Origin of the sequence: Rhizobium sp. BK661 (assembly GCF_024808825.1) — a bacterium.
Lineage (GTDB): Bacteria > Pseudomonadota > Alphaproteobacteria > Rhizobiales > Rhizobiaceae > Rhizobium.
In genome coordinates, this window is sequence record NZ_JANTYT010000004.1 from 113,553 (window position 1) to 171,223 (window position 57,671).

Consider the following 57,671-nt stretch of genomic DNA (forward strand, 5'->3'; position numbering starts at 1 on the left):
TTCAGAGTGGTCAGTCGAGCGGTCGCGAACCAACGGCAATGACGGGCCGTCGTGTACCGGCGCCGTTTCCCTATGGTTTATCAAGAGGAGGAGAAGCATGAAAAAATTGATCGTCACGCTCGCGCTCTCGGCGCTGGTGTCAAGTGCAGCCTACGCGGCGGATCTCGGTGGTAAGCTGGTTAAGGTCGGCTCGGACACAACCTCGCCGCCGATGGAAAGTGTCGATCCCACCAGCGGCCAGATCGTCGGCTTCGACGTCGACGTGGTCAATGCCGTTTGCGCCAAGATAAATTGCCAGGCCGAGTTCGTGACAACTGGCTGGGACGGCATCTTCGCCGCCCTCGACCAGAGCAGCTTCGATCTCGTCGCGTCCGGCGTCTCCATCACCGATGAACGCAAGAAGGCAATGGATTTCTCCGACCCATATATCGTCAACAGTCAGGCGGTACTGATGCGCGTCGCCGACCAGGGCACCTCGCTCGACGATTTTAAGGCACACGGCCGAAAGCTTTCAGCGCAGGCCAATACCACTGACGCGCAGGTGGCCGAAAAGGTAGTCGGCAGAGAGAATGTGGTCGCTTACGACAGCTTCAGCGCGGCGATCATTGCGCTGAAGAACAAAGATGTCGACGGCGTCGTCATTAATGGTGCCAATGCCGGCGCTTACGAGCGCGAGTTCGCCGGTGAGCTAGTCGTTGCGATCAAGGATCTGGAATCCGATCCGCTCGGACTTGTCTTCCGCAAGGGCGATGAGAACGTCGCCGTCTTCAACGAGGGCCTGAAGGCGATCAGGGACGATGGCACGCTCGATAAGCTAGTCGCAAAGTACTGGGGCCTGAAGTAGGCCGCGGCGCCTAAGCCCGTTTGCCACTTTCCGGAGCGCGCTGTGTTTGGCGCTCCGGCTCGACCGAACCCTTGAAATGCCCCGGAGGAATGGATGTCGTTCCTGAGAAGCGTGCGTCCGAGCAATCTGATCATCCTGACCGCGCTGCCCTTTATCGTTTACCTGTTTGCTTCCTCAAGCGCTTATCAACGCTCGTTGAAGGCGATCCTCGGTGTCGAAAACGGCTCGTCGGCCTTCGTGCCCGGCTTCCTGCTGATGCTTCTGGCCTTCGCAACCGGCTTCGCAGTGCCAACAGTCGCGAGCGCCAAGGGCCGAAAGAAGCAATGGCCGATGATGGCGGCCGCAGTGAACGTTCTGGCGGCGCTTGCCATGATCTGGACCGCACTCGTTCATCCCTTTGTTGCCTCAGTGCTTGCCAATGGGGTAGATCCGTTCAAGTCGGAGTTGATTGTCAAGGGCGTTACCCCGCGACAACTCACCGAAACAGCCGAAATGATGCTGCGGGGCGTCGAGAGTTGGCTGTTTCCGGCCTATCTGCTCCTTAGCCTTGTCGGCATTGTTATGTTTTTTGCCGCTCGGCCGGCTGTCGGCGAAGAGCCGGGGCCGTTGCGTCGAGTCGGTGGCTGGGTCCTTGGCATCGCCAATGGGGCGGGGCTGGTTTTTATCCTGTTCTTTGCCCACATCGCGTTCGCTTCGGGTGTTGCGACCACAGTGCGCGCGGCTATTGCCGCCTATCTGCTGGCGGCGTTGCTCGGTCTTGCTTGGGTCGGATTGCTCCAGTTGCGCGCCAGTACCCGCACGACGAGTTATTTCGCTGGCGCAACCGTACTTCTCGTGCTCGTCGCCGCTTGGTTTCTCCTGCAGCCCAGGGATGCCTATGTGCTGGCCGGAACCTTGGACGGAAAGATAGGCATCGTTACGAACACGCCGGCAAGCCTCGTAAGCGCCGTGCGCTTCGGTCAATATGAAGGCGGGCCGGAGACGGAAACGCCGGTGCGCACTTTCGTCGGGCCAAAAGAGGCTCTGGCTTCGATCGCCAAGAATGAAGGCGTGAGCGGCGCGTTGTTGCCAGCGACGGCAGCGCCTGCCGAGCTGCCGGTCTTGTGGAAGACTGAAGCGCTCAACGACCGTGACCGCGCGACGGGTATCACCTTCGTTGTCTTTGCGATCATTCTCGGCCTCTTGACCTTCGGCGGCTTCCTGCACCACCGCCATCCGCTGGCCGTCGGTTCTGAACTGGTGGTCGATACAATCCGCGGCATCCCGATGCTTGTGATCGTCCTCTATGTCGGCCTGCCGCTCAGTGGCGCACTTAAGGACGCAACGCAGGGCGTGCTCGATCCACCGAATATCCTGCGCGGCATTGTTGCCATGGCACTTGCCTATTCAGCCTATCTCGCAGAGATCTTCCGCTCCGGCATCAATGCGGTCCCGGTCGGCCAGATAGAGGCGGCCAAGAGCATCGGCCTCAACCGCTGGCAGACGGCACGTCTCGTCATCTTGCCGCAGGCCCTGCGGATCGTTATTCCGCCGCTCGGCAACGAGTTGATCGCCATTCTCAAGGACACCTCACTGCTATCGATCCTGTCGATCCGCGACATTACCCAGAGAATGCGTGAGTTCCAGTCAGCAAGCTTCCTGCCATTCGCGCCCTATAACTCGGCGGCGATCTTTTACATCTTCCTGACGCTGGCCGCAGCGAGTCTCGTCAACATGGTGGAGCGCCGATATGACGTCAAACACCGCTGACAGCGGCCGCACCGTGTTGATCACAGGGGCTGGGCACGGCCTTGGGCAGGCGCTTGCCGTACTCTCACTGCACCCGGGTTGGGTAAGGACCAACATGGGCGGCGAGGGGGCGATGGTGGCTGCGCGGCATAGCGCAAACGACCTCAAGGGGACTATTGACGGCGCGAGCACGGCTGACAGTGGCAGCTTCTGCGCCTATGACGGAAGGCAGGTTGCATGGTGAGGGACAGGATGCACGCAGTTGAACAGGCGATCGGGACCCTTCTGCAGGACACTTACGGCATTGAGGCTGCGCTCGCACCTTTGCCGGGGGAGCATGACCTGAATCTTCGCCTGCGCGCAAGAAACGGCAACGACTACCTCCTCAAATTGCACGCCCCCGGCGACGACGCCGAACTCGAGATGCAGATGGCGGTGCTCGACTATCTTGAAACCAACGCCCCCGAGCTTGCCCTGTCGCGAGCGATACGGACGCGACAGGGGGCGGTAAGCATTCCCGCCGAGATCGACGGACCGAGAACGGCACGGCTGCTTACCTGGCTGCCCGGCACCATCTGGGCGAAATCGACAGTGCGCGGCCGCCACAGTGCCGAAGCGCTTGGCCGATTGCTCGGTCGGCTCGATTGGCATCTACAGGGCTTTACCCACGCTGGCGCGCGCCGGATCTATGGCTGGGATATCGGCCGCGCCGACATGCATCTTGTTCATGTCGCCATGATCGGGGACGCCGACAAGCGGGCCAGCGTACATACCATCCTCAGCCATTTCACCGACAACGTCCTACCACGCCTGCAGGCCTGCCCGCGGCAAGTGATCCACAACGATGCCAACGATTACAACGTGCTGCTGGACGAAGCCGGAAACGTCAGTGGTCTGCTCGATTTCGGCGACATGGTCGAGACCTTTCGTGTCGTCGAGATCGCGGTAGCCGCGGCCTATGCCCTGATCGGCGAGCGTGATGCAGTGGGCACCATCGCGGCGGTGACGGGAGCTTATCACGACGTTAATCCGCTGAGCGAGACCGAGGCGGAGCTGGTCTTTGACCTGGTGCGTACTCGCTATGCCGTCAGCATGTGCATGGCCGCAAAACAGATCCGCGACAATCCCGACAACACTTATCTCCTCGTCAGCCAGGAGGATGTCTGGCGCGAGTTGCAGCGGCTGGAGACTGAGAACCGCTCGATCGCCGTTGCCCGCATCCGGGATGCATGCGGGTTCGCCGCAATCCCCTCCGCTGCCGGGGTGGTGAAGTGGCTGGAGCGCAATGCCCATGATTTTGTTGCCATCGTCCGCCCTTCTGCCGAAAGACCCAACGTCGCGGTCCTGGATTTCTCGGTCGCTGGCGGGAACAGTTGGGCGGGTCTTGCGCCTGACGCCGCCGAAGCGCGCATTGACGCCATTCTGGCTAAGGAGCAAGCCGATTTCGCCATCGGCCTCTATGGCGAGAACCGGGCAATCTATCAAGGCGACGCTTTCGAAACGGGAACCGAGGGAGCGCGCCGGTCGGTGCATCTCGGCATTGATATATTCGTGCCGGCTGGCGAGCCGGTGTACGCGCCCTTTGCCGGAACTGTCGCATTCATCCACGACGACGCCGTCGCATTCGGCTTCGGCCCGACAGTTCTTTTGCAGCATGACACCGACGATGGCACCGTTTTCTGGACACTTTACGGGCACCTGGCACGCGAAGGTGTTGCCAGGCTCTCGGTTGGACAGCCGATTGCCAAGGGCGAAGCCTTCGCCGCGTTCGGCGCAGCATCGGAAAACGGGCAGTGGGCACCGCACCTGCATTTCCAGATCGTCACCGATCATCTCGGCCTCGGCGGTCGAATGCACGGAGTCGGCGTACCCGATCAGTGGCAGGTCTGGCGCGACGTCAGCCCCGATCCCTCCGTCGTCCTCGGCCTTCCCGTTCCAGCCTCGGTCATAGTGGCGCGCGACAAGGATTTTCTGGTTCGCGAGCGTCATCGTCACATCGGTCGCTCACTCAGCATCGCCTACAGTGCGGCGCCTTTGAAGATTGTCGGCGGCGAAGGTGCCTGGCTGATCGAAGAGGACGGCACCCGCTGGCTGGACATGGTCAACAACGTTTGCCACGTTGGCCATTGCCATCCGCGTGTCGTTGCCGCGGCACAGAAGCAGATCGGTCACCTGAACACCAATTCGCGTTACCTCCACGACTCCCTTGTGGAATATGCACGGCGCCTGACGGCGCAGTTTCCCGATCCGCTGAACGTCTGCTTCTTCGTCAATTCCGGCAGTGAGGCCAACGATCTCGCGATCCGCCTGGCGCGGGCCTATACGGGAAATCGCGATATCATCACGATCGACCATGCCTATCACGGTCATCTTTCGAGCCTGATCGACGTCAGTCCCTATAAGTTCGCCGGTCCCGGCGGCGAGGGACAACCGTCGCATGTCCGCGTTGCAGAAATGCCGGATCTCTATCGTGGCCGCGTCCGCTATGGGAATGCCGAAGCCGGCAACAGATACGCGGACAGCGTGAAGGACCAGATCGAAGCGCTGGCAGCCGCGGGGCGTCGCCCGGCGCTGTTCTTCAGCGAAGGCATTCTCGGCACCGGCGGCCAGATTCCGTTGCCTGACAACTACCTCAACCAAGCCTTCGCCTTTGTTCGGGAAGCCGGCGGACTTTGCCTGTCTGACGAGGTGCAGGTCGGCTTTGGCCGCGTCGGCCGCCATATGTGGGCGCATGAGCTCCAGGGAGTGGTGCCCGACATCGTGACGATGGGCAAGCCGATCGGCAACGGCCATCCGATGGCAGCCGTGGTCACGACCGAGGCAATCGCCGCATCCTTCGCCAACGGCATGGAATACTTCAACACGTTCGGCGGCAACCCAGTCTCGGCCGAAATCGGGCTTGCGGTGCTCGACGTGATCCGCGACGAGCGGCTGACCCACCATTGCCGCGTGATCGGCGACCGGCTGATGGACGGCGCGCGTGCGCTGGCCGAGCGCCACGGACTGATCGGCGACGTGCGCGGATCCGGCCTCTTCAACGGGATCGAACTGGTGCGCAGCCGCGAGACGCTGGAACCGGCAGCAGCAGAACTCGACCGCCTGATCGCCGGCATGAAGAGCCGGCACCGCATTCTCCTCAGCAGCGAGGGTCCGCATCATAACGTGCTGAAAATCAAGCCACCGGCTCCCTTCAGCGCCGAAGATTGCGACCGGTTCCTTAATGCGCTCGACGAAGAATTGACCTTGATCGCAAAGGGCGGGTGAGCGGATGCAAAGGGCCACGATCAAGACGATTGCGCAGGAGACCGGGTTGTCGATCGCCACGGTATCGAAGGCGCTCAACAATTCGCCGCAAGTCCGCCCGGAGACGCGCGCCGTTGTCCTCGCGGCAGCCGAACGGGTTGGCTACGAGCTCAACATGCATGGGGTGCAGCTGCGCACGGGCAAGACCTACCAGGTGGCGGCGATCATGTCGGCGCCCGGTCCTCGCCAGAACGAATGGGAAGGCGTCGAATACGCCCAGTTGCTCAGCGGCATTTCCTGGGCTCTGGAAGAGAGCCCTTACCGCGTATCGCTCTACGCCGTGCGCAATTTCGAGGAGAGCTTCGCCACCATCAAGCAGATCGTCACGCTGAAGAAGGCAGACGGCATCATTTTCTCCGGCACGCGCGCGGAAGATCCACGGATACGGCTGATGCAGGAGGCCGATTTCCCCTTCGTCACCTATGGCACGACGATGCACAACGCGCCACACGCCTTTGTGGATGCCGACAACGAGCAGATGATCCGTCTTTGTATGAGCCGTCTCGTTGGGCGCGGTCATCGTCGCATCGCGCTCGTCAATCCGGCGGTGGAACTCACCTATGCGATCACCCGGTTGGACGCCTATCGCTTGGCGCTGGAAACGGCCGGGCTGCCTTTCGATCAGGCGCTTGTCTCCCATGGCCATCTGACGCCCGCCTTCGGCCGCGAGAGCGTCCTTGCCATGTCGAAACTTCCGGATCCGCCGACAGCTTATATCTGCGCCAACGAAGCGGCGGCACTCGGAGCCTTGTCCGGCTTTCATGCCCGGGGCCTCGTGCACGGCCGAGACGCGGTCATCAATGCGACCGACGACCTCAATGTCAGCCAGTACTTCGCGCCGCCGATCACCACATTCTTCCTGCCGATCAGTGAGCCGAGCGCGCTGCTTGGCACCTCCATCCTGCGGTGTATGGAGGGCGAGCCTCCCGAGGCGTTGCAAACACTTTTGATGCCCGACCTGATCGAGCGCTGCGACGATCGACTGCCGTCGGACCGCTGAAGAATTTTCGCTCCAAGTTGATACCCACGACCCAAGACGACAAGGACTGCCGCGTTTATGATTGCCCCGATACCTTTTCAGCCCGACCAGATGCAAAGCGACAGGCTGGAACTCGGCGTCTGCTACTACCCCGAACAATGGCCGCGCGAGAAGTGGCAGGACGATGCGAGCCGCATGAAGGAGCTGGGTCTTTCCTGGGTTCGCGTGGGCGAGTTTGCCTGGGCGCACATGGAACCGCGCCCCGGCGACCTGCGCTGGGAATGGTTGGACGAGGCGATAGATGTGCTTGGCCGGGCAGGGCTGAAAGTCATTCTCGGAACACCGACCGCCGCGCCGCCAAAATGGTTGGTCGACCTATATCCCGACATTCTGCCCGTGGACGCAAAAGGCACGGTGCGCAAGTTTGGTGCGCGCCGTCACTATTGTTTCTCCAGCCGCCGTTATCGCCAGGAGGCGGCCCGCATTGTCGAAGCGATGGCCAAGCGCTACGGCACGCATCCTTTCGTGCAGGCATGGCAGATCGACAACGAGTATGGCGACCACGACACGGTCTACAGCTATTCGAAGGAAGCCGAGCGAGCCTTTCGCCTGTGGCTTGCCGAGCGCTACGGCACCATTGATGCACTCAACGCAGCTTGGGGCACGAATTTCTGGTCGATGCGCTACGGTGCGTTCGAGGAGATCGAACTGCCGAACAATCTGGTTGAAGAGCCGAGCCCGACACATCTAGTCGATTTCATTCGCTTCTCGTCCGACCAGGTGAAAAGCTTCAACAGCATGCAGGCCGATCTGTTGCGCGGCCATGCGCCGGGCCGTCCGGTGACGCACAACTTCATGTCGAACAATTTTGACTTTGACCACTACGAGGTCGGCGCCGACATCGATATCGCCTCGTGGGACGTCTATCCGATGGGCGGACTGCTGAACGGCCGACTGTCTGACGACAACAAGGCGCGTTACTTGCGTACCGGCGATCCCGACCAGACAGCGTTTTATCATGATCTCTACCGGGCCGTCGGGCGCGGGCGCGTCTGGGTGATGGAGCAGCAGCCAGGACCGGTCAACTGGGCCTCTCACAACCAGGCGCCTGCCGATGGCATGGTGCGGCTGTGGACATGGCTTGCCTACGCCCACGGCGCCGACATGGTGTCCTACTTCCGCTGGCGCCAGATCCACTACGCCCAGGAGCAGTTCCATTCAGCCCTGCTGCTGCCGAACGGCGAACCGGACCAAGGGTATCAGGAAGTCGCGGAGGTTATCGCCGAGATCGCCCGTTTGCCCGCTAGCGCGCGCCGGGAAAAGGCCAAAGTTGCGCTGGTGGTCGACTATCCCTCGCGATGGGCGAGCCGCGCCCTGCCGCAAGGCCGCAGCTACGACGCAACCGCCATCGGGCTTGACTGGTATGCCGCGCTGTCGCGCTACGGGATCGATGTCGATATTGTCGGACAGCATTGTGACCTCGACGGCTACGCGGCGGTTTTCGCGCCCGATCTGCTAATCGCCGACGCAGTCTTTGTCGAACGGCTTGCGCAGTGCGGGGCCAAAGCTCTCTTCGGTCCGCGCAGCGGCAGCAAGACACCCAATCTTCAAATTCCGACCAGTTTGCCGCCAGGCCCGTTGAACGCGCTTTTGGATATGCAGGTGGTGCGGGTCGAATCTTTGCCCGAATTTCACATCGAGTCGGTGCTGCATGGCAACGAGACTTATCCCGCCAGCGTTTGGCGCGAAACGATCCGAACAAGCGAACCAGTCCTCGCCAGCTTTTCAGGAGAGTATCGTGCTGGCGCGCCGGCGCTCGTCGGCAATGACAAGGCGCGCTATCTCGCGGTCGTGGCACAAGGCGACCTGCTGATGAAGGTGATCGGCGATACCTTGGACTGGGCGGGAGTTGAGCGGCAGCCCGATCTTGGCGATCTGCGCGTGAGCCGGCGCGGTCCACTTCACTTCGCCTTCAATTTCGGCAAGGTTTCGGCGGAGGTGCCCGCGGCCACCGCGGCCGTTTTCCATGTGGGTGAGCGTATACTGACACCCGTTGGCGTCGCTGTCTGGACGGAATAGGAAAGGCCGGAAGACCGCGTGCTGCTCGAAAAGGGTGGCATTGCTGTACTGCCTTCTCCGAGGCCAGACTTAATTGGACAGCGAGCACGAGGTGGCAAAATTGGTCACCATTGTTCTTGCTCTCCGATGACCTCAAGATGTCCACCTAAGGCGCTTTTCGATCGTCCGGGCGGCGAACGGTTGAGCTGTTGTGCGTACAGCAGAGACCGACGCCAGCGGACGCGGATGGTCTTCACCGCATACCAGGAATTTCGGTTTGATAGAATGTAAGCGCGCCTTAATGTTCATGTGCTAGGACCGACGCTAGAAAAGGACCCTGAGTATGAAATACGCGCAAGTCCGACCGCTTCTGCTGGTCCTCGTTCTTCCTCTCGTCGCTGCGCTGTCGATTTATACCGGGCTCTTCGCGGTTCTTGAGCTTGCTACCGAACGGAGCGACAAGATCGCCGCCGAGCGTCAAACGCATCTCGCCGAGACGCTCATTTCAAAAATGCAGGCGGCAGTAGCCCACGACCAGGAAAGTGCAACTGTCTGGGACGATGCGATCAGAAACGTGCGCGACGATAATGCCGATTGGATGCAGGCGAACCTTGGCAAGTGGATGTTCACCTACTTCCAGCACGACCGCGCTTACGTGATCGCTCCGGATGGCCATGCAGTCCACGTTTTCGCTTCCGACGAGGCGGATTCGGCGAAGGCATACCAACAGGTTCGCGATGTCATAGCGCCACTGGCGGAAAGGCTGCGCGCAAGGCTTGTCGCCGGCGACGACATCGGGCTTTCCGATCAGGTCTTGAGCATTGGGGAAAGCGATCTTTCTGTCGTCAACAACCACCCGGCAATAGTCAGCGTGAAGCCGATTATCTCGGACACCGGCAACATCCAGCAGAATCCTTCGGAGATCTATTTGCATGTCGCCGTCCGCTACCTCGACGGCAGCTTCTTGGCGAGGGTGTCGAGCGAATACCAGTTTGATGACCTTACCTTTGCCTGGGCGAAATCGAGTGAGGAGGATCGATCTTTCGCCGCAACGAGAAGTGCCGATGGGAGAGAGTTCGGATACTTCTCCTGGCGTCCGTTTGCTCCAGGCGAAGCCGTCGCGCAGTCGGTTCGCCCAGCCCTAGGCGCTGTGGGCATATCGGTGTTCGTCGCGCTGGCTGGGATGGGGGCCATGGTTGGTGTGCGAAACCGAAAACTTCGGCAGAGCAGGGCCGCGCTTGAACATCTCGCTCGCCACGACACTCTTACGGGACTGGCGAACCGGGCGTGGTTTGCCGAGCATTTGGCTAGGGTCATCTCCGGATCTGCCACGACACAGTCGAACGCGGTTCTGTTCATGGATCTTGATCGGTTCAAGCAGGTCAACGACACGATGGGGCACCCGGTTGGCGATCGTCTCCTGGTGCTGGTGGCTGACAGGTTACGCGGGATTTTCCCGGGCAGCGTCGTGGGTAGGCTCGGAGGGGATGAATTTACCGCGGTCGTGACCAACGTTACGAGCGACCAGGTTTCGCGGTTGTGTGAGCAAGTCATCGACTCCATGCGGCGTCCATTCGAGATCAATGGAACGCCAATCAGCATCGGTGCGAGCATTGGCGTCGTGATCGGCGTCGGACGTGATGTTGATCCATCCGACCTGACGCGGAAGGCTGACATCGCGCTCTACAATGCAAAGGCTGCGGGCAGAAACCGCTTTGCGATCTTTGGTCCTCATATGGATGACCTCGTGCAAGACCGGCGCGAACTCGAATGCGACTTGCGGCTGGCGGTCCAGAATCGCAGAGATCTCGAGGTGTATTTTCAACCCGTCTACGCTGCCCCGAACGGAGCCTTGTATGGCGCCGAGGCGCTCCTTCGATGGAAGCACCCCGCACGAGGTCTTATAACCCCGGAGGTGTTCATTCCCATCGCCGAAGAATGCGGCGTCATCGCCCAGTTGGGCGATCTTGTTCTGGAGGAGGCCTGCCTGGCAGCGCAGCGGTGGCCGGATCTGGAGATCGCGATCAACGCCTCACCTCTCGAGTTGCGAAACGAGGCGTATGCGCTGAGGGTCATCGCGGCCTTGAACAAGCATAGGATTGATCCCGCGCGGCTGGAGATCGAAATAACCGAGGGCACGCTGCTCGATAGTGCAGGGGAATGCCAGCGCAACATCGCGGCCCTCCGCTCTGTCGGTGTCCGCATTGCGCTGGACGATTTTGGCACGGGCTTTTCCAGCTTCGGTCGCCTGCAATATGTCGCCGTCGACCGTATCAAGATCGACAAGAGCTTCGTGGACGGCTTCGATAGCCAGGAGGCTGACAATCGGGCCATTGTCGAGGCGATGATAAGGCTGGCACGGGCTAAAGGCTTGAAGACAACGGCTGAAGGCGTTGAGACCGAAGAGCAGCGGGCAATCCTGAAAGAACTTGGTTGCGATCACCTGCAAGGATATCTCCTGTCGAAGCCCATGACCAAGGACGCATTCGACCGAATGGTCGGAACGAATGTGATCGACTTGCAGGCGAAGCGTTAGGTTGGCTCGGCCACGAGAATTTTCAGGTCTGAGGTGACGACGCCGCTGCTGGGAGCGGGCGGCCTGATTGCTAGGGGCTGGCAATTGGTTCAGCGACGCCGGCTTCGAGGCGAGACTCGTGTGATCCGATCACCATCCTGTTTCCGCGCCAATCGAAGCTTCCGGCCAACCAGCTCCTGATCCAGATGGCGGGCAACAAGATATCACGCGTCACCATTGCAACGAGCGATATCGGTGAGAGATGCCAATTCTTGCGGGCCGCAAGAAGAAGTTCCGGTATGTAGGCTGCGCACAAAACCGCGACAGTTGTGGTGGAAAGACTGGCACCGACAACGAACGCGGCGCACACGCACAGTGATAGGGGCGGAACCACGCCCAACAGGATCTCCGGGGCGAAGAAATGCGGGAAAGTCACGCGTCTCAGCCGCGCCCAGCGGCATTGTCGCGCCCATATCTCGCGAAAGGTTCTTCTTCCTAACGGCTGCTCGAACGGCCCACCAACCAGATGCACCTTGAGGCCCATTCGGTTCACCAGCTTGGTGGCCGCGGCATCTTCTGCGATCTCAGCCCCAAGTGCCTGGATGCCGCCGTGGGAGTTGAGGGTCTTCTTTCGCCATAGCATGCTCTTGCCTTGCGCGAAGCCAAATCCAAGAGCCTCTCCTGCATATTGCCAACGGGCCTGGTGGGTGTTGAGAAACGCACATTCCACCTCCGCCCAAAACCCTGTGGGGCGGGAGCCAAGTGGCGTCGAGCAGACAAGTCCACTATCGGGCCGCCATGCAGCGATCAGGCGCGCGAGATAGTCGCTGGGCATCAAAACGTTGGAATCGGCAAGCACGACCCATTCGTGCGACGCTGCGTTCCAGCCCTTGACACAATTGTTGAGTTTCGGATTTGCGCTGACGCGATCGTCCCCAACAAGGACCGTTGCCTTTGTCAGCGGCTTCGCCCGGCGAGCCTCTTCAGCCAGGCCAATTACCGGATCGGCCTTGTCGGCAACGCAGAAGATGATTTCGTAGTCGGGCCAATCCAGGCTCAGCGCACTTTCGAGCGTCTCCCGCGAGAACTGTTCCACCCCGCGAAGGGGTATCACGATTGAGACCGGCGGACGGGCGGAAACGCTTGGCGTTTTGTCTTGGCGGGATCGAATCCGCCATCCCGCGATAACAAGGCTGAGGGTATTGGCTGCCAACAGGGCACCGGCGACGGCAATGATATACAGCATCAGTCATTCCAGCGGTGAACAGCGCCGGAATGAAAACGAGTCTCAGCGCCCGGTGAGCTAAGACATCATCGTCACATGACGCGATGATGACATCTGCCTGTTGCTCTGTGAGGAGTTAACAGGAGCATCGGAGCAAGTTGTTAGCGCGTCATGCCAGCGGCTGCCAACGCTGAACTCAGTGCTTTCTCCTCAGGGCCCTTTGAACCTTGACAATCTCGCCCTTCATCAGGATCAGGAAGTGCTTCTTGTCGAGGCGGTTGGCGACGTCGCCGTCTACCGTCATGTAGTCCGTTCTGGGACTGGACATGGTCTCATCCGCTACCCTGATCTGCTCAATCACGATGCAAGGATTTCCAGCGTCACCCGTGCATTTGAACCGCCGCGTCTCCTGGTACTGTGACATCGATCCCCTCCTAAGCTGACGGCAAGCATCATCGCGACCGAAGCCGGGATTTCAAGTTATAAATTAGGTGTTGCTGAATTATACGAAGGGTGAAGGTGTGTCCGGTGGCGCAAGCAAAGCCCGGTGCTGGTTTGGACAGCGCCGGGCCTATGTGACTGCAGTTGAGGGAAACGCAGTCAGTGCAACGACAAAGGGTGCGCTGCCCAGGAAGAACGTTGCTACGGTTCGGATGTTCCGAACCGCAAAGGTATTGTTCAGGCTGCTGCCTCTCGGCGCGCCCACCGCTAGTTTTGGCGTGGTGCCTCGGCGGTGAACACAAACGCCGACATTCGCCCTTCGATCGGCCCCTTGCCGAAGGTTTTCTCAAGCGCTTCCGCTACGCGTGCCACGACATCGACCTTCGGCTGACGTGCTTCGATTTCCATGCGGAGCGGACTGCCCCTGCAGAAGGCGGTGGCTGCATCATGTGCCGAGGATGCATGAGACGTCTTTTCGACCTTTGCGAAGGTCGCCGACTGGAAACCGGCGCGCTCGAGCTCGGATAGGATCGTCTCGGCATCAAAATAGCCATGCGGCGTCCGTCGAAAGAATTCCGGCGGATCGCCCGGAAACACGGCGTCTGTTGCAGCCCTGACGGCGGCTGCGAAATCGTTGCTCTCGACCGTGTCCCACGTGTTGAAGAGAAACGTTCCTTTCGGCTTCAGCACGCGAAGGATTTCGTGATAGGCGCGGTGTTTGTCGGGAAAGAACATGACGCCGAACTGACTGGTGACGGCATCAAAGGTCTGATCGGGGAAGGGCAGGCTCAATGCGTCGGCCTGGCGCCATACGACATGCCCTCCGGAGTGTCGCCGTGCGGCGACATCCAGCATCGCCTGGTTCAAATCGGTGGCGATGATTTCCGCGTGCGGAAGCGCTGACGATATTGCGCGCGTAAGGGCGCCCGACCCAGCGGCGACCTCGAGAACGCGGTGCGGATGAAACGACGCCAGGCGCTGGGCCAGATCGGCCGCGTAAGGGTCGAACAGGATCGGTACCATGTAGCGGTCGTAAGCCGCAGGGATATCGCCTTGAAAACACGCATCATTTATAGCCATGATCGTTGCGCTCCATAGCCACCGCTCTGGGCGCATATTAGAACCTTTCATGGTGTCTTTGAAGGTGTTGCCCAGCGAGTGCTCAGCGAGGGTCTGTCATGCCCAAGGCTTGCAGATCGAGGTCATCCGCCAGATGTCTCGGCAGGCGCGCCAATTGATCTCGGGTACGATTGCGTGTCAGGCGTGAGATCTGACGCGTTCTAAATGCGTAGAAGATGTCGAAGATTGCGTTGAGAGTGCTCATTGCGGCCTCCTTTCATCGGTTTTAGCCGCCATGATCGAAGGGTACTGTCGGGTTGACTTTCAATCAAACAAAATGATATGGAATTCAAATTCAGAAAAATTGAAAGATGTGACGATGAGCATTCCCTTTCGCCGTCCCATTCCTTTGCTTGATAACGACGTCCTGAGGACGTTCGTTGCCATCGCAGAGACCGGCAATTTTTCGACCGCCGCGGAAGCCGTATATCGGACGCCGTCGGCTGTCTCCATGCAGATCAAGAAGCTGGAGGAGCAGCTCGGTGCGACGCTTTTCCTTCGTGATGCGCGTTCGGTCAGCCTGACCCAGCACGGCGAACTGCTACTCTCCTACGCACGCAACATTCTCGCTCTGTCGAACGAGGCGGTTTCGCGCTTCATCATGCCCGAGCTTAGCGGTGTGGTTCGGCTTGGCGCGCCGGAAGATATCGGCGAGCGATTGCTGCCCAGCATTCTGAAAAGCTTCGCCGAAAGCTTCCCGAGCATCATGGTCGATGTCACCATCGACATGAGCATCGGCCTCAAGAAGCGGATGGAGGAGCAGCGCCTCGACCTGGCACTCATTAACTGCGCGACACGCCCCTTGCCGACGGATGGCGAGATCGTGTTTCGGGAGCGGCTGATATGGGCTGGTGCCAAGTGCGGTACGGCGCACCGTCGCGAGCCGCTGCCGATCTCGATCTGGGAGGATGGCTGCATCTGGCGCTCGGAGGCAATATCGCAACTTGAGCGCATGAAGCGCGGCTATCGCGTTGCTTTCCTCAGTGGCCACACCATGGCGCAGCGTGCGGCCGTGGTTTCCGACCTCGCGATCGCGCCGTTGCCGCGCTCCTATGTCACCGACGAGATGACGATCCTCGGCGTGCAGGAAGGGTTGCCCGAACTCGGCTCCTTCGACATCCGGCTGCTTACTGCATCGCAGATGAACGGCCCGATGCGCGCTGTGGCCGAGAGCATCCGCTTTGCCTTTGCCGAAAAAGCCAAGGCTGTTGCTGCTTGACAAGTTTGCGGTGACCTTTTTTCTTCCTCCGGGGTTTAATTCGCGCGGCGGGAGTCGCCCGCGCTCGGACGACTGAGAAAGAAGGATTTCGCAATGACGATAATGGCCAAGATCGGCTCAGCCCTCGCAATTCTGCTCGTACTTTCCTCGTGTGGAAACACGATCCGCGGTATTGGCCGGGATACGGCAAACGCGGTGAACGCGACCCAGGATGCAGGTCGTTCGGTCGGCCGCGCCGCCACCAGGTAACAAGACCTCAGATCGCAGCCGGCGGGTAAGCGTTTTCCAACCCGCCGGAACGCGAAAGCCCAGTCCGGAACGCCATGTAAGCCGGATGCTGGCTTGATTTCGCTGCCTCCATCAGTCGTATCTGCAGGCGGGCAGGCGCTGTCTCGCCAATCCATTTCCCAAGATTTTCGAGTTTCAGCGTGTTCAGAAACGGCGCACTGGCTGCGTTGTTCAGATGGCGGTGAAGGCCATCAATGACGTTTTCGTCCTGCGCCACATTTTCCATCAGCAAGGCAACGTAGGATTTCTCCTGTTCGTCAAGGCTGGCAAGCTTCGAGGCGATCGTGTCGCGGTCGGGAAACGGAGCGGATGTCATCTGTATTTTCCTCGTCTGGGCAAGCGGGCGCGATTCGGGCGACCAAGCGGTCGGTGCTTATAGGAAACCGATGCCTCCGGAGGGAAGACTTTGTCATTGGCCGAGATCGTTGTTCGTCCTAGAGCCCGGCCTTGACCTTTTCTGCGACGTCGGCAGGAACCCACTTGGTCCATAGGGCCGAATAATTCTGAAGGAAGTACTCCGTGGCTTCCTCGTTGCTCTTCTGGTTTTCGTCCTGCCAGGCGAGCACCTCGTTGATCGTCGTATTGTCCCATGAGCGAAGCTTAAGGTAATCCATGGCCGGTCCGGCCCGGTCGGCAAAGGCTTTGGTGACAATCGTATGGGCCCGCGAGACCGGGTAGGAGTTGACCTGCGGCCGAGCGCAACCCGGGATCGAGGTGCATTTGTCCCACTCTGCCTTGTCATGAGCGACGCCGAAGCTCAGGCGTGTCATGTCGTATTTGCCAAGGATGGCGGTGGGGGCCCAGTAGTAGCCAAGCCAGCCGGCCTTTTTCTGGAATGCATTTGCGATGGAATCATCGAGGTCCTGTGGGCTGCTGGCTTCGACAAGTTGAAACCCGTCCCGTTCAGCCCCCAGCGCGCGGAAGAGATTGGATGTCGAAATCTGGCAGCTCCACCCGACAGGACAACTATGGACGGCGCCCTGCGATGCATTGTCGGATGCCGGGAATAGCTCCGGATGCTTGAGTGCGTCCTCGACGCTGCGGATATCCGGGTTCGCATCTGCGATGAATTTCGGTATCCACCAACCTTCGACCGCGCCCTCCGAGAGGATTTCAGCAGCCTGGATCAGCTTGCCTTCCTTGACCGCCATGTCGAGTTCGGAGCGCACCGAATTGATCCAGAATTCGGAAGCGATATCGGGCTCACCCTTTCCGTCCATCGAAAGGAACGTCGGCATCGTGTCACCCGGGACGATCCTGACCGAGCAGCCGTAACCCTTCTCGAGAATAAACTTGTCGAAGTTGGCGGCAATACCCGCCGACGCCCATTTCATTTCAGCGATGGTGACGTTGCCGCATTCAGCAGCCCGCGCCGTCGCGGCGGCTGCACAAACTCCTGCGGCAAGCAGGATTGACGTGCAGAGAAATCTCATCTTGCGTTCCCATTCTTGCTGTCGCGGCTACAACCTAGGCGTTCCGCAGTTTGCGGAGGAGGCTCTTGCTGTTTCTGCAGGCTGTTGCTGTGGCGTTCGTCCTGACGCCTTGCAGGGCAGCCTACGCGTTCGGCTGCGGAAATCAATTGTCTTCTGCGCGTGAAGCAGGGAGTCTAAGCGCCTGATTTGAAATCGGTAATGATAGTTCCGCAGAAGATTGCGGTTGGTATTCGAGATCTCCCCATGGAGCCGCCTGCGACGCCTGGATCATCAAGAAATGTCAGAAAAATACGAAATTCATCTTTGCTTAATCGCTTGCTAACCCTCCGGTAACAATGTGGCGCTATCTGTTGTTGCGTAGCGGGGGACACCGCTGCTTCTCCGGATCAGGTAGAGCGTCCCGGAGAACGTGAGCTTCGCCGTGTATGGGCGAATGTGCCAGCGTATTTCGGCAGGCCGCGCAACTGGAAACGGTTGACGCGGCCTTCGCATTTTCAGGGCTTGCAATTGACCGCAGCAGAGAGGCCATTGTAGTCCGGGTCAAGTTCCCCGGAGTTTCGCGACAATGACCAAGGCTATCATGCTGCAAGGGACCGGCTCCGATGTCGGCAAGACGGTTCTTGTCGCGGGTCTTTGCAGGCTTGCTGCCAACCGTGGCCTTTCAGTTCGTCCGTTCAAGCCGCAGAACATGTCGAACAATGCAGCGGTTGCTGATGACGGCGGAGAGATCGGCCGGGCACAATGGCTGCAGTCGCTCGCTGCGCGGGTGCCGTCTTCGGTGCACATGAACCCCGTGTTGCTCAAGCCGCAATCGGAATACGGCAGCCAGATCATCGTCCAGGGCAAGGTCTGGGGGCAGGCCAAGGGACGGGACTATCAGAAGCTCAAACCGACGCTTCTCGATTACGTGATGCAGAGCTTTTCCGAGGTTTCTACCGGGGCGGATCTGGTGATCGTGGAAGGCGCGGGTTCGCCGGCAGAAATCAACCTCAGGGCGGGCGACATTGCCAATATGGGATTTGCGACCCGTGCCGGCGTGCCGGTGATACTTGTCGGTGACATCGATCGTGGAGGCGTGATCGCTTCGCTGGTCGGCACCCACACGATTTTGCCCGACGAGGACCGGGCAATGATATCCGGCTATATCATCAATAAGTTCCGTGGCGACGTTTCGCTCTTCGATGCCGGCATCGAGGCGGTGCGGCACTTTACGGGATGGTCGTGCTTTGGTGTCGTGCCGTGGCTCAAGGACGCCTCCCGCTTGCCAGCCGAGGATTCGGTTGCGTTGGAGAAGCTGGCGCGCGGCGGCACCGGAGCACTCAAGGTCGCCGTGCCGGTCTTTTCCAGGATCGCAAATTTCGACGACCTCGATCCGCTAAGGGCCGAGCCGGATGTCGAGTTGGTTTTTGTTCGCGCCGGCGAGCGGCTGCCTGCGGACGCCGGCTTGGTGATCTTGCCAGGTTCAAAATCAACGGTATCGGATCTGGCGGATATGCGCGCTCAGGCTTGGGATTCCGATCTTCTGGTCCATGTAAAACGCGGCGGGCGGGTCATGGGCATTTGCGGCGGCTATCAGATGCTCGGACGCAAGGTGCATGATCCCCTCGGCATTGAAGGCTCTACCTTGGAGGTAGAGGGGCTGGGGCTGCTTGACGTCGAGACGGAGATGGCGCCCGAAAAGACAGTCCGCAACAGCGTCGCGACGATGGTGGAAGACGGTTCACCGCTTTCAGGCTACCAGATCCATCTTGGCGTTACGTCCGGCGAAGACTGCGGCCGTCCGTTCGCGATCGTTGACGGAAAGCCGGATGGGGCCGTGTCGGCAGACGGCCGGGTCGCCGGCACCTATCTGCACGGGCTCTTCGCGAGTGACGCCTACCGTTCCCGCTTGCTGCAGAGTTTTGGCCTTGCGGGCGAGAGGACCGATTACCGTGCTGGCGTCGAGAAAGCTCTCGACGACATTGCAGCAGAACTCGAGGCCTGTCTCGACGGGCGTTGGCTCGACGAACTCCTCAGTTAGATCTCGCCGGAGATTTCGCGGCGGCGGCGGTCCAGTTCTTCGCTATAGCGGCGTAGGGTGTAGGCCTCGCTCAGCTGCCCGACGACTTTCCGCTCAATCAGATTATTGACGACCGCCAGCGCTTCGCTTTCGGTCTTGTCAAAGATCGCTGCTGCCTGCTTGGCGTTCATTTGCGGTTGCAGGAAATCGTTCTTGAAGCGGATGAATTCTCCCAGATCCTTGCCGGTCTCGTCGGTGTCGGTCAGGTTTGCGTAGATATCGGGAACGAGCACCAGGCCGCTGTATTTGCCGGTGTCATCAACCAGGACAACGCGCTGCGCCGAACCGATGGGGAAGCGCTCCTTGAACTCGTCGATGGTGAGGGCGGCATTCGCCGTCTTCACGTCGGCGCGCATCAGCCGGTCAACGGTCAGGTTACGGATCCAGCCGACATCGTGCGCGCTCCGGATGCTCTCGCCGCGCAGGTGGAAGCGCCATGTTGCGAAGGAGTAACCGAAGGTGCTGCGCACGACTAGCGAGGAGGTGATCACCGCCGCAAGCACGAGCGCCGTGATCGGAAAGTCGCCGGTAATCTCGAGCGCAAGAAACGTCATCGTCAACGGTCCACCGATGACGGCGACCGCAAGCGAACTCATGCCGACGACCGCGTAGATGACGGGTGTCAGCGTCGCATGAGCGAAATAGGGTGCCGAATAGGCGAAGAGCTTGCCGAGGAGTGCACCCATGAACAGGGACGCGAAGAATAGGCCGCCTCTGAAGCCGGAACCGATCGAGATAGCCGAAGCGAATGCCTTGAGAAGAAGAAGGCCGACAAGCACCGGAATTGCGACATCGCGGCCGAGATTGAGGTGCAGTGCACCGTGACCGGCCGACAGCACCTGCGGCGTAATCAGCGCGAGCAGGCCGACGACGATGCCGCCAAGGGCAGGGCGCAGCGGCGTTGCAATGGAACTCCGGCGAGCCAATTCCTCGATCCAGGCGACGCCCTGCATGATCATGATGCCAACGCCGGCGCAGAATGCACCGAGTAACAGCGCCGGAACGTAGTCTGCAGGCATGACGGTTCCAAAGTCACCGACGTCAATAAGAAAATCGCTGCCGGCCAGCAGGCGTGCAATTTGGGTCGATACCAGTGCGGAAACGACGACCGGCGTCAGCGAGACGATGGTATATGAGCCGATGATCAGCTCAAACGCATAGAAGGCGCCGGTCAGCGGAGCGTTGAAGGCCGCCGCAATCGCACCCGAGGCACCGCATCCGACGAGAACGCGCAGATCCGATCGGCGAAGCTGCAGCTTCAGTCCAAGCTTCGAGGCCAGTCCCGCCGCCAGCTGCGTGTAGCCGGCCTCTAGGCCCACTGAAGCGCCGAAGCCGTTCGAAATGAGGTTCTGGACCGCCACCAGAATACTGTCGGTGAGCGATAGTCGGCCGCCATGCAGCGCGTTAGCCTCGATCGGGTCAACCATCGGCTTCTTGCGCGTTTTGGCAAGCACGAAGAGCATCAGACCCAATAGTATGCCGCCGCAGACAGGCGCCGTCAGCAACAGCAGCTTGTTGTCGATCTGCGAGGAACTCAGCCGCTCGATATCGCTGATTCCGAAGATCAGACTGTGCATTTCGCGGGAAACGAGGCTCATGCCCGTCACCGCAAGTCCGGAGATAACGCCGACGATCGCGCCCGCGATGACCATCCCCAGCTCAGTGCGTCGCAGCAGTGCGCGCATCCGCCCGATGTCGAGAAGGGTATGGAATGGACCGAAACGGCGGATATCGATTCTTAGGAGCATCACGGGAAAACTAGGCGGCAGTGGGCGCGATCAAGTGGAAGGGAGGGAAGGGCAAATCGGTGGCGCGACCCGCTTGCGACGCAATTGCGGCAAAAGACCGGCGATCGCAACAATAATTTGTGACGTAAGTAACTGATAAAAGACGATGAATTTGGTAGAGAAGGTCGTGTTGAGAGCGGGTCCGGCAGTATACCGTGCCGAGGCGCGCATCGGCTTCCGATTGACTTCACCAAGGGCCTTGCCTAACGATGAGTTCACAACGGATGGTTCCGGACCGGTTGAATCGGTGCGGATGAAAAGGGAATGTGAAGCGGTGGACCCAATCCGGGCACCGTCATCATAGCCGACCCCGCGACTGTAGAGCGGTCAGGGTTTTCCGTCCGGCGTTGTTTTCGCGTTGATGACAGCCTGCAATGGTGCAGGCGGGCGGCGCGGAGATGGCGACGGAAAAGTCACTGGCAGTGCATCATGATCAACCGGGGCAGGACGCCTCTTACGTCTACGAATCGTCCGCCTTTTCATGAAATGCAGCCGGGAAGGCGAGGAAAATCCGCTGGCACGATCTGGGGCGACCGGTTTCCGGTCCGCCCCGATCGCGGCCAAGACCCGCGAGCCAGGAGACCTGCCAACCGTGCCGGGCGAGAAGCCCATCCCTGGGCTTATGCCCGCTGCCAGCACGGAGGTTGTCATGGCTGAACAAAAGAGTTTTCGGCTGCGTCCAACAGCCATTCCGCTCCTTTGCGGCAGCGTCCCGCAGATCGGATATCATCTGCCATGAGCCCGATATCCTCCGGTGCGACCTTCGTCCTGGGCGGCGCGCGCTCGGGAAAATCACGTTTTGCCGAACAACTGGTCGCCTCAAGCGAGCTGGAGCGCCATTACGTGGCGACGGGCCGGGCCTGGGACGAGGAAATGCGCGCCCGGATCGACAAGCACAAGGCCGATCGTGGCGAGCTCTGGCACACCCATGAAGAGCCTCTTGATCTAGTCGGCTGCCTGCGAGCGATCGACGGCGAGGGGCGGGCGATCCTCGTCGATTGCCTGACGCTTTGGGTTACCAATCTGATGATGGAGGCGCGCGACATGGAGGCCGAGTTTGCTTCGCTTGCCGCGTATCTGGCGACAGCGCGTGCTCGGCTCGTCATCGTTTCCAACGAGGTCGGTCTCGGTATCGTTCCTGAGAACCGCATGGCGCGGGAGTTCCGCGATCACGCCGGTCGCTTGCATCAAATGATCGCGGCCGAGGCCGCGGATGTGTATTTTATCGCGGCAGGTCTGCCGCTGAAGATGAAGGGTTGAATTCATGAACCAGCAGAAAATTCCGGCGACCGTCATCACCGGCTTCCTCGGCGCCGGCAAGACGACGATGATCCGCAATCTGCTTTCCAACACGAACGGCAAGAAGATCGCGCTTATCATCAACGAGTTCGGCGATCTCGGCGTCGACGGCGACGTGCTGAAGGGCTGCGGCGCGGAGAACTGCACCGAGGATGACATTATCGAGCTGACCAACGGCTGCATCTGCTGCACGGTGGCCGACGACTTCATTCCGACGATGACCAAGCTTCTGGAGCGCGAGCAGCGCCCCGACCACATCGTCATCGAAACTTCCGGCCTGGCGCTGCCGCAGCCGCTCGTTGCCGCCTTCAACTGGCCTGATATCCGCACGCAGGTCACTGTCGATGGCGTGATTACTGTCGTCGACAGCGCCGCCGTTGCCGCCGGCCGCTTTGCCGATGATCACGATGCCGTCGAGGCTCGCCGCGTGGAAGACGAGTCGCTCGACCACGAGAGCCCGATCGAGGAGCTTTTCGAGGACCAGCTGACCTGCGCCGATCTGATCGTGCTCAACAAGACCGATCTTCTCGATGCCGACGGTCTTGGCCGCGTGCGCGATGAGGTCGCGTCGCGCATTGCCCGCAAGCCCGTCATGATCGAGGCGCGCAACGGCGAGGTTCCCGCGAGCGTGCTGCTCGGGCTCGGCGTTGGCACCGAAGGCGATGTGGTCAATCGCAAGTCTCATCATGAGCTCGAGCATGAGGATGGCGTTCCCCACGATCACGATGAGTTCGACAGCTTCGTGGTGGAACTCGGCGCTATTGCCGATCCGGCAGCCTTCGTAGATGCCCTGAAAGGCATCATCGGCGAGCATGACGTGCTGCGGCTCAAGGGATTCGTCGATGTCCCCGGCAAGCCGATGCGTCTGCAGTTGCAGGCAGTCGGCAGCCGTATCGACCACTATTTCGATCGCGCCTGGGCGCCTGGCGAAGCGCGCGGCACCCGTCTTGTTGTCATCGGTCTGCACGAAATGGACGAGGCAGCGGTGCGCAAGGCGATCGAAGCGCTGGCATAAGGCAGTCTAATGCATCTGCTTCTGGCACAGCAGGGAACGATCAGCGACGGCGAGGAGGCGATCGATCTCGGTCAGTCTCCCGGCGACGTCCTGTTCCTGTCAGCCGCCGATACCGAGCTTGCCGCGATCGCCGCCGCTTATGACGAAGCGGCGGCCGGCTTCTCGCTGCGGCTGGCAAGCCTGATGAGCCTCAAGCATCCGATGTCGGTCGATGCCTACATCGAGCGGACGGCCCGGCATGCGAAGCTGATCGTCGTGAGGGCGCTGGGTGGCGCCAGCTACTTTCACTATGCGCTGGAGGCGCTTCATGCCGCGGCGGCGCGATCCGGCGCGCTGATTGCGGTTTTACCGGGAGATTCTAAGCCGGATGCGGGTTTGACGCCGTTTTCGAATGTTCCGCTTGAGGATCTGAATGCGCTTTGGGCCTACCTGATCGAGGGTGGCGACGGCAATTCTCGGGCGTTTCTCGCCTATGCCGGTGCGATGTTGGCAGGAGCGGAGAAACCGGAAGCGGCATCGCCGCTGATGAAGGCCGGCATCTGGTGGCCGGGCAAGGGCGTGCTTGGCGTCGACGACTGGACAGCGGCTTGCGACGAGCGGCTTGGCGCTGCTTGGGAAAGCGGAGCCCCTACTGTAGCTATCAGTTTCTATCGCGCGCTCGTGCAGAGCGGTGAGACACGACCGGTCGAGGCCCTGGTCGACACGCTGCTGGCGGAAGGTATCCGGCCGCTGCCGGTATTCGCCTACAGTCTGAAGGATCCTGTGTCGAAGGGCATTCTGAAGAGCGTGTTTGATGTCATCAAGCCCGAGGTGGTGATCAACACGACTGGTTTCGCCGTGTCGGCGCCGGGCGCGGATCGCGAGCCGACCGTTCTCGAGGCCAACGACGCCGTCGTGCTGCAGGCGATCTTTTCGGCCTCGTCACGTGAGGCCTGGGCCGCGTCTTCGCAGGGGCTTTCGGCGCGCGATCTCGGCATGAACGTCGCGCTGCCCGAGGTGGACGGCCGCGTGCTGTCGCGTGCCGTCTCCTTCAAATCAGCCGCCCGCTACGATGCGAGGGTCGAGGTCAACATCGTCGGCAGCGAGCCCGACCTCGAGCGGATGCGCTATACCGCTCGACTTGCGGCCAATTGGGCGCAGCTGCGCACCACGGCCGCCGGCGAGCGGCGCATCGCGCTTGTCCTTGCGAATTATCCAAACCGTGACGGCAGGCTCGGCAATGGGGTCGGGCTGGACACCCCCGCAGGCACCGTTGAGGTGCTCAAAGCCATGTGCGCAGCCGGCTATTCGGTTGCAGACGTGCCTGACGATGGCGACGCGCTGATCCGGCGTCTCATGGAAGGGCCGACGAACTCCGGCAGCGACGGCAAGCTTATCCGCGAATCGCTTTCCTTGAGTCGTTACAAAGCTTTCTTCGAAAATCTTCCGAAAAAGATTCAGGATGAAATCGGCGCCCGCTGGGGTGCACCGGAGGCCGATCCCTATGTCGTGGATGGCGCCTTTGCGCTGCCGTTCATGCGGCTTGGCCAGGTGCTGGTCGGTATCCAGCCGGCGCGCGGCTACAACATCGATCCGAAGGAAAGCTACCATTCTCCGGATCTCGTCCCACCGCACGGTTATCTCGCCTTCTATGCCTTCCTTCGCCATGAGTTCGGCGCTCACGCCGTCATTCACATGGGCAAGCACGGCAATCTGGAATGGCTGCCCGGCAAGGCTCTGGCGCTGTCAGAGGAATGCTACCCGGAAGCCATCCTCGGCCCCATGCCGCATCTCTATCCCTTCATCGTCAACGATCCCGGCGAGGGAACGCAGGCGAAGCGCCGCGCCGGCGCGGTCATCATCGATCATCTGACGCCGCCGCTAACGCGCGCCGAGAGCTATGGACCGCTGAAGGATCTGGAGGCGCTGGTCGACGAATATTACGAGGCGTCGGGCGGCGATCCGCGCCGCATTCGGCTTCTCAGCAAGCAGATCCTCGAACTAGTGGCGGATATCGGCCTCGATCGCGATGCCGGCATCGACAAGGGAGAGAGCGAGACCGCGGCATTGAAGAAGCTCGATGCCTATCTCTGCGATCTCAAGGAGTTGCAGATCCGCGACGGCCTGCATGTCTTCGGCGTCTCGCCGCAGGGCCGGCTGCTGACGGATTTGACGGTGGCGCTGGCCAGGGTTCCGCGCGGGCTCGGGCAGGGCGGTGACCGCAGCCTTCAGCGTGCGATTGCCGCGGATCTGTGCTTGGAGTTCGACCCGCTCGACTGCGACATGGCCGGAGTTTGGAGCGGGCCACTGCCCGGTATTCTTGCAAGAGTCACGGATGCCACATGGCGGACGAACGGCGACACCGTCGAGCGGATCGAACTGCTTGCGGCACGGCTGGTCGCCGGCGAGTTTGGTTGCCTGGAAAGTTGGGAGGCCACCCGCACGGTTCTCGCGGAGATCGAAACGCGGCTCAAGCCTGCCGTTCTCGCCTGCGGGACGGCTGAGATCGAAGGCCTGCTTCGAGGGCTCGACGGCCGTTTCGTGGCGCCGGGACCATCCGGGGCTCCGACGCGGGGCCGACCGGACGTGCTGCCGACCGGACGAAATTTCTACTCGGTCGACAGCCGGGCCGTGCCGACGCCGGCGGCCTATGAGCTCGGGAAAAAGTCCGCGGAACTGCTGGTCCGCCGTTACGTGCAGGATCACGGCGAATGGCCGGTCTCCTTCGGCCTGACGGCCTGGGGCACCTCGAACATGCGCACTGGCGGCGACGATATCGCCCAGGCGCTCGCCCTGATCGGTGTGAAGCCGGTGTGGGACATGACCTCGCGGCGCGTCACCGGCTATGAAATCATTCCGCCGGCGCTGCTGCGTCGGCCGCGTGTCGATGTGACGCTGCGTATCTCCGGCTTCTTCCGGGACGCCTTTCCAGAACAGATCGCGCTGTTCGATAAGGCAATCCGCGCCGTCGGGGCGCTGGAAGAAGATGCTGCGGACAATCCGATTGCCGAGCGCATGCGCGGTGAAGCAGCCCGACTTGAAGCCGCTGGACTGGATGCAGCGCAGGCTGACCGCCGGGCCGGCTATCGAATTTTCGGCTCGAAGCCAGGCGCTTACGGTGCCGGTCTGCAGGCGCTGATCGACGAAAAGGGATGGGAGCGTCGCGCCGATCTGGCCGAGGCCTACCTTGTCTGGGGAAGCTACGCTTATGGCGCTGGCGAAGAGGGTCGGGCGGAGCGCGGTGTCTTCGAAGAACGGCTGCGCTCGATCCAGGCAGTCGTGCAGAACCAGGACAATCGCGAACACGACCTTCTCGACAGCGACGATTATTACCAGTTCGAGGGCGGGATGGCGGCTGCGGCCGAAACGCTGGCGGGCGATCGGCCATCGATCTATCACAACGACCATTCGAGGCCGGAGAAGCCGGTGATCCGTTCGCTGGAGGAAGAGATCGGTCGCGTCGTGCGTGGCCGCGTCGTCAATCCGAAGTGGATCGATGGCGTCATGCGCCATGGCTACAAGGGTGCCTTCGAGATTGCCGCGACCGTCGATTACCTCTTTGCCTTTGCGGCAACCACGGGCGCCGTTGGCAACCATCACTTCGAAGCCGTGTACCAGGCTTTCGTGGTGGATGCTGAGGTCCGCGATTTCATGATCGAGAAGAATCCCGCCGCCTTCGCCGACATGAAGGAGCGGCTGCTGGAAGCGATCGATCGCCGCCTCTGGACGCCGCGCAGCAATTCCGCGCGGTTCGACCTTTCAGACACATTCGGCTTGCATCAGGGCAAGCTTGTATCCGGGGAACATTGAGATGACCGACGAAACCACCGAAGCCGCTGGCCACGACGACGCCCGCCACGCCGAGAAGATGGCGAAGAAGAAGGCTGCCCGCGACAAGATCATGGCCTCAAAGACCGATGAGAAGGGCCTTATCATTGTCCATACCGGCAAGGGCAAGGGCAAGTCTTCGTCCGCCTTCGGGATGATCTTCCGGCACATCGCGCATGGCAAGCCTTCGGCCGTCGTGCAGTTCATCAAGGGTGCGATGTGGACTGGCGAGCGCGACCTGATCGAAAAGCACTTCTCCGACATCTGCCAGTTCCACACCATGGGCGAGGGCTTCACTTGGGAGACGCAGGATCGCGCCCGCGATGTGGCAGCGGCCGGTGCCGCCTGGGAGAAGGCGAAAGAGTTGATCCGCGACGAGCGCAATTCCATGGTGCTGCTCGACGAGATCAACATCGCACTTCGATATGATTACCTCGACATCAATGAGGTGGTGGAATTCCTGAAGAACGAGAAGCCGTATATGACTCATGTCGTCCTGACCGGCCGCAACGCCAAGGACGAACTGATCGAGATCGCTGATCTCGTGACCGAGATGGAGCTGATCAAGCATCCGTTCCGCTCGGGTATCAAGGGGCAACCGGGCGTCGAGTTCTGATCAAAGCGCCTGGGAGCTTGCGCTCTTTGCAATTTGCATGAGTATCGTCGCCGTCTGCTCGTTGGCGGGGAAGAAGGATTCGATCGCAAGTTCGGAGAGCGTCACGTCCACGGGCGTGCCGAAAACGGTGGTTGTCGACAGGAGCGAGAGCAAACCTGCTTCTGTTTCCAGTTCGAGCGGGACGGCGATACCGGCATAGTCGGCGTTCCTGCTCATCTCCGCGCGGCCGCAGCAGACCGGGTAAGCGGATAATTCCTTCAGCAATTCGCCGAGGATTGGATCACCTGTAACCGAAATCTGCTGGTGCAGGCGCTCGAGGAGATGGGCCCGCCATTCCAGCAGGTTGGCGATCTTCGGGGCCAAGCCGTCGGGATGCAAGCTGAGACGGAGGACGTTGATGGGGCCGTCCAGCAAAGTACGATTTGCGATGCCGGCAAGAAGCGGGGCGATGGCGTCATTGGCGGCAATCAACGTCCAGTGGCGGTCGATCGCAAGGGCGGGATAGGGCTCGTGTGCCTTGAGGAGCATGTCGACTGCCTGCCGCGCCGGTTTGAGCGCCGGATCATCGAGCGAGCGCTCGGAAAACAGCGGCGCAAAACCGGCGGCAAGCAGCATTGGATTGCGATCGCGCAGCGGCACGCCGAGCCGTTCGGCCAGATGCAGCAGCATGTCCCGGCTGGGGATCGACCGCCCGCTCTCGATGAAGCTCAGATGTCTCTGCGAGATTTCGGCCTCGAGCGCGAGGTCGAGCTGGCTCATTCGGCGCTTCTGCCGCCAGTCGCGGAGATAGTCTCCAAGGGAGCGGGCGGGTGTCATCATCACGCGGCTTCCGGAAGCTGATCGATGAAGCCGTGTACGGTCTTCAGCCGCCCACCTTCGAGCACTGCAAAATCAGTGCCTTTTATGAGGTGCTCGGCGCCCGTCGGTCCGAGGCCCCATGAAAAACGTAGATTGTCGCCATACCCATCGGCCGCACCGAGAAGTTCAAACCGGAAACCCGGGAAGCGTGCATGCACGGCTTCAACAAGCGCGCTGATCTGGTCGTGGCCTACGCCGCGCATCAAGGGATCGATGTAGGTGCCGGCCTCATGCCAGCTTTCCGTGATCAACGCGCTGCGGCGGGCCGCCTCCGTCTCGTTCCAGATCGCGATGTAGCGTTGGGCTAGGGTGTTCGCATCGGTCATTGCATCATCTCCTGTTGACGCCCGGTTCGTCCAGGCATCGCGATCATGGAGAAGCGACGGCGCCCCTTCAATTACGCCGGAGGTAATCGGACGCGGCGTCAGATTTCAAGCCAAACGCGGATTGGATTGGCCGGATCGGCGAGAAGCTTGATCGTGAAGGCGATGCAGACAAGAACCAGCAGAGGCTTGATCAGACGCGCGCCAGTGCGCATCGCGAGCCGCGAGCCTAGCTGCGCGCCCAGGAACTGGCAGACGCCCATCATCAGCCCGATCTTCCAGATGATCGCCCCGAAGGAAATAAAGACAACGAGGGCGCCGACATTGGAGCCGAAGTTCAGGAGTTTGGTGTGCGCCGTTGCCTTTAGCATGCCGAAGCCGGCAAGAGACACGAAGGACAGCATGAAGAACGATCCGGTGCCCGGACCAAAGACACCGTCGTAGAATCCAATGGCCGGCACCAGCGTCAGACCGAACACAAAGGGCGAGATGCGGCGGTGCTTGTCGACATCACCGAGGTTCGGCTTCAACGCAAAATAGAGCGCGATTGCCACCAGAAGGACCGGCATGATCGCTCGAAGGACATCTCCCGGTACAATTGTTGCCAAGGCGGCGCCGAGCGAGCCGCCGAGAACCGCCATCAGCGCCATCGGCAGCTGCGTGCGCAGGTGAACATGTCCCTTCCGGGCATAGGCGATCGTCGCGGAAGCTGCCCCAAATACCGACTGCACCTTGTTGGTGCCCAACGTCTGCAGCGGTGGGATGCCTGCGATCAACATCGCCGGGACGGTAATCAAGCCTCCGCCACCGGCGATGGAATCGACAAAGCCAGCGAAAAACCCGGCTGCGGCCAGCATGAAGACGAGATGAGGGGCAAGATCGGACAAGGAGGAAACTCTGGACTACGGTATGCGGCGCATGTTGCATTTCCGGCTCTGTGCTGCAATGGCTTGGTGGACACAGGGGCAGGTTTCATTGTCGCACGTGACTGGAAATGTATTCGACGGGTCGCGCCGGTATGTGCTCGGTCTCGGCTGCGAGCGTGGAACACCGGTAGACGAGGTGACTGAGCTTGCCAATGCCGCGCTGGCGTCGGCGGGCATCGGCCCGGGTGAATTGGCAGCCGTTGCCTCCATTGATACGCGTGGCAACGAGCGCGCGATCCGTGAAATAGCCCATGACCTCGCAGTCCCGTTTCTGACCTTCGCTGCGGTGCGGCTCGAGGAGGAAACGCCGAGGCTGAAAAATCCTTCAGCGATTGTTTTTGCCAGGGTGGGGTGCCACGGGGTCGCCGAATCCGCTGCGCTTGCGGCGATCGGACCGAACGGGGAGCTTGTTGTTCCGAAGATCAAGTCGCCGCGCGCAACGGCAGCGATTGCGTGCGCCCTGTTGCAGAAAGATTAGCGGACGTTATGGTGACCGCCGACTTCGCGGCGCCGTCCGGCTGCCCTGCGACAATAACGAAAAGAGGCACACTCATGCACAAGGTCATTTATGACACGGATCCGGGCGTCGATGATGCAATGGCTCTGCTCTTCCTGCACCGCCATCCCGAGATCGATCTGATCGGAATCACCACCGTCTTCGGCAACGCATCGGTTGAGACGACGACGCGCAACGCGCTGTTCCTCAAGCGCGAATGGAACATTCCGGCGCCGGTCGCCAAGGGGGCCAGCGTGACCGTGGATCCGACGCGCGAGGAAAGGACGTGGCCGACCTTCGTGCATGGCGAGAACGGCCTCGGAAACATCGAGGTGCCTGAAACCGTCGATCTGCCGCTCGACCCACGGCCTGCTCATCGCTTCATCATTGATACGGTCCGCGCCAATCCCGGCGAGGTCAGGCTGGTTGCCGTCGGTCGCATGACCAACCTCGCGATGGCGATCAAGGAAGATCCGGAGATCGCCGGCCTCGTGAAGGATGTCGTCATCATGGGCGGCAACTTCTATGTCCCCGGCAATGTGTCGCCGGTCGCCGAAGCCAACATCCACGGCGATCCCGAGGCCGCCGACATCGTTCTGACGGCACCCTGGAAGGTTGCCGTCATTGGCCTCGACGTAACCGCGATCACGACGATGAGCCGCGGCTACCTTGCCGACATTGCGGCCAAGGGCGACGGCGCCGTCAAGCTGCTGAACGACCTCTCGCAGGATTACATCGACTTTTACAAGCATGCGGTCGAAGACGGCATGATGGTTCACGACAGCTGCGCATGCGTCTACGTCGTCGCGCCCGAGCTGTTCTCGATCGTCAGCGGTCCCGTTCGGGTTGTCTGCGGCGGGATTGCCGACGGACAGACGATCGTGAAGCCGGACGGTCGCCGCTTCCCGCCGGGTGATTGGGATGGCCTGCCAAGCCAGGTGGTCTGCACCGGCATCGAATCTGAGAAGGTCATCGGTCTGATACGCGATACCCTGCTGCGGACCTGAGGATTGGCTCTCGTCACGCGGGCTTCCGAGCGCGAATCGCAAATAAAGATTGCCCGCGATGGAACGGTCGGAGCAGGTGTGCGCTCACATCTCGCGCCTGCCCGATCAGCGGCGTTGACCTTGCCAGCGGTGGGGCATAGATCATGCCAATGATCGAAGCTGCGTTTTCACATCTGCCGGCTCTTGAGCCGGGCAGCGTCTGGCTTGTTGGTGCAGGGCCGGGCGAGCCTGGGCTGCTGACGCTTCTCGCGGCCAAGGGCTTGGCGGAGGCGGACGTCGTGGTCCACGATGCACTAGTGAACGCCGACTGCCTCAAGCTCGCTAGGCCAGACGCCTTGCTGGAATATGCGGGAAAGCGAGGTGGCAAGCCGTCTGCCAAGCAGCGCGATATTTCGCTTCGGCTTGTCGAACTCGCCCGTGCCGGTAAGCGCGTCCTCCGTCTCAAGGGCGGCGATCCCTTTGTCTTCGGTCGTGGCGGCGAGGAAGCGCTGACGCTGGTCGAGCACAACATTCCGTTTCGCATCGTTCCGGGCATCACCGCCGGGATCGGCGGGCTGGCTTATGCCGGCATTCCGGTCACCCACCGCGATGTCAACCATGCGGTGACATTCCTGACAGGGCACGACTCCTCGGGGATCGTGCCGGACGCCATCAATTGGGAAGCGATCGGAAAAGGCTCGCCGGTGATCGTCATGTACATGGCGATGAAGCATATCGCTCAGATCAGCAGGAACCTGATTGCCGCGGGGCGTTCTCCGACAGAGCCGGTCGCTTTCGTCTGCAACGCGTCGACCGGTGACCAGCAGGTGCTTGAAACCATACTTGCTGAGGCTCCTTCGGCTGTTGCTGCCTCCGGCCTTGAGCCACCGGCGATCGTCGTTGTCGGGGAGGTCGTGCGGCTGCGGCAGTCGCTTGATTGGCTGGGTGCACTCGCAGGACGCAGGTTGCGCCCTGATCCGTTTCGGGACTCGAACAGCAGGGAGACGGCATGAGCGGTTTGTTGATTGCGGCTCCTTCCTCCGGATCGGGGAAGACGACGGTGACGCTGGGGTTGCTGCGCGCGCTTCGCAAACGCGGTGTTGCGATCGCGCCCGGCAAGGCGGGCCCAGATTATATCGACCCGGCGTTTCACGCTGCGGCAAGTGGTGTTGCCTGTCTCAACTTCGATCCGTGGGCGATGCGGCCGGAATTGATCTCCGCCAATGCGACCCTGCATCGCTCCGGAGACCGCATTCTCATCATCGAAGCGATGATGGGGCTCTTCGATGGTGCGACCGACGGCAAGGGGACCGCGGCCGATCTCGCAGCCATGCTCGGCCTTTCCGTCGTGCTTGTCGTCGATGCCTCGCATATGTCGCAGTCGGTGGCGGCGCTGGTGACAGGATTTGCGGGTTTCCGCGCCGATGTCCGCATCGCAGGCGTGATCCTCAACAAGGTTGGTGGCGATCGTCACGAGATGATGCTTCGCGGGGCGCTCGAAGCGATCCGTATGCCGATCGTTGCCGTCGTCCGCCGGGACAATGAGATCGCCCTGCCTGAGAGACATCTCGGGCTTGTTCAGGCGGGAGAGCACCAGACGCTCGAGAGCTTCATAGAGCATGCGGCGGATGCCGTATCGGAAGAATGCAATTTCGAGTTTCTGCTGCGCATTGCGCGGCAAGGCCTGAACCGTCCATCCACCGCGAACATTGCGCGGCTACCGCCGCTCGGTAGTAAGATTGCGGTCGCCCGCGACATCGCCTTTGCCTTCTCTTATGAACATATGTTGCTCGGCTGGCGCCGACGCGGCGCGGAGATCTCATTCTTCTCACCGCTTGCCGATGAGGGGCCGGATCCGACGACTGACGCAATCTATCTTCCGGGCGGCTATCCCGAACTGCATCCCGGGCGGATCGCCGCTGCGCGCAATTTCCGGGCAAGGCTTCTCGATGCCGCGGCTAAGGACGTGCGGATCTACGGCGAGTGCGGCGGATACATGGTTCTCGGCGAAGGCTTGATAGACGGAGCCGGCAAGCGCCACGAGATGCTCGGCCTCCTGCCAGTCGTCACAAGCTACGAGGAGCGCAAGCGGCACCTCGGCTATCGACGCGTGACGCCGTTGAACTCGCCCTACTTCGAAAAAGCCATGACGGCGCACGAGTTTCACTATTCGGCCGTGGTTTCCGAAGGCAAGGCCGATCGGCTTTTCCAGGTGACGGATGCCTTGGGCAACGACCTCGGGCAAGCAGGCCTCCAGCGTGGCCAGATTGCTGGATCCTATATGCATCTCATCGACGTTGCCGAGGGGACAAGATGAACACCCCGATCGTTCACGGGGGCGGGATAACGGCTGCAGCTGTCATGTATGGCGGCGAGTTGGAGCAGTGGCTCGATCTCTCCACAGGGATTAACCCGTGCCCCGTTCCGCTGCCCGATGTCCCGATGCGCGCATGGCATCGTCTGCCGGACAGGTATCTAGTCGATCGGGCGCGCGCTGCGGCGCGGAGCTATTATCGCAGCGGCGAGATTTTGCCGCTCCCCGTTCCGGGCACGCAATCGGTGATCCAGCTGTTGCCGCGGCTCCTCGAGGTTGCCGGGAGGGTCGCGATTCTCGGGCCGACCTACGGTGAATATGAGCGCGCCTTCAGGATGGCGGGCTGCTCCGTTGATTTGGTCACCCGCTTGGATGACGTCGAAACCGAGCACGCAGTTATCGTCATCGCCAATCCGAACAATCCCACCGGTCGTGCCTATGCTCCGGAGGAACTTGTCGCATTCAGCAAGGAAGTGCACGCTAGGGGAGCTTTTGTCGTCCTGGATGAAGCCTTCGGCGACACATGCCCCGAGCTGAGCTTGGTGCCCTTTGTGGCACAGCTACCGAATGTTCTCATCTGTCGTTCGTTCGGCAAGTTTTTCGGGCTGGCGGGATTGCGCCTGGGATTTGTCGTGGCCGTGGTGCCAATTCTGCGACGGCTCGAAGAACTGCAAGGGCCCTGGGCGGTATCGGGGCCCGCGCTTTCGATCGCAACAGAGTTGTTTGCATCGGATGTCACCGCAATACAGCGTCGGCTGTCGGAAAGGGCCGGCGTGTTGCGCAGAACTCTCGAAGAAGGCGGCCTACAGGTCATCGGCGGGACCGATCTGTTTGCGCTTGTCGACGATGAGCAGGCAGGCGAGTTGCACCAGCATCTTTGCCGGAATCACATTCTGGTCCGCAAATTCGACTATGAGCCGCGATGGTTGCGCTTCGGTCTTGCCGCCGATGTAGCTGGCGACCAGCGGCTGTCCAATGCACTGCAGAGTTTCAGACCATGACGCTTGACCATAATCTCCTCGTGCTGGTTCTGGCCCTTTTGCTTGACCGGATCGTCGGTGATCCGGATGCGCTGTGGATGCGGCTGCAGCATCCAGTCGTGCTGTTTGGAAATGCGATCTCGCGCATCGACCGGATGTTCAATCGGGAAGAGCTTCACAAACGCGTGCGCCGGCGTAATGGGGTCTGGTCGATTGTCGGCCTCCTGAGCGTGAGTGCCGTTGCCGGCGCCGTGTTGCACTGGGTCTTCTCGCTGTTCGGTGTGGCCGGGATACTTTTGGAGGTTATGTGCGTTGCCGTCTTCATGGCGCAAAAAAGCCTTGCCGACCACGTGGGAGCTGTTGCGGCCGGTCTGAAAAACGGTGGCCTGGATGGTGGCCGGCAGGCGGTTTCGCGAATTGTCGGGCGTGACCCGGAAACATTGGACGAGCCCGCCGTCTGCCGCGCCGCGATCGAGAGTCTGGCGGAGAATTTCTCGGATGGCGTCGTTGCGCCTGCTTTGTGGTATGCCGTGTTCGGCTTGCCCGGCCTATTTGCCTACAAGATGCTGAACACGGCGGATTCGATGATCGGCCACAAGTCCGAGCGATACGCCGATTTCGGTTGGGCTGCGGCGCGTCTGGACGATTTCGCCAATTGGCCGGCGGCACGCTTTTCGATTCTCCTTATCGCAGCCGGGGCCTGGTTGCGGCGAGGGCGAACCGCCTGCCAGGAGGCCCTTCGCATTGCTGCGCGCGACGGTGGCCTCCACCGCTCGCCGAATTCCGGGCGACCGGAAGCAGCAATGGCCGGCGCGCTGGATGTACAGCTTGCCGGGCCACGAGTTTACTCCGGCATCGTTGTCATGGAGCCGATGATCAACGGCAGTGGGCGTGAAACGGCAACTGTCGCCGATATCGAGGATGGCATCTCTGTCTTCTATGCCAGCTGTTCAATGCTTGCTGGGGCGGCCCTAGTTCTTTTCCTCCTGCTGCTCTAGGCGCAGGCAAGCTGTGTTGCCAACGCGCTTGGTGGCAAGCGGCTCGTTATGCTTTGCTGTTTAAGCAACACTGGTCCTGCAAATTGCGTGCCGGGACGGCGGAAAGCATTGGCTTTTTGAAATGGATTTGCCTATGAGGAGGGTTAAATCGTCATTTCAAGAGGTAAAGGCGTGACCGCTACATTCGATAAAGTTGCCGACATCATTGCAGAAACCAGCGAGATCGATCGCGATACGATCAAGCCGGAGAGCCATACGATCGACGACCTCGGTATCGACAGCCTCGACTTCCTCGATATCGTCTTCGCCATCGACAAGGAATTCGGCATCAAGATCCCGCTCGAGAAGTGGACGCAGGAAGTCAACGAAGGCAAGGTTTCCACGGAAGAATATTTCGTGCTGAAGAACCTCTGTGCCAAGATCGACGAGCTGCGCGCCGCCAAGGCCTGATTCGGCACCGTCATCTTTTTCTCCCGCCCTGCCGCTGTTAACCATGGCGGCCGGGCGGTTTTGTTCCTAAGTAGGCCTAGCCGCGGGGCAAGGTGTCCTTGTGGCCGGAGGATTCGATGCTACTGGAATACTTCCAGATGATTGACCGCATCGAGGCGGTCGACCTTCAGAAGGGGACGCTGAGGGCGCGCTCCGTCGTGCCGGCGAAGAGCCCGGTCTTCGAAGGTCATTTTCCCGGTATGCCCCTGGTTCCCGGCGTGCTGCTGATCGAAACGATGGCGCAAGCATCGGGCATGCTCGTGCTCGCAGCCACTGATTTTGCTGCCATGCCTTTCCTGATGTCCGTCGACGGCGCCAAGATGCGTACCTTCGTGGAGCCGGAAGCTGTGCTTGATATCGAGGCGCTTTTGGAGCACGACGGCTCGGGATTTGCCGTAACCAAGGCGAAGATCACAAGCGCCGGCAAAAAGGTTTGCGATGCGCAATTGAAGTTGCGGACCATGCCTTTCAGCGAGGTTCCGCTGGGAGATATCGTCAAGAAGCGTGCCGGTGAAGTCGGCCTGATGGATGCGATCGCTGCGCAGGGAGTGAATGGATGAGTAAGGCTCAGAATGATGTCGTGATTACAGGCGTCGGCATTGTCACCTGCCAGGGCGTCGGCAAGGAGCCGCATGTTGCGTTGCTCAACGCCGAAGGCGCGCCGCAGACGATTGTCGAGCTTGATAAATTCAGGCCTTACCCGGTCCATCCTTTGCCGGAGATCGACTGGTCGCAACAGATCGCCAAGCGTGGCGATCAGCGGCAGATGGAAAACTGGCAGCGGATCGGTGTTTTTGCAGCCGGCCTCGCGCTGGATGATGCCGGCTTCAAGGATAATGCGGACGCCTGCGGCACCATGGACATGATCGTCGCTGCCGGTGGTGGCGAGCGCGACATCAATGTCGATACGTTGATCGTAGACGAGGGCCTGAAGCGTAATGACCGCGAAGCTCTCCTGAACGAGAAGTTGACGACGGAACTGCGGCCGACCCTGTTTCTGGCCCAGCTTTCGAACCTGCTCGCAGGCAACATTTCCATCGTCCACAAGGTCACCGGTTCCTCGAGAACCTTCATGGGCGAGGAGTCCGCCGGCATTTCCGCCGTCGAGACAGCCTTCCATCGCATCAGGTCGGGTGAATCGACCCACGCGCTGGTGGGCGGCGCCTATTCAGCCGAGCGCCTGGATATGGTGCTCCTGTTCGAAGCCATCAACGTCTACTGCCGCGACGAATGGCAGCCACTCTGGTCTCGCGATCATGGCGGCGTCATTTCCGGTTCGCTGGGTGCGTTTCTGGTGCTTGAGTCGCGCGCGCATGCCGAAGCACGCGGCGCGCGCATCTACGCGTCGATCACGTCGATCGAAGGCGACCGCGGCAACCGCAATGCCGGTAACCTCGAGAAACGCCTCGAGCGCTTGCTTGAAAACGCGTCCGGCCTGTCGCCGGAAAGCACAGCGATCTTCTCAGGCTCGACCGGTATTCCCGATCTGGCCACCCGCGAGCGATCCGTCCTCGAGCGTCATCTGCCGGGTGCCGCTGTCCGCGGTTTCGGCGGTATCACTGGCCACGGCCTTGAGGCGCATTTCACGCTTGGCTTGGCGCTGGGAGCATTGGCCGTCGATAGCAAGGCGAAGGTTCCGGTCTTTGATCCGAGCCACGAGAAGCCGATGGCAGCCGCGACCAAGGCAGCGATCGTTACCACCGTCGGTCACCAACGCGGCGAAGGCGTCGCGGTTCTTTCCGCGGAAGCGTGAGGAGTGTGCAAATGAAAGATTCGGCTTACAAGGATCACCTCGGCCGTCCGATCGTCGCAGTGACGGGTGTCGGTATCATTACTTCGCTGGGGCAGGGCCTGAAGGACAACTGGGCGGCACTCACCGCCGGTACCTCCGGCATTCACGCCATCGAGCGCTTTCCGACCGAGGGACTGTCGACCCGCATCGCCGGCACCGTCGACTTTATCGACATTCCGGTCGCCAATGCCGTGGAGCGGTCTTACGCATTCGCGCGTGAAACGACGATCGAAGCGCTGGCCGATGCTGGCATCAGTGGCGATTTCGACGGTCCGCTATTTCTCGCGGCGCCGCCGATCGAACCGGAATGGAGCGCACGCTTCGATCTCGCCGACCGTTCGCCGCCGGCCGATCATGCCGGGGATGCCTACGACCGGTTCCTGGCTGCCATGCGCCAGCGTCCGGATGCGGCTTTCCACGAGGCATCGTTGTTCGGAGCGATTTCCGAGCGCCTGGCCGACCGCTTCGGCACACGCGGCCTGCCGGTCACACTGTCGACGGCCTGCGCGTCTGGCGCGACTGCCATCCAGCTCGGAATAGAAGCGATCCGCCAAGGGCGCACGTCGCGGGCGCTTGCGGTCGCGACCGATGGTTCTGTAAGCGCAGAGGCACTGATCCGCTTCTCGCTGCTTTCGGCGCTCTCCACCCAGAACGATCCGCCGACCAAGGCTTCCAAGCCCTTCAGCAAGGATCGCGACGGCTTCGTCATCGCCGAAGGTGCTGCTACGCTGGTGCTGGAGTCGCTGGAGGCGGCGGTAGCGCGTGGCGCCAAGATTCTCGGCATCATGAAGGGGGCCGGCGAAAAGGCCGACTCCTTCCATCGTACACGTTCATCGCCTGATGGCGGACCCGCGATCGCGACGATCCGCGCGGCGCTGGCCGACGCTGGCATGGGTGAGGGCGACATCGGCTACATCAACGCCCACGGCACTTCGACACCAGAGAACGACAAGATGGAATATGCCTCCATGCTGGCTGTGTTCGGCGAGCGGATGGCGTCCATTCCGTTGTCGTCGAACAAGTCGATGATCGGCCACACTCTGACGGCTGCAGGCGCGGTGGAAGCGGTGTTCTCGCTCCAGACGATGCTGACCGGCACGCTACCGCCGACGATCAACTACACAAACCCCGATCCATCGATCGTTATCGACGTGGTGCCAAACAAGAAGCGGGAAAGCCAGGTCAACGCCGTGCTTTCCAACTCCTTCGGCTTCGGCGGGCAGAATGCCAGCCTTGTCATGGCGCTCGAACCGGCTTAATCGGTTCCCGACAAAACATCGAGATAGAACGCCTTCGCGGCGAAGGACTTTGCCATGCGCGCTTTGCAACTGATTGACGATCGCAAGCTTGAGATCACCGACCTTCCGGAACCGGATGCGCCCGGCCCGGGCGAGGTTACGCTGCGTGTCAAGGCCGTTGCCCTCAATCACATCGATGTCTGGGGCTGGCGCGGCATGGCGTTTGCTAAGCGCAAGATGCCGCTGGTGATCGGCGCGGAAGCTGCAGGCGTTGTGGAAACGATCGGGCCTGGCGTTGCCAACGTCCTGCCAGGCCAGCTTGTATCGATCTATGGCGCCCGCACCTGCGGTCTCTGCCGTCCGTGCAGCGAGGGACGCGACAATCTCTGTGAGCATGTCTCCGGCGTTCACGGCTTCCACCTTGACGGATTCGCCCAGGAAAAGGTGAACCTGCCGGCGCGCCTGCTGGTTCCTGCTCCTCCGGGCGTTGACGCGATTGGCGCCGCACTCGCTCCGGTAACCTTCGGAACGGTTGAGCACATGCTGTTCGACAACGCCAAGCTGGAGCCGGGCGAAACCATCCTAGTTCATGCGGGTGGTTCCGGCATTGGCACGGCGGCGATTCAGCTCGCCAAGAAGATCGGCTGCACTGTCATCACGACTGTCGGCTCCGACGACAAGATCGAGAAGGCCAAGGCACTCGGCGCGGATCACGTCATCAACTACCGCACGGACCGCTTCGAAGGCGTCGTTCGCAAGCTGACCAAGAAGAAGGGCGTCGACGTCGTTTTCGAGCACGTCGGCAAGGACACCTGGGCAGGCTCAATGCTGTCGATGAAGCGCGGCGGCCGCCTCGTGACCTGCGGCTCGACGTCCGGCGTTTCCACCGACATGAACCTGATGATGCTCTTCCAGCAGCAGCTGAAGCTGCTCGGCTCGTTCGGTTGCCGCATGGAGAACATGGCGAACGCCATGCAAAAAATGGGGCGCGGACTGGTGCATCCTGTCATCGATACTGAAGTCCGATTCGATGACATCGATCGGGCATTGGAGCGCATGGAATCGCGTCAGATCTTCGGCAAGATCATCCTCAAGATGGATTGAGCCCTTGAAGCTCTTCATCACTAAGATCGTGCTGGCTCTCATCCACTTTCGCCAGTGGTTGATCGCCCAGGCGATGTTCGGTTTCCTGAACTTCCTGAAGCTGTTCCCGGCTGACGGTGCGATCAACTTCGCGGATTGGCTGACCCGCAAGCTCGGTCCGCGCACGAAACGTCACCGGCTGATGCTGACCAATCTCCGCAATGCCTTTCCCGAAAAGGGCGATGCTGAGATTGAGGAGATTGCCTTAGCGAGCTGGGGCAACATGGGGCGGCTTGCTGCAGAGTACGTGTTCCTCGACCGACTGTTTGATTTCGAGTATCAACGCGAAGAGCCAGGCCGGGTTGAAGTCTCGGGGATACCGATCTTCATCGACCTACTCGAAAATCCGCGTCCCTTTATCGTATTCACGGGGCATACCGGCAATTTCGAACTCTTGCCGGTGGCCGGTGCGGCGTTCGGTCTCTATGTGTCCGTCCTTTTCCGGCCACCGAACAATCCCTATGTCGCGCAGAAAGTCTTCGACTTTCGCAGCGCCCGCATGGGCAAGCTGGTCCCATCTCACGCTGGTTCGTCGTTTGCGCTGGCCCGGCAGCTTGAAGCGGGGCAGGGCGTCGGCGTGCTGGTTGACCAGAAGTTCGGCAAGGGACTGAATACAAAGTTCTTCGGCCTCGACGTAAAGACCAATCCGCTGCTTGGAAAGCTGGTCCGGCAGTTCAACTGCGACGTTTATCCGGCACGCTGCATTCGGCTTCCGGGAAATCGCTATCGGCTGGAGATAGAGCCGAAGCTTGAGATGCCGCGGGATGCCAACGGCAATCTCGACATGGTCGCGACTGCGCAGCTCCTGAACGACAAGGTGGAAAGCTGGGTTCGAGAATATCCTGAGCAATGGCTTTGGTATCACGACCGCTGGAAGATAAAGCACGACGTCCTGAAGTAAACGCTCTGGCGATCCCTACATCTTGTCATTGAAAAACAGTGATATGCGTTCATTGAATGTGAACGAGCGTCATGTTACCAATTTCCATCAAGGCGAGTGGCCGGACACCGGCGGCTTCAACTTGCGTGATGCAAAGCTCGGCCGATCTCGGTGGCATTCTTTTAGAGGATGTATTTGGAGGCGTCTTGCTGGGACTTTTTCGGGCGTTTTCGTTGTGTTGTGCGCAAATCGACGCGGCCATCGCTGCGGGGGATGATCTGCGCGTAAGCGTACTCGATTGCTCGGTCGAGCCACTTGTCGATGCGATCCTTGCGCATCCCGCAACTACAGTTCTCGAAGTTCACATGCAGCTCGAATTTGTTGGCTGCCTTATCGAGCAGTATGCCGAAGACAGCGAGTCCGTGCGCGGCTATGTCGGATTGCTCTCGTCCTTGATGGACAAGTATTTCGGTAGTGCGACGCCGCGGTGGCGGATGCCTCCGGTGGAACGGCTGCCTGTCGCCGATCCCTTCGCATTTACGCCGAATGTCGACAACGGCAACTTCTTGAACGCTGCAATCCTCGATGCAATGCCGGACCGCGTCGCCGTGCTGACGCGAGACTATCGCTACCTCTATTCCAACACCGTGAACTCGGCATATCTCGGCCGGAAGCCGATCGACATGATTGGGCGTCATCTGATCGAGTTCATCGGCGAAAAGCGCTTCTACGAGGGGCCGAAGGCGAAGCTCGACGAATGTTTCGCCGGACGTGGCAGCGATTATGCGTACGAGCGTCGCGACGGCGCCACCATGAGGACTGTTCGTTGCCGTATGTCACCGCTTCGCGATTCGTCGGGAAGCGTCATTGGAGCTCTGATCGTTCTACAGCACGCTGGAGCGACAGCGTCCACCGTCGCGGCGTGATCAGCTCTTCGTCCAGACGGCGAGTTCATACCCATCCGGATCACTGAAGTGAAACCGGCGTCCGCCGGGGAATCCGGTGATCGGCTTCACTATGGTTCCGCCGGCGCTTTCCACACTTGAAAGGGCGGCTTCAAGATCGTCAGCATAGAGGACGATGAGAGCTCCACCGGGCCGCGGAGTGCCCAATGTCGTAAAGCCGCCTTTGAGCCGTCCATCATCGAATTCGCAGTATTCCGAGCCGTAGTCGGTAAAGGACCAGCCGAAAGCCTTGCCGTAGAACGCTTTCGAAGCCTCGATGTTGTTGACATTGAATTCGACGTAATCGATGCGTCGGTTGTCCGTTGGTGTGGCCATGATTTCCCCCTATGCTTCCATCAATGCCTTCAGTGCCGCCAGATCTTTCGCGATATGGGCGGCATCGGCCTCGAACTGCTCATCGGTCATGCCAGGGATGCGTAACAACGTGAACATGATCTCGCAGCCGTCGCCATTCGGCACGATGCGGAGCGCGTTGTAGACCCGCAAGCCGCTCTCGATCGTCACGGTATGATCGATGACGCCGAACTCGTTGTGCGGGACGAAACTGACGTTGACTGCACCGAGTGTGCCGGTCGCAATCCAGTCATCTCCACTGAGTTCGAGCCCGGACGCCAAGCCCGACGCCCACAGCGGCATGTTTTCAGGGGCCGCGGCGAAGGCATAGACATCACGCCAGTTCCGGTCGATGGAGCGGTGGACGATCTTTGCGGTCATCGTAGACATGGCGCTTTCCTGCGTGGTTCTAAATGGAAATAGCAGAATGTCCGTTTTCGTATTGAAGAAAACGGACGTTCAACCGGCCAATTGCTGCTGGAGCTGCATTGGCGTCAGTGTCGAAATTTCGCGCGCATCGCGGGTCATGTGAGCCTGATCCGCATAGCCAGCCGCTGCGGCCAGTTCCGCGAGTGGGAGGGCCTTCGGACTTCGACATAGACCGAGCATTCCCTGAAAGCGGCGAATTCGAGCGAGCATTTTCGGCCCATAGCCGAAATGGGTATGGCAGCGCCGGCGAAGCTGGCGGGCGCCGATCGAGAGTTCGTCGAGCATCGCATCGGCGAGGCTCCCTGATTGTGACAGGTCGCTCGCTCGCGTAAATACCGATGCCATGTCACTGGCTGGTGCCGTATGTCTGGTGGCCGCCTGCTCAAGTGCGGTCTTCAACTGCAGCAGGCGTTCGTACGGTTCCGCACAGCCTCCCAGCCGTTCATTCAATCGTAGCGCCGCTGCGCCCCAAAAATTCTCCAGAGGAATGGATTGGCCGACAATCTCGCAGAGTGGCACCCGGAGCCAGTCGGCGGCTGCGCCCGGGGCGAACCGAGCCCCCACGATCCTTTCTCCGCCGGCAATCGATGGGAAGGCACTACTCCGGTCAGGCCCCGCGACCACAAGTCTGCCACCCATCCAGACGATGTCGCAGTAGCCGTCCGGCACAATGGCAATCCTGTGCTCGGGGCCGTCGTGGATATCGTGTGACCACAGGCAGTGAAAATGAGCTGCAAGCACGGGCGTCGGCGCATACTCCCTATACCAACCGGCGCGTGACGCCAAAACGGCGGCCTCCTGTGCTGCTGTGCGGCTCATCGTTCCCATTCCTGTGATGCTACGAGGGAATATGGCTTAGTTTGGAATGCCGGCAATACGAGGCCAATTCGAAGGCGAATCGAACTTGCCGTTTGAGCCAGAGAGTGCCACAACACCGGTCCAAATTGACTCATCGGAGGTGTATCGTGGAAAAGGCAGAAATCGGGCTGATCGGCCTTGCCGTCATGGGTTCCAACCTGGCGCTCAACATTGCGGAAAAAGGCAACAAGATTGCTGTTTTCAACCGTACTCCTGAGAAAACGGATGAGTTCTACGAAAGCGCCGGCGATCTGAAGAAGCAGATCATTCCCTGCAAGACGATCGAAGAGTTCGTCGAGGCGATCCGCCCGCCACGCCCGATCATCATCATGATCAAGGCCGGCGAGGCCGTCGACCAGCAGATGGAGGCGCTGCGGCCGCACCTTACCAAGGGCGACATCATGATCGATGCCGGCAACGCCAATTTCCGCGACACGATCGCCCGTTTCGATCGCCTGAAGAACACCGACCTGACCTTCATTGGCATGGGCGTCTCGGGTGGCGAGGAAGGTGCGCGTCATGGTCCTTCAATCATGGTCGGCGGCACCGAAGACTCCTGGAAGCGCGTCGAGAAGGTGCTGACCTCGATTGCCGCCAAGTACAATGATGATCCGTGCGTCGCCTGGCTCGGCAATGACGGTGCCGGCCACTTCGTCAAGACGATCCACAACGGCATCGAATATGCCGATATGCAGATGATCGCTGAAATCTACGGCATCCTGCGCGACGGGCTTGGCAAGAGCGCCAAGGACATCAGTGGTATCTTCGGCGAATGGAACAAGGGTCGCCTGAACTCCTACCTGATCGAGATCTCCGAGAAGGTGCTGGCCGCCAGCGATCCGGTCTCCGGCGGCCCGATGGTCGACATGATCCTCGACAAGGCGGGTCAGAAGGGTACCGGCAAATGGTCGGCCATCGAAGCCCAGAATATGGGCATCCCGGCCACCGCAATCGAAGCGGCTGTCGCCGCTCGCAGCCTGTCATCGATGAAGACCGAGCGCGAGGCGGCCGAGAAGATCTTCGGCAAGCCGGAATACAAGTTCCCGATCGCCTACGGTCCGGACCTCGACAAGGATCTCGAATTGGCGCTTTTCGCCGCCAAGATCGGTGCCTACGCGCAGGGCTTTGCGGTGATGGCGGAAGCCTCGCGCGAGTTCAACTGGTCGCTGCCGATGCCTGTCATCGCCAAGATCTGGCGTGCCGGCTGCATCATCCGCTCGCAGTTCCTCGACGAGATCACCTCGGCCTTCACCAAGGCTCCGGATGCGGCCAACCTGATCGTGACGCCGGCCTTCTCCGAGATGGTGAAGGAATCGCTGCCGGCCCTGCGGCGTGTGGTCGGTGCTGCTCTGCAGGCTGGGCTGCCGGTTCCGGCGCTGACCTCGGCTTTGACCTACTTCGATGCCTATCGCCAGGGCCGCGGCACCGCCAACCTGATCCAGGCACAGCGCGACTTCTTCGGCGCCCATGGCTTCGACCGCCTCGACGGCAAGAACTTCCACCACGGCCCATGGGGCAGTGGTGCGGCCACATTCTAAGTTTGCTGAGAGTTGCCAGCCGGGATCGCCCGGCTGGCAATCGCATCAGAAGCGGATGTCCTCGATCGGACGAACCAGGATACGGGCGCTGCCAGCATCGAAATCGTCTAGGGTTTCGTTATGGTGCGCGACGATGTCGGCGAAGTTCAGCGTGTCCGAGTCGGCTGTCGTGTGCCCATCGGCAACAAGCGTGACATTGTAGCCCAGCGACACCGCACGCCTGACCGTCGTGTCCACGCAGAACTGGGTCATGCAGCCGCCGACGATGAGATGCGTGACGTTTCGCTCTGCCAACCTGTCGGCGAGATCCGTTTCGAAAAACGAGTCCGAGCTCTTCTTGTGAACAACCATGTCGCCATTGACTGGCGAAAGTTCTGGTCGGATCGCCCAGCCGTCAGTGCCGACAGCCAGCCGATGGCCGGGATCGCCGTCGTGCTGCACGAGGACAACGGGTGCGCCGACTCGGTGGGCTTCGGCACGCAACGACTGCAGGCGTGAAACGGTTTCGTTCAGCGCTGCATCGATGATGGGTTGACGGTCGGGACTGCTCTTTCCCGCAAGAATGGCGTTTTGAACGTCAATGATCAGCAGTGCCGTGGTCATGTCCAGTGAATCTCCACCGTGATTGCTCGTATTCTAGCGCCAGCAGATAGCGTTGCCTTGACGATGAGCTATTTGCCCTCTCGCGACCAGACCGGCTGGCTGATACTTTGCAGCAGTTCTGGCTCAATCCCGTCAATGCGCGCGATGACAGCCTTCGCCATCTCCCGACCGGCATTGCGAACATCCTCATAGGCGGTGATGATCTCCGGGCGGATCCAGTTGAGGATCGGCGCCGATTCCTTTGAGACCATATCCACGTCCACGCCAAGCCGCTTGCCGGCGGCTTCAATGCCGGCGTTGACGGCGATGGCAGCGCTTCCGGCCGAGCAGACGATTCCGTCCGGCGCATTGGGCGCGCGCATCATCGCCTCGACGGCGTTGCGGATTTCCTCCAGCGGGTTATCGATCGTGACGCGCAGCGGTACTTCCTCGGCCCCGTAGTCGTGCAGTCCGGTCTGAAAGCCGATGCGGGTATGTGTGTAGTAGGTCAGCTTGCTCGGCGGTTGAAGGAGCGCAATGCGCTTGCGGCCCCTGCCGACGAGCTTTTCAACCGCCTGATGAGCAAACGCCTCGTTGTCGAAGTCGTGAAAGGGATGGGTGAGGCCGGCATCGGTGCGCCCATGCGTCGCAAACGGCATGTTGTGCTCGGCGAGCAGGCGGACGCGCGGATCGTCGGGCTCGATGCGCGAGATGATGACCCCGTCGGCGGACCCCGTTTCCAGGATGTAGCGCACCGGCAGCATCGGATCCTTGCTGTGGGAGTGCGGCGTAACGACGATGTGATACGGCGTGCCGGTCAGCACTTCCGAGATGCCGAACACCATCTGGCTGCTGAAGCCCATGATTTCTTCATCGATGCTGAGGACCAGCGCAATGACATTGGTCTTGCCGGTTCGCAGGCGCACGCCCGCCCTGTTCGGCTGGTAGCCGAGTTGGCGGGCGACCATACGAACGCGCTCCTTGGTCTCCGCGCCGATATCAGGAGCATCCTTGAGCGCCCGCGACACGGTCGTGACGCCAAGGCCCGTCATGAAGGCAATCGTCTTGAGTGTCGGTCGTTCTCGAGTTGCCTCGGACGCCGCCCCTGCAAAATTTGCTTTATTTTCCATCCCTCTAGGCCGTCCTGCGCGATTTTGGTCCGCTTATAGTGTCTTTTCGAAGCGCTGTAAGCACAATGAGCGCAAAAGCTGCTCCTCCCCTCTGAAGAAGCAAAATCTGTAACGATACAGTTCAAATGTCGAGTGTCTTTTTTCAGAAACGCGCGACGTGTACTCTCATTGGTTGAAACTAGGATTTTTGCCCGGATTTTTTGCAGGTGCGAGCGCGGGTGAGCGCAAGGATCTTAAGACGATTCATAAATATATATAAAAATCATATAAATACGCGAATTGTGCAAGCGCGAGATTCGCCACCTGTCCCTGTAGCACACTGTCGAAATACGAGGCAGTTTGACAGGCAATGGTAGCAAATGGCCGGCAACGGGAAAAATTTCGCGTATGGCTGTTGCACCCAAATATCGATTGAACTAAGTTTTTCCGGCAACGTTTCAGTGAGGGAGGAGAACTCATGAATTTTCGTTTGATGGCGGCTGCGCTCGCCGCTTCCGTCGTGCTGCCGCTCGGTGCGGCGAACGCGACCGATCTTGAAGTCACGCATTGGTGGACGTCCGGCGGCGAAGCTGCTGCCGTGGCTGAACTCGCCAAGGCATTCGATGCGACCGGCAACAAGTGGGTCGACGGCGCAATCGCCGGTTCCGGTGGTACCGCACGTCCGATCATGATCAGCCGCATCACCGGCGGCGACCCGATGGGTGCCACGCAGTTCAACCATGGTCGCCAGGCGGAAGAACTGGTCCAGGCTGGCCTGATGCGGGACCTGACCGACGTCGCAACCGCCGAGCATTGGAAGGACATCATCCGTCCGTCGAGCCTGCTCGATTCCTGCACGATCGACGGCAAGATCTATTGCGCCCCGGTCAATATCCACTCCTGGCAGTGGCTGTGGCTCTCGAATGCAGCCTTCAAGAAGGCTGGCGTCGAAGTGCCGAAGAACTGGGACGAATTCGTCGCCTCGGCTCCGGCGCTTGAAAAGGCCGGCATCGTGCCGCTCGCCGTTGGTGGTCAGCCGTGGCAGGCCGCTGGCGCGTTCGACGTGCTGATGGTGGCGATCGCCGGCAAGGACACCTTCCTGAAGGTGTTCAAGGACAAGGATGCCGAAGCGGCTGCCGGTCCGGAGATTGCGAAGGTCTTCAAGGCTGCCGACGACGCTCGCAAGATGTCGAAGGGCAGCAACGTTCAGGACTGGAACCAGGCAACCAATCTTGTCATTACCGGCAAGGCCGGCGGGCAGATCATGGGCGACTGGGCGCAGGGTGAGTTCCAGTTGGCTGGTCAGAAGGCCGGTAGCGACTACACCTGCCTTCCGGGCCTCGGCGTGAACGAGATCATCTCCACTGGCGGCGACGCGTTCTACTTCCCGAAGCTCAAGGACGCTGACAAGTCGAAGGCGCAGGACGTTCTCGCCAAGACGCTGCTCGACCCCAAGACTCAGGTTGCCTTCAACCTGAAGAAGGGCTCGCTGCCGGTTCGCGGCGACGTTGATCTCGCTGCTGCCAACGACTGCATGAAGAAGGGTCTGGACATCCTCGCCAAGGGCAATGTCATCCAGGGCACGGACCAGCTCCTCTCTGCAGACAGCCAGAAGCAGAAGGAAGACCTCTTCTCCGAGTTCTTCGCAAATCCGTCGATGACGCCGGAAGCCGCTCAGAAGCGCTTCGCTGAAATCATCGGTTCTGCTGACTGATCGTAGCATTCCGATGCTGTTGCGATCCGGCTCCGCTCGACGGGGCCGGATTTGCCCGGAACTCCCATCGTGATCCGGGTGGTAGCAGCGCTCGGGACTGACTCGTGCTGATACACGGTCGGTCTCGATATGGGAGTGAGAAGAGGAGGCGACCGGCAGACGTTCGCCGCTCTGGATCACAGAGGAATTGCGATTCAGGAGGAATTACAATGACGGGTCAAGCGAAAGCAGGCCGGCCAAATCAACTACTGCGCAATCTGAATTCGAAGATTGCATCCATCCCCATGATCCTGACCGCGCTGGTCATTTTTCTCGGCGGCACGGCGTGGACGGTGTTCTATTCATTCACCAATTCGAAGCTCCTTCCGCGGTTGAGCTTCGTCGGTTTCGATCAGTACAAGCGCCTTTGGGCCGCTCCACGCTGGATCGTTTCCATCGAGAACCTTGCCGTCTACGGCGTTCTCTCCCTTATCTTCAGCCTTGTGATCGGCTTCGTGCTCGCGGCCCTGATGGATCAGAAGATCCGGTTCGAGAACACGTTCCGCACGATCTTTCTGTACCCCTTTGCTCTCTCGTTCATCGTGACGGGCCTCGTCTGGCAGTGGGTGCTCAATCCGGAGTTCGGCATCCAGTCCGTTGTCCGTGCGCTCGGCTGGTCGAGCTTCACCTTCGATCCGCTCTATACGCCAAGCATCGTCATCTACGGCATCCTGATTGCTGCTCTCTGGCAGGGCACCGGACTTGTCATGTGCCTGATGCTGGCCGGTCTGCGCGGCATCGACGAAGACATCTGGAAGGCTGCGCGCGTCGACGGCATCCCGATGTGGAAGACCTATCTCTTCATTGTCATTCCGATGATGCGGCCGGTGTTCATCACGACGCTCGTGATCATCGCGAGCGGCATCGTCAAGGTCTACGACCTCGTGGTGGCGCAGACATCGGGCGGTCCCGGTATCGCGTCGGAAGTTCCCGCCAAATACGTCTACGACTACATGTTCCAGGCGCAGAATCTGGGGCAGGGCTTCGCCGCCTCGACCATGATGCTGATCACCGTTGCGATCATCATCATCCCCTGGGCCTATCTGGAATTCGGAGGGCGTAAACGTGCCTGATGCTATTGCTCTCAACACTGCCGCGTCCGGCAAGTCCGTGTCCGGCCCCAGCGGTCCGAAGCCGAAGCGGGTCATTTCTCCGCGCAACATCATGCTCTACGGCACGCTCTTCGTTGCCGCCGCATATTACCTGCTTCCGCTTTACGTGATGATTGTCACGTCACTGAAGGGGATGCCTGAAATCCGGCTCGGGAACATCTTCTCGCCGCCCGTCGAAATCACCTTCGAGCCGTGGGTGAAGGCCTGGGCGACGGCCTGCACGGGTCTCAACTGTGACGGTCTCTCGCGCGGCTTCTGGAATTCGGTGCGCATCACCGTTCCGTCAGTGGTTGTCTCTATCGCAATTGCCTCTGTGAACGGCTATGCGCTCGCCAACTGGCGCTTCAAGGGATCCGAACTGTTCTTCGCGATCCTCGTCGTCGGTGCGTTCATTCCCTATCAGGTGATGATTTATCCGATCGTTATCGTGTTGCGCGAAATGGGGATCTACGGGACGCTGACCGGCCTCATCATCGTGCACAGCATTTTCGGCATGCCGATCCTGACGCTGCTGTTCCGCAACTACTTCGCATCACTGCCGCAGGAACTCTTCAAGGCGGCGCGCATCGACGGGGCGGGGTTCTGGCAGATCTTCTTCAAGATCATGCTGCCCATGTCGCTGCCGATCTTCGTCGTCGCCATGATCCTGCAGGTCACGGGCATCTGGAACGACTTCCTGTTCGGCGTGGTCTTCACGCGGCCGGAGTACTACCCGATGACCGTGCAGCTCAACAACATCGTCAATTCCGTCCAGGGCGTGAAGGAATACAACGTCAACATGGCCGCAACGATCCTCACGGGTCTGGTGCCGCTCGTTGTTTACTTCGTATCGGGACGTCTGTTCGTCCGTGGCATCGCCGCCGGCGCAGTGAAAGGCTGATCCATGAATTCAAGTGTTTCCATCCGCGATCTGTCTTTGAATTTCGGCGCGGTCAGCGTTCTCAAGGACCTTAATCTCGAAATCAACGACGGCGAATTCCTCGTGCTGCTCGGCTCGTCCGGTTGTGGCAAGTCGACCTTGCTCAACTGCATCGCCGGCCTGCTCGACGCCTCCGACGGCCAGATCTTCATCAAGGGCAAGAACGTCACTTGGGAAGAACCCAAGGACCGAGGCATCGGCATGGTGTTCCAGTCCTATGCGCTCTACCCGCAGATGACGGTCGAGAAGAACCTCTCCTTCGGCCTGCAGGTGGCCAAGGTGTCGCAGCAGGAGATCGACAAGCGCGTGGCACGCGCCTCCGAGATCCTACAGATCCAGCCGCTCTTGAAGCGCAAGCCGGCCGAGCTTTCTGGCGGCCAGCGCCAGCGCGTGGCGATCGGCCGTGCACTGGTGCGCGATGTGGACGTGTTCCTCTTCGACGAACCGCTGTCGAACCTCGACGCCAAGCTGCGTTCGGAGTTGCGCGTCGAGATCAAGCGCCTGCACCAGTCGCTGAAGAACACGATGATCTACGTCACCCACGACCAGATCGAGGCACTGACGCTCGCCGACCGCATCGCGATCATGAAGAACGGCATCATCCAGCAGCTCGCCGATCCGACGACGATCTACAACAAGCCACGCAATCTCTTCGTTGCCGGCTTCATCGGTTCGCCGTCGATGAACTTCCTGCGCGGAGAGATCACCAGGCAGGGAGATCAGACGTTCTTCACCGCCAATGGCGTTAATTTCTCTGTCGCCGAGTACGATACGCCGGAGACGCTGCAGGCTGGTCGCAAGGTCATCCTCGGCGTTCGTCCAGAACATGTGAAGGTCAACGAGAACCTCGGTGCCGAGGTTCACGATGCGACCGTCGACATCGAAGAGCCGATGGGCGCCGACAACCTGCTCTGGCTGAAGCACGCCGGCCACACGATGTCGGTGCGTATCAATGGCGCGCGCCGCTTCAATCCCGGCACGGCCGTCAAGCTCGGTTTCGATATGTCCTTGGCGTCAATCTTCGATGCCGAGACCGAGCTGCGCCTTTAGAAACCGCAATGCGGGCGGAGCTCTGGTTCCGCCCGTTCGTCCAATCGGCCATCTGGCCACCAAGTTCGGCTGCGGCTCGCGTGTGCGGGCATTCCCAAGCGCGGCTCGATCAGGATAATGCTATGACATCCTTGCCGACAAACGGGTTCAACCTCGACCTTTCCGGATCGTGGACTCTCAGCTCAACCGATGGCGAAGTTACGACGGCGATTACACTGCCGGGTGATGTGCACACTGCGCTGCATGCCGCCGAGCTTATTCCGGATCCCTATTTTGGCCGTAACGAGGAAGTCATCCAGTGGGTGGCGCATCGCGACTGGGTTCTTGAGCGCAGTTTCACGCTGTCGGAGCCGGATGGCGACTGGTATCTCGACATCGACTACCTCGATACGGTGGCCGCTGTCTTCATCAACGGCTCGCCGGTCTTGCTCGCGGATAACAGCTTCCGGCGCTATCGACCTGATGTCGGCGGCCAGCTGAAGGCCGGCGACAACGTTATTCGCATTGTCCTGCATTCAAGCATCGCGGCGGGCGCCGACCGGCAGGCCAGGCAGCCTTTCTATATTCCCTATTCGACGGGCAACTCGCCGATCCCCAACGGCAACATGCTGCGCAAGCCGCAGTGCCATTTCGGCTGGGACTGGAACATTGCCATCGCTCCACTCGGCCTCTACGGGACGATCGCACTGCGCAAGCTAGAAACGGCTCGCATCGAGCACGTCACGACGCGGCAGGTTCATAACCTCAACGGCTCCGTAAACCTCCAGGTTACCGCGACCCTGTTTGCCAAGAATCCGGGCATCGTGCCTGTGCATTTCTCGCTCGATGGCGAGCGTGTTCGTCTCGACGTTGGTGTCGGAGCCGGCGAAACGGTCGTCAATCATGTCTTCGAAATCGAGAAGCCGCGGCTCTGGTGGCCGTCGGGCAGCGGCGAGCAGGCGCTTTATGCGCTGACGGTTGATTTGCCATCGGATGCCGTCACCAAGCAGATCGGTCTTCGCACCGTCGAACTGATCACGACGCCGGATGCTGCTGGCGCCCGTTTTGCGCTGAAGGTGAATGGCCGCGAAATCTTCTGCCGCGGCGCCAACTGGATCCCGGCCGATGCGCTGTTTTCGCTCTCGTCGCCCGAAAAGACCGAGGATCTCTTGCAGTCGGCCAAATCGGCCAACATGAATATGATCCGTGTCTGGGGTGGCGGCTTCTACGAGCACGATCATTTCTACGATCTCTGCGACCGGCTCGGCCTCATGGTCTGGCAGGACTTCATGTTCGCCTGCAATCTCTATCCCTCGACCGAAGACTTCCTCGACAACGTTTCGCTCGAGGTCGATTATCAGGTCCGCCGCCTGAACTCGCATCCGTCGATCGCGCTCTGGTGCGGTGACAACGAACTCGTGGGGGCGCTGACCTGGTTCGAGGAATCGCGCAAGGACCGCGACCGCTATCTAGTCTCCTACGATCGCCTGAACCGCGTGATCGAGCAAGCGATGAAGAAGGCAGCCCCGGATGCGATCTGGTGGCCGTCGAGCCCGGCATCCGGCTATCTCGATTTCGGCGATGCCTGGCATGCCGACGGCTCCGGCGACATGCATTACTGGTCGGTCTGGCACGAGAACAAGTCGTTCGACAATTATCGCTCGGTGCGGCCGCGCTTCTGCTCGGAATTCGGCTTCCAGTCCTATACCTCGCTGCCCGTCATCAAGACCTATGCCAATGCCAAGGACATGAACGTCGCGTCGCCCGTCATGGAACTGCACCAGAAGAATGCGGGCGGCAACGAGCGCATTGCTGGCACCATGTTCCGCTACTTCCGCTTCCCGAAGGATTTCCCGAACTTCGTCTATCTCAGCCAGATCCAGCAGGGTCTAGCGATCAAGACGGCGGTGGAATACTGGCGGTCGCTGAAGCCGCATTGCATGGGCACGATCTACTGGCAGCTCAACGACACCTGGCCGGTGGCCTCGTGGTCGAGCCTCGATTACGGCGGGCGCTGGAAGGCAATGCACTATCTCGTCAAGCGCTTCTTCCAGCCGGTGGCGGTTGCCGCCATCCCATCGGAAGACGGCAAGCAGATCCGTTTCTCGCTGGTCAACGACACGCTCGCAGAAGTCAGCGTCGACCTGTCGATCTCCGTTATCGACATGAAGGGCGAACGCAAGCACCTGAAGGATGTGCAGGCGGTCTGCACCCCTGACGCAGCCGTGACGGCCACCAGCATCGACGTCTCGGAGATCCCCGCAGGCACGCTGCTTGCCTGGCGCTTCACGGCATCGAATGGCATGGGCGGCGAGGGGCACTACGTTCACGGCACCTACAAGGCGCTGGAGCTCGAGCCGGCGGGCCTGATGGTCACGCACGAATATGTCGAGGAAGACGGCTCCGTCTGCCTCAACGTCACCGCGAAGGGACTTGCTCTCTTCGTGATGATCGAGACCGACACCGACGGCAAGTATTCCGACAATGCCTTCGATCTGGCGGCGGGCGAGACGCGCCGCATCACCTTCACCCCGGCAACGCCGCTCGAGGGCGGCGCACTACCGGATTTCCGTTTCTACGACCTGCAATCCTGTCAGTCCGTGGATTGATCCTGACTGAAATGTAATGGGCACGAGGCCCGAGGAGGAATGATGACGAAACTGAGTTTCCAGCTTTACAGCGCCCGCAACTTCCAGCCCTATTCGGCGATCTTTGAAAAGCTCGGCAAGGCCGGCTATCAGGAAGTCGAAGGCTTCGGTGGCATCTACGCCGATCTCGACGATGCCGGCCTGAACAGCCTGCGCGCAGAACTCGACAAGAACGGCTTGACGATGGCAAGCGGCCATTTCAGCCCCGATTTCCTCGACGGTGAAGTCAAGAAGTCGCTGAACATCGCCAAGATCCTTGGCATGGACTCGATCTATGCGCCGCATCTGGCAGCCGAACAGCGCCCGACCGATGGTGCCGGCTGGCTGGCATTCGGCAAGCGCCTGCAGGAAATGAGCAAGCCCTACAAGGATGCGGGCTATGAGTTCGGCTGGCATAACCACGACTTCGAATTCGTGAAGCTCGCTGACGGTTCGCTGCCGATCGAGCGCATCTTTGAAGGCGCGCCTGACATTTCCTGGGAAGCGGACATCGCCTGGGTCGTTCGCGGCGGCGCGGATCCGTTTGCATGGATCGAGAAGCTCGGCTCGCGCATCACGTCAGCACACGTCAAGGACATCGCGCCCGCAGGAGAGAACAAGAACGAGGATGGCTGGGCAGACGTCGGCCACGGCACGCTGCCTTGGGCAAAGCTTATTGCAGCTCTCAAGGGCACCAAGACCAAGCACTACGTCGTCGAGCATGACAATCCGGCAGATGTCGATCGCCTGATCACCCGCTCGATCGCATCCTTCAAGACCTACTGAGGCAAATCATGACCAAGGAACTTGGCGTCGGCATCATCGGATGCGGCAACATCTCCACCACCTACTTCTCGCTCGCTCCGCTCTTCAAGGGCCTCAAGATCGTCGCCTGCGCCGACCTCAATATGCAGGCGGCCGAGGCCCGCGCCGAGGAATACGGCGTCAAGGCGCAGACGATCGACGAGCTTCTCGCCAATGACGAGGTTGACGTCGTCGTCAACCTGACCATCCCGGATGCGCATTTCCCGGTTTCGAAGTCGATCCTTGAAGCCGGCAAGCACGTCTACTCGGAAAAGCCGCTGGTTCTCACCCTCGAGCAGGGTGAGGAACTGCGCCGTATCGCCAAGGAGAAGAACCTCTCCGTCGGTTGCGCGCCGGATACCTTCCTCGGCGGCGCACACCAGCTGGCCCGCAAGTTCATCGACGACGGCGGCATCGGCCGCGTTACCTCGGGTGCGTGCTATGTCATGAGCCCGGGCATGGAGATGTGGCATCCGAACCCGGACTTCTTCTTCCTGCCCGGCGGGGGGCCGATCCTCGATCTCGGTCCTTACTACATCGCCAACCTGATCAACCTGATCGGACCGGTGAAGCGCGTCGGCGCCATGACCTCCATGGCTTCTCCGACCCGTACGATCACCAGCGAGCCGCGCAACGGCGAGGTGATCCCGGTGAAGACGCCGACGACGATCCAGGCGATCCTGGAATTCGTCAGCGGTGCGACCGTCACGCTGACGGCAAGCTGGGATGTCTGGTCTCACCGCCACGCCAACATGGAACTCTACGGCACCGAGGGCTCCATCTACGTGCCGGATCCGAACTTCTTCGGCGGCGTCGTAGAGGCCAGCGGCAAGGACAAGGACATCAAGCCGCTCGACGGTTGGGAGCACCCCTTCGGCATCAACAACCAGGAGAGCCAGCAGGGACCGCGCGCCAACTATCGCACCGCAGGTCTTGCCGACATGGCGATGGGGATCATCGAGGGCCGCGATGCGCGTTGCTCGCTCGATCGCACGCTGCACGGCGTCGACGTCATGACGTCCATCCTGAAATCGGGCGAAGAGGGCCGCTTCATCGAGCTGACGACGACCTGCACGCAGCCGGCCGCACTCGGCATCGAAGAGGCGCAGGCGCTCTTGAAGTAAGTGCCTAAAGGTCTATGGTCCGGCGCGGGCGACGAGCCCGCGCCGTTTCTATACGAGGGATGAATACTATGAGCTGGCAACCGGCTTCCGACCGCTATTCAAAGATGAAGTACAATCGCACGGGCCGTTCTGGCCTGAAGCTGCCGGCCGTTTCGCTCGGCCTCTGGCATAATTTCGGCGGCGACACGCCGCATGACCGCAAGATCGACATGTGCCGCACGGCCTTCGATCTCGGCATCACGCATTTCGACCTCGCCAACAACTACGGCCCGCCTCCCGGCAGCGCCGAAACCGCCTTCGGCGAAATCCTGCGCACGGAATTTGCCGGCCTGCGCGACGAACTGATCATCTCGTCCAAGGCCGGCTACGACATGTGGCCGGGTCCCTATGGCGAGTGGGGCAGCCGCAAGTATCTGATCGCTTCCTGCGACCAGAGCCTGAAGCGCATGGGTCTCGACTATGTCGATATCTTCTATTCGCACCGCTTCGATCCGGATACGCCGCTCGAGGAAACCTGCGGTGCGCTCGATCATATCGTTCGCTCCGGCCGTGCGCTGTATGTCGGCATCTCGTCCTACAATTCACAGCGCACCCGCGAGGCAGCAGCTATCTTGAAGGACCTCGGCACGCCCTGCCTGATCCACCAGCCGAGCTATTCCATGCTCAACCGCTGGGTCGAGGACGACAAGCTGCTCGATACGCTCGATGAGGTCGGCATGGGCTCGATCGTGTTCTCGCCGCTGGCGCAGGGCATGCTGACCACGAAGTATCTCGGCGGCATTCCTGGCGATAGCCGTGCGGCGCAGAACCACTTCCTCAAGAAGGACTTCATCCGTCCTCAGATCATCGATAACATCCGCAAGCTCAACGAGATCGCGGAACGCCGCGGCCAGACGCTGGCGCAGATGGCGATCGCCTGGGTGCTGCGCGGCGGCCGCGTGACCTCAGCGCTGATCGGCGCCAGCCGCTCGTCGCAGATCGTCGACTGCGTGAAGGCGCTCGACAATCTCGACTTCACCGCGGACGAGCTTACGGAGATCGATGGCTACGCCCGCGAGGCCGACATCAATCTCTGGGCAAAGTCAGCAGAACGCGAGTAAACCGAAGCGCCCGGAACAACCTTCCGGGCGTTTTTCTATTGAATTTTGATGTACGTGCCGCAAGCTGCGCGCGTATTTCAGGGAGGAGACTTCACCATGATCCGCAACCCTATTCTGCCGGGCTTCAACCCCGACCCATCGATCTGCCGTGTCGGGGATGACTACTACATCGCCACCTCTACATTCGAATGGTATCCCGGCGTCCAGATCCATCATTCGCGCGATCTCGTG

Annotated in this window: 52 protein-coding genes and 1 riboswitch (1 of these 53 only partly in view); of the genes, 37 read left to right on the top strand and 15 right to left on the bottom strand. The window is 60.6% G+C overall.

Annotation, left to right across the window (positions count from 1 at the left end; translation table 11 throughout):
• Positions 1-97 precede the first annotated feature (97 nt).
• The 7 genes from FHX16_RS11260 (at position 98) to FHX16_RS11290 (ending at position 11,448) form a co-directional block, all read left to right on the top strand.
• Positions 98-844 (top strand): transporter substrate-binding domain-containing protein, encoded by a 747-nt coding sequence (locus FHX16_RS11260; RefSeq protein ID WP_183862880.1) that lies wholly within the window; start codon positions 98-100, stop codon positions 842-844.
• A 93-nt stretch (positions 845-937) separates the two neighbouring features.
• A complete protein-coding gene (locus tag FHX16_RS11265; RefSeq protein ID WP_183862878.1) occupies positions 938-2,593 on the top strand; it encodes an amino acid ABC transporter permease in 1,656 nt (551 codons plus the stop codon).
• Complete coding sequence (locus tag FHX16_RS11270) at positions 2,574-2,816, top strand: hypothetical protein (RefSeq protein WP_183862876.1); 243 nt, start codon at positions 2,574-2,576, stop codon at positions 2,814-2,816. The genes FHX16_RS11265 and FHX16_RS11270 overlap by 20 nt, the downstream gene beginning before the upstream one ends.
• A gap of 8 nt (positions 2,817-2,824) precedes the next feature.
• Entirely contained in the window at positions 2,825-5,836 is a 3,012-nt protein-coding gene (locus FHX16_RS11275; RefSeq protein WP_246712622.1) for an aminotransferase class III-fold pyridoxal phosphate-dependent enzyme, read from the top strand.
• Between the two features lie 4 nt (positions 5,837-5,840).
• On the top strand, positions 5,841-6,875 hold the full coding sequence (locus tag FHX16_RS11280) for a LacI family DNA-binding transcriptional regulator (protein ID WP_183862872.1): 1,035 nt from the start codon (positions 5,841-5,843) through the stop codon (positions 6,873-6,875).
• Between the two features lie 57 nt (positions 6,876-6,932).
• The gene (locus FHX16_RS11285) at positions 6,933-8,933 is read left to right on the top strand and encodes a beta-galactosidase (RefSeq protein WP_183862871.1); all 2,001 of its coding nucleotides are present in this window, start codon (positions 6,933-6,935) and stop codon (positions 8,931-8,933) included.
• 322 nt (positions 8,934-9,255) lie between these two features.
• The gene (locus FHX16_RS11290) at positions 9,256-11,448 is read left to right on the top strand and encodes a bifunctional diguanylate cyclase/phosphodiesterase (protein WP_259128200.1); all 2,193 of its coding nucleotides are present in this window, start codon (positions 9,256-9,258) and stop codon (positions 11,446-11,448) included.
• Between the two features lie 70 nt (positions 11,449-11,518).
• Here the strand turns inward: FHX16_RS11290 and FHX16_RS11295 are convergent, their stop codons facing one another.
• From FHX16_RS11295 to FHX16_RS11310, 4 genes are all read right to left on the bottom strand, one after another.
• Positions 11,519-12,673 (bottom strand): ceramide glucosyltransferase, encoded by a 1,155-nt coding sequence (locus tag FHX16_RS11295; RefSeq protein ID WP_183862867.1) that lies wholly within the window; start codon positions 12,671-12,673, stop codon positions 11,519-11,521.
• A 175-nt stretch (positions 12,674-12,848) separates the two neighbouring features.
• Positions 12,849-12,980 (bottom strand): hypothetical protein, encoded by a 132-nt coding sequence (locus tag FHX16_RS11300; protein WP_259128203.1) that lies wholly within the window; start codon positions 12,978-12,980, stop codon positions 12,849-12,851.
• A 380-nt stretch (positions 12,981-13,360) separates the two neighbouring features.
• Entirely contained in the window at positions 13,361-14,173 is an 813-nt protein-coding gene (locus FHX16_RS11305; protein ID WP_183862865.1) for a class I SAM-dependent methyltransferase, read from the bottom strand.
• 82 nt (positions 14,174-14,255) lie between these two features.
• The gene (locus tag FHX16_RS11310) at positions 14,256-14,417 is read right to left on the bottom strand and encodes a hypothetical protein (protein ID WP_183862863.1); all 162 of its coding nucleotides are present in this window, start codon (positions 14,415-14,417) and stop codon (positions 14,256-14,258) included.
• 72 nt (positions 14,418-14,489) lie between these two features.
• Between FHX16_RS11310 and FHX16_RS11315 the strand changes: the two genes are divergently transcribed.
• Together FHX16_RS11315 and FHX16_RS11320 are read left to right on the top strand one after the other, a co-directional pair.
• The gene (locus tag FHX16_RS11315) at positions 14,490-15,431 is read left to right on the top strand and encodes a LysR family transcriptional regulator (RefSeq protein WP_183756296.1); all 942 of its coding nucleotides are present in this window, start codon (positions 14,490-14,492) and stop codon (positions 15,429-15,431) included.
• A 93-nt stretch (positions 15,432-15,524) separates the two neighbouring features.
• Positions 15,525-15,680, top strand: a complete 156-nt coding sequence (locus FHX16_RS11320; RefSeq protein ID WP_183862861.1) for an entericidin — start codon at positions 15,525-15,527, stop codon at positions 15,678-15,680.
• A gap of 7 nt (positions 15,681-15,687) precedes the next feature.
• On the opposite strand, the gene FHX16_RS11325 is transcribed toward FHX16_RS11320, so the two are convergent.
• Positions 15,688-16,035 (bottom strand): hypothetical protein, encoded by a 348-nt coding sequence (locus tag FHX16_RS11325; protein ID WP_183862859.1) that lies wholly within the window; start codon positions 16,033-16,035, stop codon positions 15,688-15,690.
• A gap of 118 nt (positions 16,036-16,153) precedes the next feature.
• Positions 16,154-17,152: a glycine betaine ABC transporter substrate-binding protein gene (locus FHX16_RS11330; RefSeq protein WP_259128205.1), complete on the bottom strand. Its 999-nt coding sequence runs from the start codon at positions 17,150-17,152 to the stop codon at positions 16,154-16,156.
• A 565-nt stretch (positions 17,153-17,717) separates the two neighbouring features.
• Here FHX16_RS11330 and FHX16_RS11335 point away from each other — a divergent pair.
• A complete protein-coding gene (locus FHX16_RS11335; RefSeq protein ID WP_183862855.1) occupies positions 17,718-19,172 on the top strand; it encodes a cobyric acid synthase in 1,455 nt (484 codons plus the stop codon).
• On the opposite strand, the gene FHX16_RS11340 is transcribed toward FHX16_RS11335, so the two are convergent.
• Positions 19,169-20,959 (bottom strand): chloride channel protein, encoded by a 1,791-nt coding sequence (locus FHX16_RS11340; RefSeq protein WP_183756300.1) that lies wholly within the window; start codon positions 20,957-20,959, stop codon positions 19,169-19,171. The genes FHX16_RS11335 and FHX16_RS11340 overlap by 4 nt on opposite strands.
• Positions 20,960-21,206: 247 nt before the next feature.
• Positions 21,207-21,604, top strand: a riboswitch (cobalamin riboswitch).
• A 129-nt stretch (positions 21,605-21,733) separates the two neighbouring features.
• On the opposite strand from FHX16_RS11340, the gene cobU reads away from it, so the two are divergent.
• From cobU to cobO, 4 genes are read left to right on the top strand one after another with little or no spacing between them, the layout of a single operon-like run.
• The gene (cobU, locus tag FHX16_RS11345; RefSeq protein WP_259128223.1) at positions 21,734-22,258 is read left to right on the top strand and encodes a bifunctional adenosylcobinamide kinase/adenosylcobinamide-phosphate guanylyltransferase; all 525 of its coding nucleotides are present in this window, start codon (positions 21,734-21,736) and stop codon (positions 22,256-22,258) included.
• A 4-nt stretch (positions 22,259-22,262) separates the two neighbouring features.
• Positions 22,263-23,312: a cobalamin biosynthesis protein CobW gene (cobW, locus tag FHX16_RS11350; protein ID WP_259128227.1), complete on the top strand. Its 1,050-nt coding sequence runs from the start codon at positions 22,263-22,265 to the stop codon at positions 23,310-23,312.
• A gap of 9 nt (positions 23,313-23,321) precedes the next feature.
• Entirely contained in the window at positions 23,322-27,101 is a 3,780-nt protein-coding gene (gene cobN / locus FHX16_RS11355) for a cobaltochelatase subunit CobN (RefSeq protein ID WP_183862850.1), read from the top strand.
• Between the two features lies 1 nt (position 27,102).
• A complete protein-coding gene (gene cobO / locus FHX16_RS11360; protein WP_113363901.1) occupies positions 27,103-27,735 on the top strand; it encodes a cob(I)yrinic acid a,c-diamide adenosyltransferase in 633 nt (210 codons plus the stop codon).
• On the opposite strand, the gene FHX16_RS11365 is transcribed toward cobO, so the two are convergent.
• The 3 genes from FHX16_RS11365 to FHX16_RS11375 all read right to left on the bottom strand — a co-directional run bounded on the left by FHX16_RS11365 (position 27,736) and on the right by FHX16_RS11375 (position 29,803).
• Positions 27,736-28,551, bottom strand: coding sequence for a helix-turn-helix domain-containing protein (locus FHX16_RS11365; RefSeq protein ID WP_183863032.1), 816 nt, complete (start codon positions 28,549-28,551; stop codon positions 27,736-27,738). It lies immediately after the preceding gene.
• 2 nt (positions 28,552-28,553) lie between these two features.
• Entirely contained in the window at positions 28,554-28,919 is a 366-nt protein-coding gene (locus FHX16_RS11370) for a nuclear transport factor 2 family protein (protein WP_183862848.1), read from the bottom strand.
• 98 nt (positions 28,920-29,017) lie between these two features.
• On the bottom strand, positions 29,018-29,803 hold the full coding sequence (locus tag FHX16_RS11375) for a TSUP family transporter (protein ID WP_183862845.1): 786 nt from the start codon (positions 29,801-29,803) through the stop codon (positions 29,018-29,020).
• Positions 29,804-29,861: 58 nt separating this feature from the next.
• Between FHX16_RS11375 and FHX16_RS11380 the strand changes: the two genes are divergently transcribed.
• From FHX16_RS11380 to FHX16_RS11440, 13 genes are all read left to right on the top strand, one after another.
• Entirely contained in the window at positions 29,862-30,320 is a 459-nt protein-coding gene (locus FHX16_RS11380; protein WP_210296704.1) for a cobalamin biosynthesis protein, read from the top strand.
• Between the two features lie 74 nt (positions 30,321-30,394).
• Positions 30,395-31,345 (top strand): nucleoside hydrolase, encoded by a 951-nt coding sequence (locus tag FHX16_RS11385; protein ID WP_259128247.1) that lies wholly within the window; start codon positions 30,395-30,397, stop codon positions 31,343-31,345.
• A gap of 149 nt (positions 31,346-31,494) precedes the next feature.
• On the top strand, positions 31,495-32,337 hold the full coding sequence (gene cobA, locus FHX16_RS11390) for a uroporphyrinogen-III C-methyltransferase (RefSeq protein ID WP_183863028.1): 843 nt from the start codon (positions 31,495-31,497) through the stop codon (positions 32,335-32,337).
• The gene (locus tag FHX16_RS11395) at positions 32,334-33,641 is read left to right on the top strand and encodes a cobyrinate a,c-diamide synthase (protein ID WP_183862841.1); all 1,308 of its coding nucleotides are present in this window, start codon (positions 32,334-32,336) and stop codon (positions 33,639-33,641) included. The genes cobA and FHX16_RS11395 overlap by 4 nt, the downstream gene beginning before the upstream one ends.
• Complete coding sequence (gene cobD / locus FHX16_RS11400) at positions 33,638-34,639, top strand: threonine-phosphate decarboxylase CobD (protein WP_183862839.1); 1,002 nt, start codon at positions 33,638-33,640, stop codon at positions 34,637-34,639. The genes FHX16_RS11395 and cobD overlap by 4 nt, the downstream gene beginning before the upstream one ends.
• Positions 34,636-35,616 carry an adenosylcobinamide-phosphate synthase CbiB gene (gene cbiB, locus FHX16_RS11405; RefSeq protein WP_183862837.1) on the top strand — a complete coding sequence of 327 codons (981 nt, stop codon included), beginning with the start codon at positions 34,636-34,638 and terminating at the stop codon, positions 35,614-35,616. The genes cobD and cbiB overlap by 4 nt, the downstream gene beginning before the upstream one ends.
• Positions 35,617-35,787: 171 nt before the next feature.
• Positions 35,788-36,066, top strand: coding sequence for an acyl carrier protein (locus FHX16_RS11410; protein ID WP_007533215.1), 279 nt, complete (start codon positions 35,788-35,790; stop codon positions 36,064-36,066).
• 116 nt (positions 36,067-36,182) lie between these two features.
• Positions 36,183-36,665: a 3-hydroxyacyl-ACP dehydratase FabZ family protein gene (locus FHX16_RS11415; protein WP_183756311.1), complete on the top strand. Its 483-nt coding sequence runs from the start codon at positions 36,183-36,185 to the stop codon at positions 36,663-36,665.
• A complete protein-coding gene (locus FHX16_RS11420; RefSeq protein ID WP_183862835.1) occupies positions 36,662-37,858 on the top strand; it encodes a beta-ketoacyl-ACP synthase in 1,197 nt (398 codons plus the stop codon). Before FHX16_RS11415 ends, FHX16_RS11420 begins: the two co-directional genes overlap by 4 nt.
• Positions 37,859-37,869: 11 nt before the next feature.
• Positions 37,870-39,156 carry a beta-ketoacyl-ACP synthase gene (locus FHX16_RS11425; protein WP_114712928.1) on the top strand — a complete coding sequence of 429 codons (1,287 nt, stop codon included), beginning with the start codon at positions 37,870-37,872 and terminating at the stop codon, positions 39,154-39,156.
• 54 nt (positions 39,157-39,210) lie between these two features.
• Positions 39,211-40,239, top strand: coding sequence for a zinc-binding dehydrogenase (locus FHX16_RS11430; RefSeq protein WP_183756313.1), 1,029 nt, complete (start codon positions 39,211-39,213; stop codon positions 40,237-40,239).
• A 4-nt stretch (positions 40,240-40,243) separates the two neighbouring features.
• Positions 40,244-41,179, top strand: a complete 936-nt coding sequence (locus FHX16_RS11435; protein WP_183862833.1) for a lipid A biosynthesis lauroyl acyltransferase — start codon at positions 40,244-40,246, stop codon at positions 41,177-41,179.
• 185 nt (positions 41,180-41,364) lie between these two features.
• Positions 41,365-42,084, top strand: a complete 720-nt coding sequence (locus FHX16_RS11440) for a PAS domain-containing protein (protein ID WP_183862831.1) — start codon at positions 41,365-41,367, stop codon at positions 42,082-42,084.
• Here the strand turns inward: FHX16_RS11440 and FHX16_RS11445 are convergent, their stop codons facing one another.
• The 3 genes from FHX16_RS11445 to FHX16_RS11455 form a co-directional block, all read right to left on the bottom strand.
• Entirely contained in the window at positions 42,085-42,438 is a 354-nt protein-coding gene (locus FHX16_RS11445; protein WP_183862829.1) for a VOC family protein, read from the bottom strand. It abuts the gene before it with no gap.
• 9 nt (positions 42,439-42,447) lie between these two features.
• Complete coding sequence (locus FHX16_RS11450) at positions 42,448-42,846, bottom strand: SRPBCC family protein (protein WP_183862827.1); 399 nt, start codon at positions 42,844-42,846, stop codon at positions 42,448-42,450.
• Between the two features lie 69 nt (positions 42,847-42,915).
• Entirely contained in the window at positions 42,916-43,704 is a 789-nt protein-coding gene (locus FHX16_RS11455) for a DUF6597 domain-containing transcriptional factor (protein ID WP_183862825.1), read from the bottom strand.
• Between the two features lie 146 nt (positions 43,705-43,850).
• Between FHX16_RS11455 and gndA the strand changes: the two genes are divergently transcribed.
• Entirely contained in the window at positions 43,851-45,281 is a 1,431-nt protein-coding gene (gene gndA / locus FHX16_RS11460) for an NADP-dependent phosphogluconate dehydrogenase (RefSeq protein WP_259128269.1), read from the top strand.
• A 45-nt stretch (positions 45,282-45,326) separates the two neighbouring features.
• Here gndA and FHX16_RS11465 read toward each other — a convergent pair whose 3' ends face one another.
• On the bottom strand, positions 45,327-45,884 hold the full coding sequence (locus tag FHX16_RS11465; RefSeq protein WP_183862820.1) for a cysteine hydrolase family protein: 558 nt from the start codon (positions 45,882-45,884) through the stop codon (positions 45,327-45,329).
• A 68-nt stretch (positions 45,885-45,952) separates the two neighbouring features.
• Positions 45,953-46,993 (bottom strand): LacI family transcriptional regulator, encoded by a 1,041-nt coding sequence (locus tag FHX16_RS11470; protein ID WP_259128277.1) that lies wholly within the window; start codon positions 46,991-46,993, stop codon positions 45,953-45,955.
• Between the two features lie 457 nt (positions 46,994-47,450).
• Here FHX16_RS11470 and FHX16_RS11475 point away from each other — a divergent pair, with 457 nt between their 5' ends.
• From FHX16_RS11475 to FHX16_RS11515, 9 genes are all read left to right on the top strand, one after another.
• Complete coding sequence (locus FHX16_RS11475) at positions 47,451-48,686, top strand: ABC transporter substrate-binding protein (protein WP_183862816.1); 1,236 nt, start codon at positions 47,451-47,453, stop codon at positions 48,684-48,686.
• Positions 48,687-48,895: 209 nt separating this feature from the next.
• On the top strand, positions 48,896-49,798 hold the full coding sequence (locus tag FHX16_RS11480; RefSeq protein ID WP_183756323.1) for a carbohydrate ABC transporter permease: 903 nt from the start codon (positions 48,896-48,898) through the stop codon (positions 49,796-49,798).
• Positions 49,791-50,717 carry a carbohydrate ABC transporter permease gene (locus tag FHX16_RS11485; RefSeq protein WP_183756324.1) on the top strand — a complete coding sequence of 309 codons (927 nt, stop codon included), beginning with the start codon at positions 49,791-49,793 and terminating at the stop codon, positions 50,715-50,717. The genes FHX16_RS11480 and FHX16_RS11485 overlap by 8 nt, the downstream gene beginning before the upstream one ends.
• A gap of 3 nt (positions 50,718-50,720) precedes the next feature.
• Positions 50,721-51,806 (top strand): ABC transporter ATP-binding protein, encoded by a 1,086-nt coding sequence (locus FHX16_RS11490; protein WP_183862814.1) that lies wholly within the window; start codon positions 50,721-50,723, stop codon positions 51,804-51,806.
• 122 nt (positions 51,807-51,928) lie between these two features.
• Entirely contained in the window at positions 51,929-54,394 is a 2,466-nt protein-coding gene (locus tag FHX16_RS11495) for a glycoside hydrolase family 2 protein (RefSeq protein ID WP_259128293.1), read from the top strand.
• Between the two features lie 42 nt (positions 54,395-54,436).
• Complete coding sequence (locus FHX16_RS11500; protein WP_183862810.1) at positions 54,437-55,198, top strand: sugar phosphate isomerase/epimerase; 762 nt, start codon at positions 54,437-54,439, stop codon at positions 55,196-55,198.
• Between the two features lie 8 nt (positions 55,199-55,206).
• Entirely contained in the window at positions 55,207-56,340 is a 1,134-nt protein-coding gene (locus tag FHX16_RS11505) for a Gfo/Idh/MocA family protein (RefSeq protein WP_183862808.1), read from the top strand.
• A 68-nt stretch (positions 56,341-56,408) separates the two neighbouring features.
• Positions 56,409-57,440, top strand: coding sequence for an L-glyceraldehyde 3-phosphate reductase (gene mgrA / locus FHX16_RS11510; protein WP_183862806.1), 1,032 nt, complete (start codon positions 56,409-56,411; stop codon positions 57,438-57,440).
• A 96-nt stretch (positions 57,441-57,536) separates the two neighbouring features.
• Positions 57,537-57,671 carry the 5' end (the start) of a glycoside hydrolase family 43 protein gene (locus FHX16_RS11515; RefSeq protein ID WP_183862804.1) on the top strand. It continues 1,479 nt past the right edge of the window, so only the first 135 of its 1,614 coding nucleotides appear in the window; it begins with the start codon at positions 57,537-57,539; its stop codon lies beyond the right edge, outside the window.

Excerpts from the sequence above, each read along its gene's own strand:
- FHX16_RS11260 (WP_183862880.1), top strand. The coding sequence starts at position 98 with ATGAAAAAATTGATCGTCACGCTCGCGCTCTCGGCGCTGGTGTCAAGT.
- FHX16_RS11265 (WP_183862878.1), top strand. The coding sequence starts at position 938 with ATGTCGTTCCTGAGAAGCGTGCGTCCGAGCAATCTGATCATCCTGACC.
- FHX16_RS11270 (WP_183862876.1), top strand. The coding sequence starts at position 2,574 with ATGACGTCAAACACCGCTGACAGCGGCCGCACCGTGTTGATCACAGGG.
- FHX16_RS11275 (WP_246712622.1), top strand. The coding sequence starts at position 2,825 with ATGCACGCAGTTGAACAGGCGATCGGGACCCTTCTGCAGGACACTTAC.
- FHX16_RS11280 (WP_183862872.1), top strand. The coding sequence starts at position 5,841 with ATGCAAAGGGCCACGATCAAGACGATTGCGCAGGAGACCGGGTTGTCG.
- FHX16_RS11285 (WP_183862871.1), top strand. The coding sequence starts at position 6,933 with ATGATTGCCCCGATACCTTTTCAGCCCGACCAGATGCAAAGCGACAGG.
- FHX16_RS11290 (WP_259128200.1), top strand. The coding sequence starts at position 9,256 with ATGAAATACGCGCAAGTCCGACCGCTTCTGCTGGTCCTCGTTCTTCCT.
- FHX16_RS11295 (WP_183862867.1), bottom strand. The coding sequence starts at position 12,673 with ATGCTGTATATCATTGCCGTCGCCGGTGCCCTGTTGGCAGCCAATACC.
- FHX16_RS11300 (WP_259128203.1), bottom strand. The coding sequence starts at position 12,980 with ATGTCCAGTCCCAGAACGGACTACATGACGGTAGACGGCGACGTCGCC.
- FHX16_RS11305 (WP_183862865.1), bottom strand. The coding sequence starts at position 14,173 with ATGGCTATAAATGATGCGTGTTTTCAAGGCGATATCCCTGCGGCTTAC.
- FHX16_RS11310 (WP_183862863.1), bottom strand. The coding sequence starts at position 14,417 with ATGAGCACTCTCAACGCAATCTTCGACATCTTCTACGCATTTAGAACG.
- FHX16_RS11315 (WP_183756296.1), top strand. The coding sequence starts at position 14,490 with ATGATATGGAATTCAAATTCAGAAAAATTGAAAGATGTGACGATGAGC.
- FHX16_RS11320 (WP_183862861.1), top strand. The coding sequence starts at position 15,525 with ATGACGATAATGGCCAAGATCGGCTCAGCCCTCGCAATTCTGCTCGTA.
- FHX16_RS11325 (WP_183862859.1), bottom strand. The coding sequence starts at position 16,035 with ATGACATCCGCTCCGTTTCCCGACCGCGACACGATCGCCTCGAAGCTT.
- FHX16_RS11330 (WP_259128205.1), bottom strand. The coding sequence starts at position 17,152 with ATGAGATTTCTCTGCACGTCAATCCTGCTTGCCGCAGGAGTTTGTGCA.
- FHX16_RS11335 (WP_183862855.1), top strand. The coding sequence starts at position 17,718 with ATGACCAAGGCTATCATGCTGCAAGGGACCGGCTCCGATGTCGGCAAG.
- FHX16_RS11340 (WP_183756300.1), bottom strand. The coding sequence starts at position 20,959 with ATGCTCCTAAGAATCGATATCCGCCGTTTCGGTCCATTCCATACCCTT.
- cobU (WP_259128223.1), top strand. The coding sequence starts at position 21,734 with ATGAGCCCGATATCCTCCGGTGCGACCTTCGTCCTGGGCGGCGCGCGC.
- cobW (WP_259128227.1), top strand. The coding sequence starts at position 22,263 with ATGAACCAGCAGAAAATTCCGGCGACCGTCATCACCGGCTTCCTCGGC.
- cobN (WP_183862850.1), top strand. The coding sequence starts at position 23,322 with ATGCATCTGCTTCTGGCACAGCAGGGAACGATCAGCGACGGCGAGGAG.
- cobO (WP_113363901.1), top strand. The coding sequence starts at position 27,103 with ATGACCGACGAAACCACCGAAGCCGCTGGCCACGACGACGCCCGCCAC.
- FHX16_RS11365 (WP_183863032.1), bottom strand. The coding sequence starts at position 28,551 with ATGACACCCGCCCGCTCCCTTGGAGACTATCTCCGCGACTGGCGGCAG.
- FHX16_RS11370 (WP_183862848.1), bottom strand. The coding sequence starts at position 28,919 with ATGACCGATGCGAACACCCTAGCCCAACGCTACATCGCGATCTGGAAC.
- FHX16_RS11380 (WP_210296704.1), top strand. The coding sequence starts at position 29,862 with ATGGCTTGGTGGACACAGGGGCAGGTTTCATTGTCGCACGTGACTGGA.
- FHX16_RS11385 (WP_259128247.1), top strand. The coding sequence starts at position 30,395 with ATGCACAAGGTCATTTATGACACGGATCCGGGCGTCGATGATGCAATG.
- cobA (WP_183863028.1), top strand. The coding sequence starts at position 31,495 with ATGATCGAAGCTGCGTTTTCACATCTGCCGGCTCTTGAGCCGGGCAGC.
- FHX16_RS11395 (WP_183862841.1), top strand. The coding sequence starts at position 32,334 with ATGAGCGGTTTGTTGATTGCGGCTCCTTCCTCCGGATCGGGGAAGACG.
- cobD (WP_183862839.1), top strand. The coding sequence starts at position 33,638 with ATGAACACCCCGATCGTTCACGGGGGCGGGATAACGGCTGCAGCTGTC.
- cbiB (WP_183862837.1), top strand. The coding sequence starts at position 34,636 with ATGACGCTTGACCATAATCTCCTCGTGCTGGTTCTGGCCCTTTTGCTT.
- FHX16_RS11415 (WP_183756311.1), top strand. The coding sequence starts at position 36,183 with ATGCTACTGGAATACTTCCAGATGATTGACCGCATCGAGGCGGTCGAC.
- FHX16_RS11420 (WP_183862835.1), top strand. The coding sequence starts at position 36,662 with ATGAGTAAGGCTCAGAATGATGTCGTGATTACAGGCGTCGGCATTGTC.
- FHX16_RS11425 (WP_114712928.1), top strand. The coding sequence starts at position 37,870 with ATGAAAGATTCGGCTTACAAGGATCACCTCGGCCGTCCGATCGTCGCA.
- FHX16_RS11430 (WP_183756313.1), top strand. The coding sequence starts at position 39,211 with ATGCGCGCTTTGCAACTGATTGACGATCGCAAGCTTGAGATCACCGAC.
- FHX16_RS11445 (WP_183862829.1), bottom strand. The coding sequence starts at position 42,438 with ATGGCCACACCAACGGACAACCGACGCATCGATTACGTCGAATTCAAT.
- FHX16_RS11450 (WP_183862827.1), bottom strand. The coding sequence starts at position 42,846 with ATGTCTACGATGACCGCAAAGATCGTCCACCGCTCCATCGACCGGAAC.
- FHX16_RS11455 (WP_183862825.1), bottom strand. The coding sequence starts at position 43,704 with ATGAGCCGCACAGCAGCACAGGAGGCCGCCGTTTTGGCGTCACGCGCC.
- FHX16_RS11465 (WP_183862820.1), bottom strand. The coding sequence starts at position 45,884 with ATGACCACGGCACTGCTGATCATTGACGTTCAAAACGCCATTCTTGCG.
- FHX16_RS11470 (WP_259128277.1), bottom strand. The coding sequence starts at position 46,993 with ATGGAAAATAAAGCAAATTTTGCAGGGGCGGCGTCCGAGGCAACTCGA.
- FHX16_RS11475 (WP_183862816.1), top strand. The coding sequence starts at position 47,451 with ATGAATTTTCGTTTGATGGCGGCTGCGCTCGCCGCTTCCGTCGTGCTG.
- FHX16_RS11480 (WP_183756323.1), top strand. The coding sequence starts at position 48,896 with ATGACGGGTCAAGCGAAAGCAGGCCGGCCAAATCAACTACTGCGCAAT.
- FHX16_RS11490 (WP_183862814.1), top strand. The coding sequence starts at position 50,721 with ATGAATTCAAGTGTTTCCATCCGCGATCTGTCTTTGAATTTCGGCGCG.
- FHX16_RS11495 (WP_259128293.1), top strand. The coding sequence starts at position 51,929 with ATGACATCCTTGCCGACAAACGGGTTCAACCTCGACCTTTCCGGATCG.
- FHX16_RS11500 (WP_183862810.1), top strand. The coding sequence starts at position 54,437 with ATGACGAAACTGAGTTTCCAGCTTTACAGCGCCCGCAACTTCCAGCCC.
- FHX16_RS11505 (WP_183862808.1), top strand. The coding sequence starts at position 55,207 with ATGACCAAGGAACTTGGCGTCGGCATCATCGGATGCGGCAACATCTCC.
- mgrA (WP_183862806.1), top strand. The coding sequence starts at position 56,409 with ATGAGCTGGCAACCGGCTTCCGACCGCTATTCAAAGATGAAGTACAAT.